The organism is Paracoccus ravus (assembly GCF_004522175.1).
Taxonomy (GTDB): Bacteria; Pseudomonadota; Alphaproteobacteria; order Rhodobacterales; family Rhodobacteraceae; genus Paracoccus; species Paracoccus ravus.
Genome location: NZ_SDEB01000013.1, coordinates 1 through 54,617, shown reverse-complemented (window position 1 = coordinate 54,617; position 54,617 = coordinate 1). Strand labels below are relative to the sequence as shown.

Annotated in this window: 58 protein-coding genes, 1 tRNA gene and 1 riboswitch (1 of these 60 running past the window's edge); of the genes, 38 read left to right on the top strand and 21 right to left on the bottom strand. The window is 63.4% G+C overall.

All coding sequences use genetic code 11. The features are described from left to right. The 7 genes from ESZ60_RS12040 to ESZ60_RS12010 all read left to right on the top strand — a co-directional run. Nucleotides 1-358 carry the 3' portion of a RidA family protein gene (locus tag ESZ60_RS12040; protein ID WP_134680890.1) on the top strand. 17 nt of this gene lie to the left of the window's left edge, so only the last 358 of its 375 coding nucleotides appear in the window; its start codon lies off the left edge, out of view; the stop codon is at nucleotides 356-358. Next, the gene (hemW, locus tag ESZ60_RS12035; RefSeq protein WP_134680888.1) at nucleotides 355-1,542 is read left to right on the top strand and encodes a radical SAM family heme chaperone HemW; all 1,188 of its coding nucleotides are present in this window, start codon (nucleotides 355-357) and stop codon (nucleotides 1,540-1,542) included. Before ESZ60_RS12040 ends, hemW begins: the two co-directional genes overlap by 4 nt. Before the next feature lies 1 nt (nucleotide 1,543). Then, on the top strand, nucleotides 1,544-1,897 hold the full coding sequence (locus ESZ60_RS12030) for a YbaN family protein (RefSeq protein ID WP_134680886.1): 354 nt from the start codon (nucleotides 1,544-1,546) through the stop codon (nucleotides 1,895-1,897). A gap of 101 nt (nucleotides 1,898-1,998) precedes the next feature. Next, nucleotides 1,999-2,583, top strand: a complete 585-nt coding sequence (gene gfa / locus ESZ60_RS12025; RefSeq protein ID WP_134680884.1) for an S-(hydroxymethyl)glutathione synthase — start codon at nucleotides 1,999-2,001, stop codon at nucleotides 2,581-2,583. A 114-nt stretch (nucleotides 2,584-2,697) separates the two neighbouring features. Continuing rightward, on the top strand, nucleotides 2,698-3,825 hold the full coding sequence (locus ESZ60_RS12020) for an S-(hydroxymethyl)glutathione dehydrogenase/class III alcohol dehydrogenase (protein ID WP_134681017.1): 1,128 nt from the start codon (nucleotides 2,698-2,700) through the stop codon (nucleotides 3,823-3,825). 78 nt (nucleotides 3,826-3,903) lie between these two features. Next, nucleotides 3,904-4,542 (top strand): ATP-dependent Clp protease proteolytic subunit, encoded by a 639-nt coding sequence (locus ESZ60_RS12015; RefSeq protein WP_134680882.1) that lies wholly within the window; start codon nucleotides 3,904-3,906, stop codon nucleotides 4,540-4,542. Next, nucleotides 4,539-5,048, top strand: a complete 510-nt coding sequence (locus ESZ60_RS12010) for a GNAT family N-acetyltransferase (protein WP_134680881.1) — start codon at nucleotides 4,539-4,541, stop codon at nucleotides 5,046-5,048. The genes ESZ60_RS12015 and ESZ60_RS12010 overlap by 4 nt, the downstream gene beginning before the upstream one ends. A 6-nt stretch (nucleotides 5,049-5,054) precedes the next feature. Here the strand turns inward: ESZ60_RS12010 and ESZ60_RS12005 are convergent, their stop codons facing one another. After that, on the bottom strand, nucleotides 5,055-6,212 hold the full coding sequence (locus ESZ60_RS12005) for a BamA/TamA family outer membrane protein (RefSeq protein ID WP_134680879.1): 1,158 nt from the start codon (nucleotides 6,210-6,212) through the stop codon (nucleotides 5,055-5,057). Between the two features lie 205 nt (nucleotides 6,213-6,417). On the opposite strand from ESZ60_RS12005, the gene fghA reads away from it, so the two are divergent. The 5 genes from fghA to ESZ60_RS11980 all read left to right on the top strand — a co-directional run bounded on the left by fghA (nucleotide 6,418) and on the right by ESZ60_RS11980 (nucleotide 11,296). Further along, the gene (gene fghA, locus ESZ60_RS12000; RefSeq protein WP_134680877.1) at nucleotides 6,418-7,251 is read left to right on the top strand and encodes an S-formylglutathione hydrolase; all 834 of its coding nucleotides are present in this window, start codon (nucleotides 6,418-6,420) and stop codon (nucleotides 7,249-7,251) included. Between the two features lie 192 nt (nucleotides 7,252-7,443). After that, the gene (locus tag ESZ60_RS11995; protein WP_134680875.1) at nucleotides 7,444-9,246 is read left to right on the top strand and encodes a methanol/ethanol family PQQ-dependent dehydrogenase; all 1,803 of its coding nucleotides are present in this window, start codon (nucleotides 7,444-7,446) and stop codon (nucleotides 9,244-9,246) included. Nucleotides 9,247-9,351: 105 nt separating this feature from the next. Further along, a complete protein-coding gene (locus ESZ60_RS11990; RefSeq protein WP_134680873.1) occupies nucleotides 9,352-9,957 on the top strand; it encodes a c-type cytochrome, methanol metabolism-related in 606 nt (201 codons plus the stop codon). Continuing rightward, entirely contained in the window at nucleotides 9,954-10,772 is an 819-nt protein-coding gene (locus ESZ60_RS11985; RefSeq protein WP_134680871.1) for a substrate-binding domain-containing protein, read from the top strand. The genes ESZ60_RS11990 and ESZ60_RS11985 overlap by 4 nt, the downstream gene beginning before the upstream one ends. After that, on the top strand, nucleotides 10,769-11,296 hold the full coding sequence (locus tag ESZ60_RS11980; protein WP_134680869.1) for a PQQ-dependent catabolism-associated CXXCW motif protein: 528 nt from the start codon (nucleotides 10,769-10,771) through the stop codon (nucleotides 11,294-11,296). Before ESZ60_RS11985 ends, ESZ60_RS11980 begins: the two co-directional genes overlap by 4 nt. On the opposite strand, the gene ESZ60_RS11975 is transcribed toward ESZ60_RS11980, so the two are convergent. Together ESZ60_RS11975 and ESZ60_RS11970 are read right to left on the bottom strand one after the other, a co-directional pair. Next, nucleotides 11,277-12,197: a Vgb family protein gene (locus ESZ60_RS11975; RefSeq protein WP_134680867.1), complete on the bottom strand. Its 921-nt coding sequence runs from the start codon at nucleotides 12,195-12,197 to the stop codon at nucleotides 11,277-11,279. The genes ESZ60_RS11980 and ESZ60_RS11975 overlap by 20 nt on opposite strands. Then, entirely contained in the window at nucleotides 12,194-12,745 is a 552-nt protein-coding gene (locus tag ESZ60_RS11970) for an SRPBCC family protein (protein WP_134680865.1), read from the bottom strand. The genes ESZ60_RS11975 and ESZ60_RS11970 overlap by 4 nt, the downstream gene beginning before the upstream one ends. Before the next feature lie 176 nt (nucleotides 12,746-12,921). Here ESZ60_RS11970 and ESZ60_RS11965 point away from each other — a divergent pair, with 176 nt between their 5' ends. Genes ESZ60_RS11965 through mobA form a run of 7 tightly spaced genes read left to right on the top strand, consistent with a single transcriptional unit; the run spans nucleotide 12,922 to nucleotide 18,454 of the window. Beyond that, entirely contained in the window at nucleotides 12,922-14,115 is a 1,194-nt protein-coding gene (locus ESZ60_RS11965) for an ABC transporter substrate-binding protein (RefSeq protein ID WP_134680863.1), read from the top strand. Nucleotides 14,116-14,123: 8 nt separating this feature from the next. Beyond that, on the top strand, nucleotides 14,124-15,098 hold the full coding sequence (locus ESZ60_RS11960; RefSeq protein ID WP_134680861.1) for a YVTN family beta-propeller repeat protein: 975 nt from the start codon (nucleotides 14,124-14,126) through the stop codon (nucleotides 15,096-15,098). A 28-nt stretch (nucleotides 15,099-15,126) separates the two neighbouring features. Continuing rightward, nucleotides 15,127-15,690, top strand: coding sequence for a cupredoxin domain-containing protein (locus ESZ60_RS11955; RefSeq protein ID WP_134680859.1), 564 nt, complete (start codon nucleotides 15,127-15,129; stop codon nucleotides 15,688-15,690). Between the two features lie 37 nt (nucleotides 15,691-15,727). Further along, nucleotides 15,728-16,450 carry an ABC transporter ATP-binding protein gene (locus tag ESZ60_RS11950; protein ID WP_134680857.1) on the top strand — a complete coding sequence of 241 codons (723 nt, stop codon included), beginning with the start codon at nucleotides 15,728-15,730 and terminating at the stop codon, nucleotides 16,448-16,450. Then, nucleotides 16,447-17,262, top strand: a complete 816-nt coding sequence (locus tag ESZ60_RS11945) for an ABC transporter permease (RefSeq protein ID WP_134680855.1) — start codon at nucleotides 16,447-16,449, stop codon at nucleotides 17,260-17,262. Before ESZ60_RS11950 ends, ESZ60_RS11945 begins: the two co-directional genes overlap by 4 nt. Next, nucleotides 17,262-17,855: a hypothetical protein gene (locus tag ESZ60_RS11940; RefSeq protein WP_134680853.1), complete on the top strand. Its 594-nt coding sequence runs from the start codon at nucleotides 17,262-17,264 to the stop codon at nucleotides 17,853-17,855. Before ESZ60_RS11945 ends, ESZ60_RS11940 begins: the two co-directional genes overlap by 1 nt. Continuing rightward, nucleotides 17,852-18,454, top strand: coding sequence for a molybdenum cofactor guanylyltransferase MobA (gene mobA / locus ESZ60_RS11935; RefSeq protein ID WP_134680851.1), 603 nt, complete (start codon nucleotides 17,852-17,854; stop codon nucleotides 18,452-18,454). The genes ESZ60_RS11940 and mobA overlap by 4 nt, the downstream gene beginning before the upstream one ends. 12 nt (nucleotides 18,455-18,466) lie before the next feature. Here the strand turns inward: mobA and ESZ60_RS11930 are convergent, their stop codons facing one another. From ESZ60_RS11930 to ESZ60_RS11875, 12 genes are all read right to left on the bottom strand, one after another. After that, nucleotides 18,467-19,198 (bottom strand): ABC transporter permease, encoded by a 732-nt coding sequence (locus ESZ60_RS11930; protein WP_134680849.1) that lies wholly within the window; start codon nucleotides 19,196-19,198, stop codon nucleotides 18,467-18,469. Continuing rightward, a complete protein-coding gene (locus ESZ60_RS11925) occupies nucleotides 19,195-19,968 on the bottom strand; it encodes an ABC transporter ATP-binding protein (RefSeq protein WP_134680847.1) in 774 nt (257 codons plus the stop codon). Before ESZ60_RS11925 ends, ESZ60_RS11930 begins: the two co-directional genes overlap by 4 nt. Next, a complete protein-coding gene (tenA, locus tag ESZ60_RS11920) occupies nucleotides 19,965-20,633 on the bottom strand; it encodes a thiaminase II (protein WP_134680845.1) in 669 nt (222 codons plus the stop codon). Before tenA ends, ESZ60_RS11925 begins: the two co-directional genes overlap by 4 nt. After that, nucleotides 20,630-21,568, bottom strand: coding sequence for an ABC transporter substrate-binding protein (locus tag ESZ60_RS11915; RefSeq protein WP_134680843.1), 939 nt, complete (start codon nucleotides 21,566-21,568; stop codon nucleotides 20,630-20,632). Before ESZ60_RS11915 ends, tenA begins: the two co-directional genes overlap by 4 nt. Then, complete coding sequence (locus ESZ60_RS11910) at nucleotides 21,565-22,524, bottom strand: HesA/MoeB/ThiF family protein (RefSeq protein ID WP_134680841.1); 960 nt, start codon at nucleotides 22,522-22,524, stop codon at nucleotides 21,565-21,567. Before ESZ60_RS11910 ends, ESZ60_RS11915 begins: the two co-directional genes overlap by 4 nt. Continuing rightward, entirely contained in the window at nucleotides 22,521-23,117 is a 597-nt protein-coding gene (locus tag ESZ60_RS11905; protein ID WP_134680839.1) for a thiamine phosphate synthase, read from the bottom strand. The genes ESZ60_RS11910 and ESZ60_RS11905 overlap by 4 nt, the downstream gene beginning before the upstream one ends. Further along, complete coding sequence (locus ESZ60_RS11900; RefSeq protein ID WP_134680837.1) at nucleotides 23,114-23,878, bottom strand: thiazole synthase; 765 nt, start codon at nucleotides 23,876-23,878, stop codon at nucleotides 23,114-23,116. The genes ESZ60_RS11905 and ESZ60_RS11900 overlap by 4 nt, the downstream gene beginning before the upstream one ends. Nucleotide 23,879: 1 nt before the next feature. Then, the gene (gene thiS / locus ESZ60_RS11895; RefSeq protein ID WP_134680835.1) at nucleotides 23,880-24,077 is read right to left on the bottom strand and encodes a sulfur carrier protein ThiS; all 198 of its coding nucleotides are present in this window, start codon (nucleotides 24,075-24,077) and stop codon (nucleotides 23,880-23,882) included. Further along, nucleotides 24,061-25,038 carry an FAD-dependent oxidoreductase gene (locus ESZ60_RS11890; RefSeq protein WP_134680833.1) on the bottom strand — a complete coding sequence of 326 codons (978 nt, stop codon included), beginning with the start codon at nucleotides 25,036-25,038 and terminating at the stop codon, nucleotides 24,061-24,063. The genes thiS and ESZ60_RS11890 overlap by 17 nt, the downstream gene beginning before the upstream one ends. Further along, on the bottom strand, nucleotides 25,035-25,850 hold the full coding sequence (thiD, locus tag ESZ60_RS11885) for a bifunctional hydroxymethylpyrimidine kinase/phosphomethylpyrimidine kinase (protein ID WP_134680831.1): 816 nt from the start codon (nucleotides 25,848-25,850) through the stop codon (nucleotides 25,035-25,037). The genes ESZ60_RS11890 and thiD overlap by 4 nt, the downstream gene beginning before the upstream one ends. 69 nt (nucleotides 25,851-25,919) lie before the next feature. Continuing rightward, nucleotides 25,920-26,024, bottom strand: a riboswitch (TPP riboswitch). A gap of 42 nt (nucleotides 26,025-26,066) precedes the next feature. Further along, nucleotides 26,067-27,065 carry an SDR family NAD(P)-dependent oxidoreductase gene (locus ESZ60_RS11880; RefSeq protein WP_134680829.1) on the bottom strand — a complete coding sequence of 333 codons (999 nt, stop codon included), beginning with the start codon at nucleotides 27,063-27,065 and terminating at the stop codon, nucleotides 26,067-26,069. Further along, nucleotides 27,062-28,228: a nucleotide sugar dehydrogenase gene (locus ESZ60_RS11875; RefSeq protein WP_134681015.1), complete on the bottom strand. Its 1,167-nt coding sequence runs from the start codon at nucleotides 28,226-28,228 to the stop codon at nucleotides 27,062-27,064. The genes ESZ60_RS11880 and ESZ60_RS11875 overlap by 4 nt, the downstream gene beginning before the upstream one ends. A gap of 135 nt (nucleotides 28,229-28,363) precedes the next feature. Between ESZ60_RS11875 and ESZ60_RS11870 the strand changes: the two genes are divergently transcribed. Then, entirely contained in the window at nucleotides 28,364-29,881 is a 1,518-nt protein-coding gene (locus ESZ60_RS11870) for an aldehyde dehydrogenase (NADP(+)) (RefSeq protein WP_134680827.1), read from the top strand. A 99-nt stretch (nucleotides 29,882-29,980) separates the two neighbouring features. Next, nucleotides 29,981-30,589, top strand: a complete 609-nt coding sequence (locus tag ESZ60_RS11865; RefSeq protein ID WP_245155677.1) for an HAD family hydrolase — start codon at nucleotides 29,981-29,983, stop codon at nucleotides 30,587-30,589. Nucleotides 30,590-30,872: 283 nt separating this feature from the next. Here the strand turns inward: ESZ60_RS11865 and aroQ are convergent, their stop codons facing one another. The 3 genes from aroQ to ESZ60_RS11850 all read right to left on the bottom strand — a co-directional run bounded on the left by aroQ (nucleotide 30,873) and on the right by ESZ60_RS11850 (nucleotide 33,919). Further along, nucleotides 30,873-31,313 (bottom strand): type II 3-dehydroquinate dehydratase, encoded by a 441-nt coding sequence (gene aroQ / locus ESZ60_RS11860; protein WP_134680826.1) that lies wholly within the window; start codon nucleotides 31,311-31,313, stop codon nucleotides 30,873-30,875. Between the two features lie 61 nt (nucleotides 31,314-31,374). Continuing rightward, nucleotides 31,375-32,076 carry a response regulator transcription factor gene (locus ESZ60_RS11855; protein ID WP_134680824.1) on the bottom strand — a complete coding sequence of 234 codons (702 nt, stop codon included), beginning with the start codon at nucleotides 32,074-32,076 and terminating at the stop codon, nucleotides 31,375-31,377. Further along, complete coding sequence (locus tag ESZ60_RS11850) at nucleotides 32,069-33,919, bottom strand: PAS-domain containing protein (RefSeq protein WP_134680822.1); 1,851 nt, start codon at nucleotides 33,917-33,919, stop codon at nucleotides 32,069-32,071. Before ESZ60_RS11850 ends, ESZ60_RS11855 begins: the two co-directional genes overlap by 8 nt. Before the next feature lie 123 nt (nucleotides 33,920-34,042). On the opposite strand from ESZ60_RS11850, the gene ESZ60_RS11845 reads away from it, so the two are divergent. The 9 genes from ESZ60_RS11845 (at nucleotide 34,043) to ESZ60_RS11805 (ending at nucleotide 44,340) form a co-directional block, all read left to right on the top strand. Continuing rightward, entirely contained in the window at nucleotides 34,043-36,028 is a 1,986-nt protein-coding gene (locus ESZ60_RS11845; protein ID WP_134680820.1) for an AMP-binding protein, read from the top strand. Then, nucleotides 36,025-36,285, top strand: a complete 261-nt coding sequence (locus ESZ60_RS11840) for a hypothetical protein (protein WP_134680819.1) — start codon at nucleotides 36,025-36,027, stop codon at nucleotides 36,283-36,285. Before ESZ60_RS11845 ends, ESZ60_RS11840 begins: the two co-directional genes overlap by 4 nt. Then, nucleotides 36,282-37,100, top strand: coding sequence for an ABC transporter ATP-binding protein (locus ESZ60_RS11835; RefSeq protein WP_134680817.1), 819 nt, complete (start codon nucleotides 36,282-36,284; stop codon nucleotides 37,098-37,100). Before ESZ60_RS11840 ends, ESZ60_RS11835 begins: the two co-directional genes overlap by 4 nt. Before the next feature lie 4 nt (nucleotides 37,101-37,104). After that, entirely contained in the window at nucleotides 37,105-38,085 is a 981-nt protein-coding gene (locus ESZ60_RS11830) for a branched-chain amino acid ABC transporter permease (protein WP_134680814.1), read from the top strand. A gap of 142 nt (nucleotides 38,086-38,227) precedes the next feature. Next, complete coding sequence (locus ESZ60_RS11825) at nucleotides 38,228-39,304, top strand: branched-chain amino acid ABC transporter permease (protein WP_134680812.1); 1,077 nt, start codon at nucleotides 38,228-38,230, stop codon at nucleotides 39,302-39,304. 42 nt (nucleotides 39,305-39,346) lie between these two features. Then, a complete protein-coding gene (locus tag ESZ60_RS11820) occupies nucleotides 39,347-40,624 on the top strand; it encodes an ABC transporter substrate-binding protein (protein ID WP_134680810.1) in 1,278 nt (425 codons plus the stop codon). A 52-nt stretch (nucleotides 40,625-40,676) separates the two neighbouring features. Continuing rightward, nucleotides 40,677-41,501 carry an ABC transporter ATP-binding protein gene (locus ESZ60_RS11815; protein WP_134680808.1) on the top strand — a complete coding sequence of 275 codons (825 nt, stop codon included), beginning with the start codon at nucleotides 40,677-40,679 and terminating at the stop codon, nucleotides 41,499-41,501. A 21-nt stretch (nucleotides 41,502-41,522) separates the two neighbouring features. Further along, entirely contained in the window at nucleotides 41,523-42,740 is a 1,218-nt protein-coding gene (locus ESZ60_RS11810) for a phenylacetate--CoA ligase family protein (RefSeq protein ID WP_134680806.1), read from the top strand. Between the two features lie 34 nt (nucleotides 42,741-42,774). Beyond that, complete coding sequence (locus ESZ60_RS11805) at nucleotides 42,775-44,340, top strand: peptidoglycan-binding protein (protein ID WP_134680804.1); 1,566 nt, start codon at nucleotides 42,775-42,777, stop codon at nucleotides 44,338-44,340. Between the two features lie 143 nt (nucleotides 44,341-44,483). On the opposite strand, the gene ykgO is transcribed toward ESZ60_RS11805, so the two are convergent. After that, nucleotides 44,484-44,609, bottom strand: a complete 126-nt coding sequence (ykgO, locus tag ESZ60_RS11800) for a type B 50S ribosomal protein L36 (RefSeq protein ID WP_024842876.1) — start codon at nucleotides 44,607-44,609, stop codon at nucleotides 44,484-44,486. 82 nt (nucleotides 44,610-44,691) lie between these two features. Continuing rightward, nucleotides 44,692-44,766: transfer RNA gene (locus tag ESZ60_RS11795), tRNA-Val, on the bottom strand. A 202-nt stretch (nucleotides 44,767-44,968) separates the two neighbouring features. Between ESZ60_RS11795 and ESZ60_RS11790 the strand changes: the two genes are divergently transcribed. Genes ESZ60_RS11790 through ESZ60_RS11775 form a run of 4 tightly spaced genes read left to right on the top strand, consistent with a single transcriptional unit; the run spans nucleotide 44,969 to nucleotide 47,413 of the window. Next, a complete protein-coding gene (locus tag ESZ60_RS11790; RefSeq protein WP_134680802.1) occupies nucleotides 44,969-45,832 on the top strand; it encodes an N-formylglutamate amidohydrolase in 864 nt (287 codons plus the stop codon). A gap of 9 nt (nucleotides 45,833-45,841) precedes the next feature. After that, complete coding sequence (locus tag ESZ60_RS11785) at nucleotides 45,842-46,732, top strand: SPFH domain-containing protein (RefSeq protein ID WP_209021293.1); 891 nt, start codon at nucleotides 45,842-45,844, stop codon at nucleotides 46,730-46,732. Further along, nucleotides 46,729-46,998 carry an NfeD family protein gene (locus tag ESZ60_RS11780; RefSeq protein WP_134680800.1) on the top strand — a complete coding sequence of 90 codons (270 nt, stop codon included), beginning with the start codon at nucleotides 46,729-46,731 and terminating at the stop codon, nucleotides 46,996-46,998. Before ESZ60_RS11785 ends, ESZ60_RS11780 begins: the two co-directional genes overlap by 4 nt. A 10-nt stretch (nucleotides 46,999-47,008) precedes the next feature. After that, nucleotides 47,009-47,413, top strand: coding sequence for an NUDIX hydrolase (locus ESZ60_RS11775; RefSeq protein ID WP_134680798.1), 405 nt, complete (start codon nucleotides 47,009-47,011; stop codon nucleotides 47,411-47,413). A gap of 13 nt (nucleotides 47,414-47,426) precedes the next feature. Here ESZ60_RS11775 and pyrF read toward each other — a convergent pair whose 3' ends face one another. Further along, entirely contained in the window at nucleotides 47,427-48,113 is a 687-nt protein-coding gene (gene pyrF, locus ESZ60_RS11770; protein ID WP_134680796.1) for an orotidine-5'-phosphate decarboxylase, read from the bottom strand. A gap of 165 nt (nucleotides 48,114-48,278) precedes the next feature. On the opposite strand from pyrF, the gene clpB reads away from it, so the two are divergent. The 4 genes from clpB (at nucleotide 48,279) to ESZ60_RS11750 (ending at nucleotide 54,295) form a co-directional block, all read left to right on the top strand. Next, nucleotides 48,279-50,906, top strand: a complete 2,628-nt coding sequence (gene clpB / locus ESZ60_RS11765) for an ATP-dependent chaperone ClpB (RefSeq protein ID WP_134680794.1) — start codon at nucleotides 48,279-48,281, stop codon at nucleotides 50,904-50,906. Nucleotides 50,907-51,050: 144 nt separating this feature from the next. Further along, the gene (locus ESZ60_RS11760) at nucleotides 51,051-52,685 is read left to right on the top strand and encodes an alpha-D-glucose phosphate-specific phosphoglucomutase (protein ID WP_134680792.1); all 1,635 of its coding nucleotides are present in this window, start codon (nucleotides 51,051-51,053) and stop codon (nucleotides 52,683-52,685) included. A 69-nt stretch (nucleotides 52,686-52,754) separates the two neighbouring features. Then, a complete protein-coding gene (msrP, locus tag ESZ60_RS11755) occupies nucleotides 52,755-53,654 on the top strand; it encodes a protein-methionine-sulfoxide reductase catalytic subunit MsrP (RefSeq protein ID WP_134680790.1) in 900 nt (299 codons plus the stop codon). Next, entirely contained in the window at nucleotides 53,654-54,295 is a 642-nt protein-coding gene (locus ESZ60_RS11750) for a protein-methionine-sulfoxide reductase heme-binding subunit MsrQ (protein WP_134680788.1), read from the top strand. Before msrP ends, ESZ60_RS11750 begins: the two co-directional genes overlap by 1 nt. The last annotated feature ends 322 nt before the right edge of the window (nucleotides 54,296-54,617 follow it).

The window sequence follows — 54,617 nt, the reverse complement described above, 5'->3', positions numbered from 1 at the left end:
GGGATCGCCTTTTGAAACGGCACTCGGCTATAGCCGGGCCGTCGTCAAAGGCCCGTGGTGCTTTGTTTCGGGCACCACGGGTTACGATTATGCGGCGATGGAGATGCCAGAAGGCGCTGCAGATCAGGCCCGCAACGCCTTCGCCACGATCTTCGCGACACTGGATAAGGCTGGCTTCAATCCGGCCGACATCGTCCGCGTGCAATACACCGTCATCGATCCCGCGCTGGTAGAAGAAATTGCGCCGGTTCTCGGAGAAGCGATGAAGGATGCGTTACCTGCCGCCACGATGGTTGTAGCCGGCCTCATCAGACCCGAAATGAAGGTCGAGATCGAAGTGACCGCGTTCAGGGAATGACCATAACATCCGCCACATTGACCGACCCGCTTGCCGATGACTGGCGGGCAGGGGGATTCGCGCTTTACGTGCATTGGCCCTTCTGCGCCGCGAAATGCCCCTATTGCGACTTCAACAGCCATGTCGCCAGCAGCATCGACCAGTCGCGCTGGCTTGCCGCCTATCGCCGCGAGCTTGAGCGTCTCGGCCGTGAATTGCCGGGCAGGGTGCTTAACAGCATCTTCTTTGGCGGCGGCACGCCCAGCCTGATGGCCCCGGAAACCGTCGTCGGGGTGATCGAGGCCGCCCGCGCAGAGTGGCCCTTTGCCAATGACATCGAGATCACCCTCGAGGCCAATCCGACCAGCATCGAGATGGGCCGCTTCCGCGCCTATGCCGATGGCGGGGTGAACCGCGTCTCGATGGGGATGCAGGCGCTGAACGACGACGACCTGCGCCGCCTCGGCCGGATGCATTCCGTGGCCGAGGGCCGCGCCGCCTTTGACATTGCGCGCGAATGTTTCACGCGTGTCAGCTTCGACCTGATCTATGCCCGGCAGGATCAGGACCGCGCCCATTGGCGGCGCGAGCTGACCGAGGCGCTCAATATGGCGGTCGATCACCTCTCGGCCTATCAACTGACCATCGAGCCCGGCACGGCCTTTGGCGCGCGCCACGCCAAGGGCGGCCTCAAGGGCCTGCCCGACGACGATCTTTCCGCCGATATGTATCAGGACACGCAAGAGATCTGCGCGGCGGCAGGCATGCCGACCTACGAGATCTCGAACCATGCCCGTCCGGGTGCGGAGAGCCTGCATAATCTGATCTATTGGCGTCAGGGCGACTGGGCCGCCATCGGCCCCGGCGCGCATGGCCGCTTGACCCTTCCCAATGGCCGCTGGGCGACCGAGGCGCATCGCGCGCCCGGCGAGTGGCTGCAGGCCGTCGAGACCCTCGGCAATGGCGACAGTTTGCGCGATCTGCTGACGATTTCTGACCGGGCGGTTGAATATCTGCTGATGTCGCTGCGCTTGACCGAGGGCATGGAGGTGGATCGCTACCTCGCCCATGGTGCGAAACTGCCGCAGGATCGGCTTGCGGATCTGATGGGCCTCGGCCTTGTTGAACGAAACGGGGGCAGGCTGGCCGCGACCGCCGCCGGTCGCCCGGTTCTGAATGGCATCTTGCGGGAGTTGGCCGAGTAACATGCATTATCTGTGGCTTGCTCTGGGTTGGCTCTCTCTCACGCTTGGCCTTTTGGGAATCATCCTTCCGGTGATGCCGACCGCGCCGTTTCTCGTCGTGGCGGTCTGGGCCTTTGCGAAATCCTCGCCGCGACTCGGTGCGCGAATCTCGCGCCACCCGACCTTTGGTCCGCCGATCCGGGCATGGCGCAAGCGAGGCGTCATTGGCCGCCCCGCGAAGATCTGGGCAACCCTTGCCATGGCAGGCGGCGTCGGCTGGTCGCTTTGGCTGGGTCTGGACCCGCGGCTGATCGCCGGACAGGCCCTGATCTGCAGTGCAGTCGCCATCTGGCTTGTCACCCGCCCCGAGGTGTGAGGCAAGGATTACAACCTTTTGCCCACTTGCCTGTGGCTGATCGCGGCGCAAACTTCGCTCACTGAGGCCGGTCATGGCCCAGGGTCTAGGGAGGGAGGACCATGAGCGATTCTTCAGGGGTCACGATTCACCCCGCCGTTGATAACGGCATCAAACCGGCCAAGGCCGATTTCGGCGGCGGCGAGATTCACTGCAAATGCGCCAGCAACCCAGTGCGCGTCTCGATCAAATCCCAGACCGCCCATAACCATGTTTGCGGCTGCACCAAATGCTGGAAGCCCGAAGGGGCTGTCTTCTCGCAAATTGCCGTTGTCGGGCGCGATGCGGTCGAGGTGTTGAGCGGCGCCGAGAAACTGCAAGTCGTCAATCCGGACGCGCCGATCCAGCGCTTTCGCTGCAAGGAGTGCGGCGTCCACATGTATGGCCGGATCGAAAACAAGGAGCATCCGTTCTACGGCCTCGATTTCGTCCATACCGAGCTTTCGGATCAGGATGGCTGGGCCGCCCCGGAATTCGCGGCCTTTGTCAGTTCGATCATCGAATCGGGCGTCGATCCCAGCCGCATGGCCGGCATCCGCGCCCGGCTGAAGGAACTGGGGCTCGAGCCCTATGATGCGCTCTCGCCCCCCCTGATGGATGCGATTGCGACGCATATCGCCAAGAAATCTGGCGCACTGCCGGCTTGACGTCCTTTGTCTCTCTGGCATGCAGGGGGTCGGTCAATCCGGCCCCCGATGCCATGAGGGCGCTGCGACGAGACTTTCAGCAGGCCAAACGGCCAAGACTTAAGGAGAATCATGATGAGAACACGCGCAGCCGTAGCACTTGAGGCTGGCAAGCCGCTGGAGGTCATGGAAGTCAATCTCGAGGGCCCGAAGGCCGGCGAGGTGATGGTCGAGATCAAGGCCACCGGCATCTGCCACACCGACGAATTCACCCGCTCGGGTGCGGACCCCGAAGGCATCTTCCCGGCGATTCTGGGCCATGAGGGCGCGGGTGTCGTGGTCGAGGTCGGGCCGGGCGTGACCTCGGTCAAAGTGGGCGATCACGTCATCCCGCTTTACACCCCGGAATGCCGCCAATGCGCGTCCTGTCTCTCGGGCAAGACCAACCTCTGCACCGCGATTCGCGGCACGCAAGGGCAGGGGCTGATGCCGGACGGGACCAGTCGTTTCAGCATGCTCGACGGCACGCCGATCCACCATTACATGGGCTGCTCGACCTTCTCGAACTATACCGTTCTGCCGGAAATCGCGGTCGCCAAGGTCCGTGAAGACGCGCCCTTCGACAAGATCTGCTATATCGGCTGCGGCGTCACCACTGGTATCGGCGCGGTGATCAACACCGCCAAGGTCGAGATCGGCGCCAAGGCCGTGGTCTTCGGTCTCGGCGGCATCGGCCTGAACGTGATCCAAGGCCTGCGTCTGGCCGGGGCCGACATGATCATCGGCGTCGATCTGAATGATGACAAGAAGGGCATGGCCGAGCATTTCGGCATGACCCATTTCATCAACCCCAAGAATGTCGAGAACGTCGTTCAGGAAATCGTCAGCATGACGAAGACGCCCTTCGACCAGATCGGCGGCGCGGATTACTCCTTCGATGCGACCGGCAATACCAAGGTCATGCGCGACGCGCTGGAATGCACCCATCGTGGCTGGGGACAGTCGATCATCATCGGCGTGGCGGCTGCGGGGGCTGAAATCAGCACCCGTCCGTTCCAGCTTGTCACCGGCCGGGTCTGGAAGGGCACGGCATTCGGTGGCGCGCGCGGTCGCACCGATGTGCCGAAGATCGTCGATTGGTACATGGACGGCAAGATCGAGATCGACCCGATGATCACCCACACCATGCCGCTTGATGACATCAACAAGGGCTTCGACCTGATGCATTCGGGCGAGTCGATCCGCTCGGTCGTCCTTTACTGATCGGTAAGGGCTGCTTAGTTAAAAGGACGGCGGGGCCGCTGGTCCCGCCGTCGCCATGAGGAATAAAGGAGCAGGCCGATGCGTCACCAATGGCTCAACGACGACGACGACGATGACGACGATGACGATCAGCCGCAAAAAGGCGAAAAGGACGAAGGTCTTGGCCTTCCCGAAGGTGACAAGATCGGCAAGCTCTATTTCAAATCGCGCACGGTGATCGTCGCCGGCCCGATCAATGACAAGCTGGCACAGCGCACCGTCGCCCATCTTCTGGCTCTGGCCGAGGATAGCGACAAGCCGATCAACATGCTGATCTCGTCGCCGGGCGGTCACGTGGAATCGGGCGACATGATCCATGACGTGATCAAGTTCATCCGTCCGACCGTGCGCACCATCGGCTCGGGCTGGGTGGCATCGGCTGGCGCGCTGATCTTCGTCGCGGCGAAGAAGGAAAACCGCTTCTGCCTGCCGAACACGCGCTTCCTGATCCATCAGCCCTCGGGCGGGATCGGCGGCACGTCCTCGGACATGATGATCCAGGCCGAACAGGTGCGTCTGATGCGCGACCGTCTGAACCAGATCTTTGCGGATGCGACCGGCCAACCGATCGAGCGCATCGAAAAGGACACCCAGCGCGACTTCTGGCTGAACACGCAAGAGGCCCTGGATTACGGTCTGCTCGGCAAGGTCATCCGCTCGGTGGATGAGCTGCAATGAGCGAAGGCCCGCGCGGGGTGGTGATCCGCCCCGCGACTTGTGACGATCACGATGCAATTTGGACGATCCTCGAGCCGGTATACCGGGCGGGTGAGACCTATTGCATCCCGACCGACATCACCCGCGATGAGGCGCTGGCGGATTGGTTTGCGGCACCGTTCTCGGCTTTTGTGGCCGAGGTTGACGGGCGGGTCTTGGGCGCAAGCCATGTCGGGCGCAATCGCCCTGGCCCGGCAAGTCACGTCGCCAATGCCAGCTTCGCGACCCATCCCGATGCGCGGGGCAAGGGCATTGCCAAAGCGATGGTGGCCCATGCCAAGGATTGGGCGCGGGATCAGGGTTTCCGGGCGATGCAGTTCAATTTCGTCGTCTCGACCAATGCCGATGCCGTCCATTCGTGGGAAAAGGCGGGCTTCCAGATCGTCGGCCGCCTGCCGGGCGCATTCCTGCACCCGTCGCAGGGCTATGTCGATGCACTGGTGATGTATCAGGATCTGACCGCGTAACGGCGGTCAGTCCATCTCGCGGCCCCAGGCATGGCCGAACTGGATGTAGAAGATGTGCTCCTCGGGGCCCTTCGCCAGATCGAGGCCCATATCCAGCCCCATCTTGCGCGCGATCCGGTAGCGCACGCCCGCGCCATAGGTCCAGATATCGCCCTCGGCATCGTAGAGGCGGGAATCGTCCACGAAGCTTTCGCCATAGCCGCCAAAGAGCACGCCGCCCCATCGCGTGCTGAACTGCTTTCGTAGCTCAAATTCGGTGCTATAGGCTGAATCGCCCGAATATCGGCCCGACTGCAGACCCCGCAGATCGACTGACGGTGAGGTGAAGAACGGGTTATCACCCGTCGCCCATTTATATTTGCTCATCAGGCCAATGCTCCAATCGTCACCGAATTCGGTGAAACTGGCCAAGACGGCTTGCCCGAGCTTGAAATCGGCATCGCTGCCAAAGGCATCGTCATAGACATCCCAGCGCAGCACGCCGTTGATCCCGTCAGTGGGCGAGAGCGGGTTGTTGCGGGTGTCGTAATGCAGCGAAACGCCGAGCGCGATATACTGCTTCGAGTCGAAGAGCGAATTGATCTCGTCGCGCACCCGCGAGGCGACAGGACCCAGTTCGGCATCTTCGCCAAAGGATAGGTCGGTCTTGCGATAGACAAACCGCGGCCCGGCCCAGAAATCCGATTCCCCCAGCCGCATCCGCGCATTGGCAAAGGCCGCGAGGTTCTTGTTGTTGTAATCGATGGATTGCTCCAGCCCGAAGGGAAAGATGGGGACCGTCATATCGGCGGCGCCGAAACCGTATTTGTAGCGGACCTGTCCTTCGCGCATATTGCCGCCGCGCAAGATGCCGCCCGCGGTCGAGCCATTGCCGGTGCGCGCGATGCCGATCATCGTGCGCGGCGGCTGGTCTCCGGGATGCTCGGGTGTCCTGACGAATTGCCCGATGATGCCAAAGCCGCCATCCACGGCGGGCTCCGTGATGATGACCGGAACCGGGATGAACCCGCCCCGTGCGAGAAAGGCCGAGGCATCGATGTAATTGTCCTCGGGATCGACGAATATCGAGAAATCGAGCGCCGCCACCGGGCTGGCAAGTCCCAGCAGGGCCGTCAGAGCAAGAACGTGGGGCTTGGGCAAGAATGATCTGCGTCTTCCGGTCATGAATGATCCTTTCGCCGATACGGGTGCGATCCTATCACGGATTCCCTTTCCGGTTTTCCCGGCGCGCCCATTCCCGTCAGGCGTGGCTTCGGGGTCACGCAACAGATACCGCCCATTTGGTGCAGAAGCCCGGATTTCCGGTTGCCCTGAGGCGGCGCTTGATTTCGATTGGCCGCAGCAATCGCTCTGCCGGAAGGAACACCAGATGACATTCGAGACCGTCTCCGAGAACCGCAGTTTTGGCGGCACACAGGGCGTCTATCGCCACAAATCGCAAGCCACCGGAACCGATATGACCTTCGCGGTCTATCTTCCGCCAGCGGCGCAATATGGCAAGGTACCGGTGCTTTGGTATCTCTCGGGCCTGACCTGCACCCATGAGAACGCCATGACCAAGGCCGGGGCGCAGGAATGGGCTGCCGAGTATGGCATTGCGCTGATCTTTCCCGACACATCGCCGCGCGGCGAGGGCGTCGCCAATGACGAGGCCTATGATCTGGGGCAGGGCGCGGGTTTCTATGTCGATGCGACCGAGGCCCCTTGGGCGCCGCATTTCAGGATGTGGCATTATATCACCCATGAACTGCCCGAACTGGTCTTCACGAATTTCCCGCTCGATCGCGAGGCGCAGGGGATTACTGGCCATTCCATGGGCGGGCATGGCGCGTTGACCATCGCGATGACCCTCCCCGAGACCTACAAAACGGTCTCGGCCTTTGCCCCGATCGCCCATCCGTCTGAATCGGATTGGGGCCGCAAGCAGTTCTCGGCCTATCTGGGTGAGGACAAGACGGCCTGGGCACGTCACGATTCCACCCTTCTGATGCGGGACAGGGGCTTTCCCCGCGAGGTCTTGATCGACCAGGGCGCAAGCGACCAGTTCCTGGATCTGCTCAAGCCCGAGGCGCTGTCCCATGCCATGGCCGAACGCCGCCAGCCGGGCGAGTTCCGCATGCAGCAGGGTTACGACCACAGCTATTTCTTTGTTCAGACCTTCATGGCCGATCATATCCGCTGGCATGCCGAGCGTCTGGCCTAGGACCGGAACCAGGGAATTCCGCCCGTCCGGCGGGCAGGGAGGAGTTCCCGCAAATTTTTACCAAATTATCCTAAGACTTTGGTGTTACGGACCCGCCCCCTTCGTTGACGCAGAGGCAAGCCGGTAGAAACAGTTGAGCGGGATGGTCAAGCGCGAGGAGGAGTCGCGATGGCCAGCAAGCGGAGGGAAATCATGAAACGACTGCTGAAAGGCGCCACCTTGGCGTTGTTGCTGACCGGCTCGTCTGCGCTGGCCAATGAAAGCGTGCTGGCCGAAATCGCCAAGCCCCAGCAATGGGCGATCCAGACCGGTGACTATGCCAATACCCGGTATTCGACGCTCGACAAGATCAACAAGGATAACGTCAAGGACCTTCGGGTGGCCTGGACCTTCTCGACCGGCGTTCTGCGCGGGCATGAGGGCTCGCCGCTGGTCATCGGGGATGTGATGTATGTACACACCCCTTTCCCGAACAACGTCTTTGCGCTGGACCTGAATGACAACGGCAAGATCCTCTGGCGCTACGAGCCGCAACAGGATCCGAACGTGATCGCCGTGATGTGCTGTGACACGGTCTATCGCGGTCTTGCCTATGCGGATGGAACGATCCTGCTGCATCAGGCCGATACCACCCTGGTGGCGCTGGACAGCAAGACCGGCGAGGTCAAGTGGTCGGTCAAGACCGGCGACCCGGCGATCGGCGAAACCAATACGGCGACCGTTCTGCCCGTCAAGGACAAGGTCATCGTCGGGGTTTCGGGCGGTGAATATGGCGTGCGCGGCCGTGTGACCGCCTATAGCCTTGCCGACGGGTCGGAGGTCTGGAAGGCCTATTCGACCGGTCCTGACGCCGAAATGCTGGTCGATCCCGAAAAGACCATGCATCTGGGCAAGCCTATCGGTGCGGACAGCTCGCTGCAAAGCTGGGAAGGCGACCAGTGGAAGATCGGTGGCGGCACGACCTGGGGCTGGTATTCCTATGACCCCGAGCTGAACCTGGTCTATTACGGCACCGGAAACCCCTCGACCTGGAACCCGGCGCAGCGTCCGGGCGACAACAAATGGTCGATGACCATCATGGCCCGCGATGCCGATACCGGCATGGCCAAGTGGTTCTACCAGATGACCCCGCATGACGAATGGGACTTCGACGGGATCAACGAAATGATCCTGACGAACCAGACCCGAGACGGAACCGAACGCAAGCTGCTGACCCATTTCGACCGCAACGGTCTGGGCTATACGCTGGATCGCGAAACCGGCGAGCTACTTGTGGCCGAGAAATACGACCCGGCGGTAAACTGGACCACCGGCGTCGATATGGACCCGAACTCGGAAAACTACGGCCGCCCGGCGGTTGTGGCCGAATACTCGACCGAACAGAATGGCGAGGACGTGAACTCGACCGGCATCTGCCCGGCGGCACTCGGCTCCAAAGACCAGCAGCCGGCGGCCTTTTCGCCCAAGACCAACCTGTTCTACGTCCCGACGAACCATGTCTGCATGGATTACGAGCCGTTCCGCGTGGCCTATACTGCCGGACAGCCCTATGTCGGCGCGACCCTCTCGATGTATCCCGCGCCGAACAGCCATGGCGGCATGGGCAACTTCATCGCCTGGGACAATACCAAGGGCGAGATCAAGTGGTCGCTGCCCGAGCAGTTCTCGGTCTGGTCGGGCGCCTTGGCCACGGCTGGTGACATCGTCTTCTACGGCACGCTGGAAGGCTATCTGAAGGCCGTCGATGCGGAAACCGGCAAGGAGCTTTACAAATTCAAGACTCCCTCGGGCATCATCGGCAACGTCATGACCTACGAGCATGGCGGCAAGCAATATGTCGGCATCCTGTCGGGCGTCGGCGGCTGGGCCGGCATCGGTCTTGCGGCCGGTCTGACCAATCCCAATGAAGGTCTGGGCGCGGTCGGCGGTTATGCCGCGCTGTCGCAATATACCGAACTGGGTGGCCAGCTTACGGTTTTCGAACTGCCCGGCTGACCTCATACTTTGGTGCCGAATACCAAACTGTGACTCGAAATGGGCCGTCCCAAGGATAACCTTGGGGCGGCCTCGTCCTTTTGGACGGAGGAGGGAGGAAGATTCATGATCAAGAAAACGACCGCCAGACTCGTGGCGATCAGCGCCGCATATGCGGTGACCGCCATGGCCCAGCCGGCCGTTGCGCAGGACAAAGTCGCCGTTGCGAATGCCGCCACGGCCCAGGCCGCACCGGCCGCCGAGGGAGGCAAGATGGTTTTGCCGAACGGGCAGGACATCACCCCGGCGACCATGGAAAACGGGCGCTGGTACACCGAGGAAGGCATCCCGACCTTCAAGATCGCCGAGGATGGCACGACGGATTATTCGACCTTTTCGGGATATCGTCGCTATTCGGCGGAATGCCATGTCTGTCATGGCCCCGATGGCGAGGGGTCGACCTATGCCCCGGCGCTGAAGGATTCGGTCAAGACGCTGGATTACTACCAGTTTCAGGAGATCGTGGCCTCGGGCAAGCAAGAGGTCAGCAAGGCTGCGAACCTCGTGATGCCCGCCTTTGGCACGAACAAGAACGTCTGGTGCTATATCGACGATATCTATGTCTATCTGCTGGCCCGGGGTGTCGGTGACCTGCCGCGCGGGCGTCCGGCCAAGAAAGAGGCCAAATCTGACGAGTTCGCGGCGCAGGAAAACGCCTGCATGGAAGGATGATGAGAAAGCTTTTCCTGGCATCCGCCCTGATGGCTTCCATCGGGGACATTCCCGCTTCTGCGCAGGTCGCGGATCTGCGCTCGCAGACCGAACTCCGGATCTGCGCAGATCCGGCGGCCTCGCCGATGTCCGTGCAGGACGGTTCGGGCTTTGAAAACAAGCTCGCGACCTTTCTGGGTGAAAAGATGGGCTTGCCGGTGACCTATACTTGGTTCCCGCAGGGCAGCGGATTTATCCGGAAGACTCTTCGGGCCGGGCTGTGCGATCTGGTGATCGGCTATGCCCAGGGCGACGAGATGGTCCTGAACACGAACCATTACTATACTTCGGCCTATGGCATCGTGACCCGCAAGGACAGCCCACTGGCCAAGGTCGAGATGCTCGAAGATCCCGCGCTCAAGGACAAGCCGATCGGCGTCGTCGCGGGCACGCCTCCGGCCACAAACATGGCGCGGGCGGGGCTGGCCAAGACCATGCGCGGATGGGATCTGTTCGTCGATCGTCGTGTCGAGGATCCCGTCGGCGAGATGCTGGCACAGGTGAAGTCCGGCGAACTGGCGGCGGCTGTCTTGTGGGGTCCCTTGGCCGGGCCTCTGGTCAAACAGGATCCGGAACTGCAATTCACGCCGCTTCTCAAGGAAACCACCGGACCCAAGATGTTTTACCGCATCACCATGGGCGTCCGGCTGGGAGAGGATAGCTGGAAGCGCGAATTGAACAGCCTGATCCGGCGCAACCAGTCCGAGATCGACGCGATCCTGCGTGATGCGGGCGTGCCGATCCTAGACGATTACGGCAAGGGGCTGAAACCGTGAGGCTGATCGCCGTCCTCGTCTTGCTTTTTGCGGGGACGGCCCAGGCCCAGCCGCCCGAGCCGCAGGGCTATCGTGGCGCGCCTTACCGCGCCGAAGTACCTGCGACGCTGAAAGGTGCGCGGGTGATCGGCGTGGATGAGGCAAAGGCGCTGCATGAGGGCGGCGTGCCCTTTCTGGACGTGATGCCGCGCCAGAAGCGCCCGAGCGACCTGCCCGAGGGCACGATCTGGAACAGCCCGCCCCATCGCAGCATTCCCGGCGCGGTCTGGCTCTATGATACCGGATATGACCGGCTTGCCCCGGCCGAACAGGCGCGGCTGGAAGGCGGCCTTCTCGCCGCGACAAACAAAGACAAGGCGCGTCCGGTGGTCATATTCTGCAAGACCGATTGCTGGATGAGCTGGAATGCCGCCAAGCGGGCCGTCGGCATGGGCTATACAGGGGTGATCTGGTTCCCCGAAGGCTCGGATGGATGGAAGCAGGCTGGGGGTGTCTTGGAACCGGCTAGGGCTGCCGACCCGTAAAGCTGCCAAAGGCGCGCGGCCCGTCGGGCATTTCGATTTCGCGGGTCACGCTCAGGCTATCCGCGTCGATCCAGACCAGGCTGTTCGACTCCCAATGCGCCACCACGACGCCAGTGCCATCGGGCAAAGCTGCGATTCCCTCGGGATAGCTTCCGGTTTCCAGCGTCGCGACGTGCGCGAGGCTCTGGCTGTCAAAGACGGTGACCGTTCCGGCATATTGATCCGTGACAAAACCCCGGCCACGGGCAAATGCGATCCCATAGGGGTGGCTGCCGGTTCGGACCTGCGCGATCCGCTTACCCGCAAGAGGATCGATCACCGTGACGCTGTCGCTTTGAACATCGACCGACCACAGGCGCCCGTCGTGAAACGCCAGCGCATAAGGGTGGCTGCCGACCGCGACCCTGGCCCGCAGCGCCCCCGTGGCCGCATCGAAGATCGAGACCTGATCGGCGTCGCGATCCGCCGTCGCGACCAGCGACCCGTCCGTCGCGACGCCGGCAGGGGCCTTCCCCGTGGCCACGGACCACACTTCCTTCAACTCGGGATCAAGGCGGACCAGCCGGGCCTGGTACCACTCGGTCAGGAAAAGCCCGCCATCCTTTGCGGGCGCGACGCCAAAACTGCCCTCTGGCAGATCCACTTCGCGCAAGACGAAGCCGGCGGCATCCAGCACGCTCAGCCGCCCGGTCTCTGCCGCGATGACATAGGCGTGCCCAGTTCTGGGGTCATAGGCGACAGGTGCCGGCGCGCCCGGAACCCGGGTCTCGGCCAGGATTTGCCCCGTGGACAGATCGACGACCGAAACCGCATCGGCATTCTGCGAGGTGACGAAAGCAAGATCGGCGCCATCCGCCATCCCGCAGCAGAGCCAGAGCAGCGCGGGCAGCGCCAGTCTCATTCCGCCTTGCCGAACCTTTCGGCCAGGGCGTCGAGCCCCGCCTGATAGATTGCGGTCACGGCCTTGATCGCGGCCTCGTCATTTTGATCGGGCGGCGGCTCGTTATTGGGGAAACCGCGATAGAACCCCGCCCGCCATGCGACATTGGCCTTTCCGCCATCGTCCTTGACGCAGATCGTCGAGGCGTAATTCGTCACGGGCAGGACCGCCACGTCGACAGCCTCGATGCGATAGGAATAGCAGCGCTTGTCGGGCTGGATCTTGGACAGCACCTCCGAGATCGTCGGATCGCCGGCATCCGCCTTCAGATGCAGAACCCGCGAGGATTTTTCGGGCTGATCGACCGAGCCGTCGCCGGTGATCTCGGTCGAGGCGACGGCGGGATGCCAGCCCATATCCTCGAACTTGCCGATCGCGGCCCAAACCTCGTCGGGCGAGGCATTCAGCTTCTGGTCCAGTTCAAGCTTCAGTCGCACCGGACCATGGGCATGCGTCGCCCCTGCAAAGGCTAGGGTTGCGCCAAATGTCATGGCCAGAATTCGCTTCATGCTGCAGTCTCCTCGGTCTGGGCGGGCTGGGCCCGCTGCTTTTGACCATGCCCGCGCCGTGCAATCTGCGTCCACTACGACAAACGTATCGGGTGATTTTCCCCGACCCGGACCGGGGGGTTTGCCGGGTTGGCGCGCGGCGTTTTGCCCGCCATGATGCCTGGGGGAGGACGGGGATGAAGGGCAGAATCATCATACTTTTGGCTGGGTTGTGCGCTGCGACGCCGGTCTTGCCACAAACTGCGACGCAAAAGCCCATGGAGATGGTGCGGGCCGCGGTGCTGCGTGTCGACAAGCCGTCGCTGCCGCCGATTTCGCGCCTCGACACACCGCCGGCGGATCTGGGCTTTGCCGGCGCGCGACTGGCGATCGAGGATAATGACACGACCGGTCGTTTCATGGGTCAGGATTTCGAGGCGCTCGAGATTGCCGCGACCCCCGAAACGGCGGCGGCGGAACTCGACAAGCTTCTGGCCGATGGCGTCGGCTTTGTCGTCACGCTCGCGGATGAGGAACAGACGCTTGCCCTGTCCGATCGGGCGGGGGACCGCGCGCTGATCCTGAATGCGCGGGCGCGTGGCGACCGCCTGCGGGGCGCGGATTGCCGGTTCAACACGATCCACACCGCGCCGAGCCATGCGATGCTGGCCGATGGCCTCGCGCAATTCCTGATGTGGAAAAAGTGGAACGAGTGGTTCCTGATCTCGGGCAGCCATCCCGAGGACATCGCACTTGCCGATGCCTATCGTCGTGCGGCCACCAAATTCGGGGCGAAGATCGTCGAGGAACGCAGCTACGAGGATACTGGGGGCGGCAGGCGCAGCGATAGCGGCCATGTGCAGGTCCAGCAGCAGATGCCGGTCTTTACCCAGCGCGCTGCAGAACATCACGTCGTGGTGGCTGCGGACGAGGCCGGGATATTTGCCCCGTGGCTGCCCTACCAGACATGGGATGCCCGTCCTGTCGTCGGATCGGCGGGCCTTGTCCCGCGTTCGTGGCACCCGGCGCTCGAGGCATGGGGTGCGACGCAGTTCCAGAACCGCTTTGAAAAGCTCGCCACCCGGCCCATGTGGGACGAGGACTACCAGACCTGGCTTGCGCTGCGCATGATCGGTGAAGCGGCGACGCGTACCAACAGCACTGAAACCGGTGCGCTCAAGGAATTCATGCTCTCCGACAAGTTTGAGGTCGCCGGATTCAAGGGGCAAAAGCTGACCATGCGCGACTGGGACCACCAACTGCGCCAGCCGGTGCTGCTGACCACGGGGTCTGTGACCGCCTCGGTCAGCCCGCAGGATCAGTATCTGCATCAAAGCTCGGCGCTCGATACGCTGGGCATCGACCGACCCGAAACCGAATGCAAATTCTGAGGCCAAAGATGAAATCCATTTCGACTGCCATCCTGACCTCGGCAATCTGCCTTGGGCTGGGCACGCCCGCGCTGGCGAACCGTGTTTTTGTCAGCAATGAAAAAGGCAATGACGTGACCGTTCTGGACAGCGCGACGCTCGAAGTGATCGGGCATTACCCGGTTGGCGCGCGTCCACGGGGCATCACCATCAGCCCCGACGGAAAGGAGCTTTACGTCTGCGCCTCGGATGATGACCTCGTGCGGGTCTTCAATCCCGAGACGATGGAGGAAACCCACACGCTGCCTTCGGGACCGGACCCGGAATTGTTCGTGCTGCATCCGTCGGGTAATCCGCTCTATATCGCCAATGAGGACGACAATCTCGTCACCGTGGTGGATACCAAGACGCACAAGATGCTGGCCGAGATTCCGGTGGGTGTCGAGCCCGAGGGGATGGGGATCAGCCCCGATGGCAAGGTGGTCATCAACACCTCTGAAACCACCAATATGGCGCATTTCATCAACAGCGAGACCTATGAGATCTTTGCCAATGTGCTGGTCGACTCGCGCCCGCGCTTTGCCCAATATAATGACGCCGGAACCAAGCTTTACGTCAGTTCGGAAATCGGCGGCAGCGTCAGCGTCATCAACCCGGAAACTCAGGCGATCGACAAGAAGATCACCTTCGACATCCCCGGCGTGCTGCCCGAGGCCATCCAGCCCGTTGGTGTGCGCGTGACCAAGGATGGCAAAAAGGTCTTCGTGGCGCTTGGCCCCGCGAACCGCGTCGCGGTGATCAACGGTGAAACCGACGAGGTCGAGGATTACCTGCTGGTCGGCCAGCGCGTCTGGCAGATGGGCTTCACCCCCGACGAGAAATACCTCTTCACCACGAATGGCAATTCGAACGACGTCTCGGTGATCGAGGTGGCGGAAAACAAGGTCGTGAAATCCATCCCCGTGGGGCAGCAGCCCTGGGGCGTGGTGGTCGCGCCCAACTGAACCAATCAAAAAAACGGAGGAGGAACCGATGACGAAATTTCTGACCTTGCTGCTGCTCATGGCCGGGCTTGCCGCGCCGGCCCATGCTCAGGACACGCCGCCCGCGAAACCTGCGGATGCCGCCGCCAATGCCGATTCCGCCGAGGCCGAGGAAGAGGGTGAAGAAGAGGAAGGCGAAGCCGAAGCCGACGCCGAGGGGGTGCATGAGGCCGGGGCCAAGTTCGATTACGGCTTCTCGGGGGTGCTCGCCCGCGACAACCGCGTCCAGCTTGCGCCATTGACGCTGGCTTCGGGCAAGCCGGTGGCGAGCGCGGAATACAAGCTGAAATCCGGCGGCTATTATCGTATCGACATCAATGCCGATGGTAGCCAGGAGCTTGCGCTGTCCGGTGGCGATTTCTTCCGTGCGGTCTGGATCAATGAGATCGTCGTGAATGACATCGAGATCCGGCCAATGGGCGTCCATTCGCTGGAATTCGACGATGCGGGGACTGCGACCGTCAGCTTCGTCGCTGTCGTGCCGGGGCGCTATACGCTTTCCGTCCCCGGCTCGCAGGGCGACAGCCTTCAGGCCGTGTTCAATATCCAGTAGCCGAAAAAGGGGGTGCGGTTCGCCGCACTCGTCCCGCATGAGCACAGCCGCCCTTTCGATCCAGAATGTCAGCCACAAATTCGGCCGCGTCGAGGCGCTGAAGGACGTCTCGCTGAGCGTGCCGCGCGGCGGCTTCACCGCGCTGCTGGGCGTGAACGGCGCGGGCAAGACCACGCTCTTTTCGCTGATCACCCGGCTTTACAACAACAGTTCGGGCCGCATCGAGGTCGCGGGCCATGATCTGCGCCTTGCGCCGGGTGCGGCTCTGGCGCGACTTGGCGTGGTGTTTCAGTCCCGCGCGCTGGATGCCGACCTGACCGTCGCGCAGAACCTCTCCTATCATGCCGCGCTGCACGGGATCGGGCGGGCGCAGGCGCGCATCCGGGCCGTCGAGGTCATGACGCAGGTCGGGCTTGCCGACCGGCTTGATGCCAGGGTCTCGGCGCTTTCGGGCGGGCAGCAGCGCCGCGCCGAGATCGCCCGCGCCCTGATCCACCGCCCCGAGATCCTGCTGCTCGACGAGGCGACCGTGGGGCTGGACGTGAAATCGCGCGCCGAGGTGGTCGAACTGACCCGCGCGCTGACCCGCGATGGCGTCTCGGCCCTCTGGGCCACGCATATCATGGACGAGATCCGCCCCGAGGACGGGTTGGTCATTCTGCACAAGGGTCGGGTCCTGGCGGCGGGGAGTGCTGGCGAGATCGCCGCAGGTGCCGATCTGACGCAGACATTCCTGCGTCTTACGGGCGAAGAGACATGAGCCGTGAACTGACCCCCCGCATGTGGCTGACCGCGTTCCTGGGCATCGCCCGGCGCGAGACTTTGCGCTTCGTGAACCAGCGCGGGCGTTTCCTTGCCGCGCTGGTCAGGCCGCTGGTCTGGCTTTTCATCTTTGCCGCCGGGTTTCGCGCCGTGCTGGGCCTGTCGATCACGCCGCCCTATCAGACCTATGTGCTCTACGAGGTCTATGTGACGCCGGGCCTCTGCGCGATGATCCAGCTGTTCAACGGGATGCAAAGCTCGCTTTCCATGGTCTATGACCGCGAGACCGGGGCGATGCGGACCCTGCTGGTCAGCCCGTTTCCGCGCTGGTTCCTGCTGGGCTCGAAGCTGGTCGCAGGGGTGATCGTCTCGATCATCCAGGTTTACACATTCCTCGCGATCGCTTGGTTCTGGGAGGTCGAGCCCCCGCCGATCGGCTATCTTACCGTGCTGCCGGCATTGGTCCTGTCGGGCATGATGCTGGGGGCGATGGGACTTTTCCTGTCCTCGGCGATCCGGCATCTCGAGAATTTCGCGGGCGTGATGAATTTCGTCATCTTCCCGATGTTCTTTGCCTCGACCGCGCTTTATCCGCTCTGGCGGATGCGCGAAAGTTCGACGCTGTTGCACGATATTTGCGCGATCAACCCCTTCACCCATGCGGTTGAGTTGATCCGATTCGCGCTTTACGGCCAATTCGATCTGCTGTCCTTCTTGGTGGTGACGGGGTGTCTGATCCTGTTCTTTGGCGCCGCGGTCTTCATGTATGACCCGGCCAAGGGGCTTTGGGCACGCCGAAAGGGGGGATAATGAAATATCTATTGCTCAGTGTCGCGTTGGCGGCAGCGGGTGCAGCCCAGGCCGAAACAGGGACCGATCCGGACTGGCCCTGCGTCCAGCGCAAGCAGCCGCATCTCTCGATCGGACAGATGTGGTCGGGGCCCGCGCCGGATGAAGAGACGCGGGCTTTGGCGACCACGCCCGAAATCGCCGGGCTGGCCGACCGGCTCGAGCAGCGCCGCCTTCCGATGGAACAGGCCAGTGCCGAGATCGAGGCTTTTGCCCGTGGCGCGGAGAATCGCGAATTGACGGCCCTGTTGCTGGCCTTGTTCGATCGGATCGAGCCGCATCGCACAGCATTGATCGCGGGGATCGCGCGCTATGGGCACAAGCAGGTGGACCTTGCGAAGCGGATCGAGGATCATCGCGCCCGAATGGCCGAACTGGAAAAGGCAGAGCCGCCGGATTTCGATGCCATTGACGAGCAAGAGAAACAGATGGACTGGGACATGCGCATCTTTCAGGACCGTCAGCAGGCGCTGACCTATGTCTGCGAGACGCCGGTCCTTCTTGAGCAGCGGATCTTTGCACTGGCCCGTGCCATCGAAGCGGGCCTGAAATGACCCTGCCGCCTGCCGTGATCCTTGCCGGCGGCCTTTCGACCCGCATGGGCGGTGGCAACAAGGGGCTGCGCTTCCTCGCCGGCGAGACATTGCTCGCGCGGGTCATCGCGCGGATCCGCCCGCAATGCGGACCGCTCGCGCTCAATGCAAATGGCGAACCCGACCAGTTCGAGGATTACGACCTGCCGGTGATCGCGGATGGGTTCGTCGGTTTCGCCGGGCCCTTGGCCGGGGTCTTGGCTGGGATGGAATGGGCCGCCGCGCAGGGTTTCGATCATGTGGTCAGCGTCAGCGTCGATACCCCCTTTCTGCCCATGGATCTGGTGCATCGCCTGAACGATGCCAAGGGGCGATCCGGTCTGGCCCTTGCCGCAAGCCCCGACCGCGAGGGCGTTTTGCGCGATCACCCGACCTGCGCCCTCTGGCCGGTCGGCCTGCATGATGATCTGAGGGCCGCGCTGGAATCCGGGCTGCACCGCATCGGCCAGTTCGCCGCTGCCTATCAGCCTGGCCGCGCGGTGTTCGAAAGCCGGCCGATCGACCCATTCATGAACCTGAACACCCCCGATGATCTTGCCTATGCGGCGCATTACCTCTGACGCGATGAGCGTTCAGACGCCGTAGCGCCGCCAGAGCCTTGCCAGAACCAGCGCAACGAGACGCGCGAAAAGCACGGTCATGACCGACAGGACCAGCAGCGCGGCAAAGACCAGATCGGTTTTCATCCGTCCATTGGCATGGATCATCAAGGCCCCGAGGCCCCGCGCCCCCCCGACCCATTCTCCGATCACGGCCCCGATCGGGGCATAAACCGCCGCCAGCCGCAGGCCTGTCGCCAGATGGGGCAGGGCGGCCGGAATCCGAAGATGGCGCATGATCCGCCCGCGCGATGCGCCCATGACCTGGGCAAGATCCAGCGCCGCGCGCGGCGTATGCGCGAGACCGTCGAAAAAGGCCGAGGCGACCGGAAAGAACACGATCAGCACGGTCACCGCGACCTTGGGCGCCATGCCGAAACCCAGCCACAGCGTCAGGATCGGGGCCAGGGCGAAGACCGGGATCGTCTGACTGAAGGTCAGGATCGGTCGCAGGATGGCGGTCAGTTTCGGGGAAAACCCCATGGCGACGGCAATCGCGGCGCCAAGAGCGGCGCCGATGAAAAAGCCCAGCACCACCTCGGCCAGAGTGGATCCGGCATGGTGCAGGATTTCGGCGCGGTTGAACCAGAGCGCCCGGACCACCGAGAGAGGCGAGGGCAGCAGAAAGGCGGGCAGGTCGCCCAGCCAGATCACGCCCTGCCACAGCGCAAGGACGACCAGGAGCAAGGCCGGGATCATTCTCATGCCAACATGCTCCGCAGCAGATCGGCCTGCATCTCCAGCACCGCCGCACTATCGAATGGCCGCGCCGCGCCCGCCGGTCGCGGGCCGGGAGCCGCCCATTCGGTCAGCCCTGTCTCTCGCAGCAGCAATATCCGGTCTCCGAGCCGTGCGGCCTCGGCCGGATCATGGGTGACGAGCAGGACCGTGCGGGAGGAAAGCAGACGGGCGGCCAGATCCTGCATCTGGATGCGCGTGCGGGCATCCAGCGCCGAAAAGGGCTCATCCAGCAGGACGATCGGGCGATTCTCGAACAGGGTTCGCGCCAGGGCCACGCGCTGACGCTGCCCGCCCGACAGCCTATCCGGCAAATTCTGCGCGCGATCCGTGAGACCGACCGCCGCGATCAATTCCTCGGCCGAGGGGCCGGACGGGGGCGCAGCCCCCCGCGCCGTGGCCCCCTCGATGGGGGCTGCGGCGCGCGGCTTCGCTTGAACGGGCTGCAACGTGCCGCGCAGACGTGCGCCAAGCGTGACATTGTCTGCGACGCTCAGCCAGGGAATCAGGCCGGGGTCCTGCCCCATCAGGGCGACGGGGCGGTCGTGGCTGGCTTCGCCCTCGAAACGCGCGCCGGTTTCAAGTCCGGCGATCAGGCGCAGAATCGTCGATTTTCCGACACCCGAAGGCCCCAAGAGGCATGTCCATTGCCCCTCACGCAGCGTCAGGTCGACGGGAGCAAAGAGCGGGACATCTCCGATCCATGCGCCCCCTCGGACGCGCGCGACGACGGTCATGCCTTGCCAAGCCCCCAAAAGGCCACCTCAAGGCGCGTTGCAGTGGCAAAGCGTCCGGCAAGCTGCTGCCAACGCGGGCTGTCCTCGGGTTTCGGGCCCAGCCGCTTGCGGATGGCCTCGTCCAGCAGCCTTCCGGCCGAGGCGCAGGCCGCCTGATACTCCGCCCCGGCATAGGTCTCGATCCAGTCCATGTAGGGCGTATCCGCTAGGCGCTCGCATTGAAGCCGCGTTCCGATCTCGCCATAACCCAGAACGCAGGGCATCAGCGCGGCGAGCAGGTCAAGAAAATCCCCGGACAGGCCTGCATCCATCACATAGCGCGTATAGGCGATATTGGTCATGGCCTCGGGCGTGCGCGTCATGGCTTCCACGTCGATCCCGGCTGCGGCGCAGGTCTGGACATGCAGGGACATCTCGTGATCCAGCAGGGCGTGAACCGTGGCCGCGCAGGCGCGCATTTCCTCAAGATCGCCCGCCTTGACCACTGCCAGCGCCCATGCGCGCGAGAAATGGATCAGGAACAGATAATCCTGCACCAGATAGGTCAGGAAATCGGCGCGCGGCAATGTGCCCTCGCGCATCCCTTCGACAAAGGGGTGGTGGGTATAGTCGCGCCAGTCCGGCGCGGCGTCGCGCCATTGGGAAAAGGTCTGGCCGTAGCTCATTCTGCCCCCAGATCCACGGCCAGTTCCGAGACCGGAAGCACGTTCGAAATCAGCCCGGACTCATGCAGGAAGGTCTCGAAGCGGGCATAGCGGCCCTGATCCAGCGCGGCGGGACTTTGCGAAAAGCGGGGCAGCGTGTCCTTCCAGGCGGCGGCGTTCAACTCGTCCTTGAGGTCGGGGGCAGTGGCCGAGAAGAGTTCCCATGCCTCTTCGGGGTGGTTGACCATATATTGCGCGCCGCGCTCGACGGCATGCAGGAGGCGCCGTGTCTTCTGCCTGTCCAGCACCTGCGGATTGGCGACGAAGATCAGCTCGTCATAAGTCGGAACGCCATGTTCCTCGATGTAGAAGCACTTCCCTTCGGCCCCTTCCAGACGCATCTGGGTCAGCTCGAAATTGCGATAGCCGCCAATCGTCGCATCCACCTGGCCCGCGATCAGCGCGGGAGAGAGCGACCAGTTGACGTTGACCATCTCGACATCCGACATCGCGAGGCCCGCGGTTTTCAGGATCTGGCCGACCAGCGCTTCCTCGACGCCCGAGACGGAATAGCCGATCTTCTTGCCCTTCAGATCTTCGATCTTCTGGACCGGCCCGTCGGCCTTGACCATCAGGCAATTGAGCGGCGTCGCGATCAACGTGCCGACGCGCGTGAGCGGCAGGCCCTCATGCACCTGCAGATGCAATTGCGGCTGGTAGCTGATCGCGTAATCGGCCTTGCCAGCGGCGACCAGTTTCGGCGGATCGGCGGGATCGGCGGGGGCCACGACTTCGACCTCAAGCCCCTCATCCTTGAAGAAACCTTTCTCCTGCGCGACGATGATCGGGGCGTGGTCGGGGTTCACGAACCAATCGAGCATCAGCGTGACCTTGTCCTCGGCCAGAGCGGGTTGGGCCAGCAAAGCCAGCGCGGCGGTCAGGGCGAAATGCTTCATAGGTCTTCTCCAAGGGCAAGCAGGGTGATCTCGCCGTTCCAGCGGCGGGAAAGTTCGTCAGCCGCGCGCCAAGAGCGCAGGCCGGAGCGGCAGGCCAGCACGACGCGCTGGCCGGGTTCGGGCAGAGGGCCTGCCGGGCCGTAGCCGGGCAGGCGCAGGGCTTGGGGCGTGGCTTTGCGGGGGGCCTCATCCTCGGGTCGCAGGTCGATGACCAAGTCGCTGTCGTGGATCTGGTCGCGGGCGATGAAGCGGGGGCCGTCCGCTTCGGGCGCGCCATCAAAGCGGAACTGGGTGAGACGGCCCTGTTCGAGGCGGGTGAACTGGCCCAGCGGCGAGGGCGCGAGCCCGAGCAGCGCCGCCAGCGCCATCTGCGCCTGAAGGCAGCCCAAAATGCCGACGACCGGGCCGAGCACGCCTGCGCTTGCGCAGGTCTGGCCGCTGTCGGGCGGATCTGGGAACAGCGCGCGCAGGCTGGGTGCGCCGCCGCAGAAGCCGCCGACATAGCCCGAAAGCCCCAGCGCCGAGGCCGAGATCAGCGGCTTTCCCGCCACAAGGCAAGCATCCGACAGGGTGTAGCTGGCGGCGTAGCTGTCGGCGCAATCCAGCACGATATCGGCCTTTGCCACCAGTTCGGGAGCGTTGGCGGGGGTCAGCGTTTCGACCAGCGCGTGGACTTCGACCGAGGGGTTCAGCCTTGCCGCGAAGCCCGCAGCGGCTTCCGCTTTGGGCTGGCCGATATCTTCCAGCCGGTAGATCGGCTGGCGGTGCAGGTTGGTTTCCTCGATCCGGTCGGGATCGACCAGCGTGATCCGCCCGATACCAGCGGCAACCAGATATTGCAGCGCAGGGACGCCAAGCCCGCCCGCGCCGGTGATCAGCACATGGGCCGAGGCGAGCCGGTGCTGCCCATCGGCACCGACTTCGGGCAGGATCATCTGGCGGGCGTAGCGGCTCATGCGGCGACCTTCAGCCATTCGCGGATGCGGGCCTCGGGGTCGGAGTTCAGGGTGATGTCGGTCACGGCCGAGGCGATATCGGCCCCGGCCTCATAGGCCAGCGCGGCGCGTTCGGGCGTCATGCCACCGATGGCGACCAAGGGCGTGTCCCCGACGAGGCGCTTCCATTCGCTGACGCGCTCAAGCCCCTGCCGTTCCCATTTCATCTTTTTCAGGATCGTCGGCCAGACCGGACCCAGCGCGATATATTCGGGCGACAGCGCCAAGGCGCGGTCCAGCTCGGCATGATCATGGGTCGAGAGCCCCAGCCTGATCCCCGCGCGGCGGATGGCGGGGATGTCGGCGATATCCAGATCCTCCTGGCCCAGATGGATGAAATCGCAGCCCAGATCGATGGCGTCGCGCCAATGGTCATTGACCACCAGAGCCGCGCCGTGTTCCCGGCAAAGGTCGCGGGCCAGAGTTAACTCGGCGCGCAATTCCTCGGGGGCCAAGTCCTTGATGCGGATCTGCACCAGCTTCACGCCCAGCGGCAAGGCACGCTTCAGCCAGTCGGTCTTGTCGAAGATCGGGTAGAAACGGGGAAAGCTCATCCAAGGACCGCCATGCCGAAGAGGGGGGTTGAGGGCGCTGCCATGTCGCGCGCCTCGATCGGGTTCGCGGCATGGGCCAGCTGGCCCGCCTCGATTGCCAGCGCCATGGCGCGGGCCATGGCGACCGGATCGCCGGCCTTGGCGACGGCGGTGTTCAGAAGCACCGCGTCATAACCCAGCTCCATCGCCTGCGCGGCATGGCTGGGCAGGCCGATCCCGGCATCGACGACCAAGGCCACTTCGGGGAAATGCGCCCGGACCGAGCGCAGGCCATAGGGATTGTTCAGCCCCCGGCCCGAGCCGATCGGCGCGCCCCAGGGCATCAGCACCTCGCAGCCCGCATCGAGCAGCCGGCCGCAGACCGAGAGATCCTCGGTGCAATAGGGAAAGACCTGGAAGCCGTCCTCGGCGAGGATCCTCGCGGCCTCGACCAGCGCGATCACGTCGGGGCAGAGCGTGTCGTCGTCGCGGATGACCTCGAGCTTGATCCAGGGCGTGCCGAAAAGTTCGCGCGCCATTTGGGCCGTGGTGACGGCTTCGCGGACCGAGTGGCAGCCGGCGGTATTGGGCAGGACCGGAATGTTCAGCCCCTTGATGAGCGCGTGGAAATCCTGTCCCGCGCCGCCTTCGCGACGCAGGCTGACCGTGGCGATGCCAGCGCGCGAGGCGCGAAAGGCCTCGGCCATGATCGCGGGTGAGGGGTAAAGCGCGGTGCCCAGCATCAGCGGGCTTTCGACTTCGGTTCCGTAAAAGACAGGCATCTCAGCCCCCCTGCATCGGGGCGACGACTTCCAGCGCGTCCCCGTCCTTCAGCGTGGTCGCCGCGCGGGCGGGCGCGGGCAGGAAGGCCCCGTTCAGGGCGGTTGCCACCTTGGCCTCGGCCAGCCCGATCTGGGCCAGCGCCTCCTGAACGGTGGGGCCGGTCAACTCGCGGCTTTCGCCGTTAAGTGTGATCTTCATCCATGAACTCCGGTCGTGTTCCGTTGGTGATGTAATCGGCGGCCATGCGGGCCACGGCGGGGGACAGAAGATAGCCGTGGCGGTAGAGGCCGTTTGCGTAAAGCGTGTTCCCCCGGCGGCGCAGGCGCGGCAGGTTATCGGGGAAGGCGGGGCGGGCATCCGCGCCAAGCTCGAGGATCTCGGCCTCGGCAAAGCCCGGATGCAGCGTATAGGCGGCGCTGAGCATCTCGACGGCGGATCGAGCCGTGACGCGGTATTTGCCGCCGGTTTCCAGCATCGTCGCGCCGATCATGTAGATCCCTTCGCCGCGCGGCACGATGTAGAGGGGAATGCGCGGATGCAGCATCCGCACCGTGCGGGTCAGCGTCACCTCGGGGCAGCGCAGGACCAGCATCTCGCCGCGCACGCCGCGCAGGTCGGAAAGCTCGTCCTTGGCGGAAAGCCCGCGCGCATCGACCGTGAGGCCCGAGGGTGTGCCTTCGGTCTCGATCCCGATGCCCCGTTCGGCCAGCCGGTCGCGCAGGGTCTGCAGCGCGGCGCGGGGATTGAGATGGGATTCGCGTTCAAAGAACAGCCCGCGCTGGAAGCGGCCCTGAAGCTCGGGCTCCAGCGCAGAGATGTCCTCGCCCGAGACAAGGCGGTGTTCCTTGGTCATGCGGGCGAAGCGGTCGAGATCGACCCGGTCGCGCGAGGGGGCAAGGACCAGCGTGCCGCGATGGGTGACTTCGGCCCCGTTCCGCTGCCACCAATCGGCGGCGTCGATGCCAAGACGGACGACGACCGGCTCGGCGCTTTCGGCCTCGCACCATGGGGCGAGCATGCCGCCTGCGCGCCAACTACAGGCATGCGCGCCGGGCTTTCCGGCAGGGTCGATCAGGCGCGGTTTCAACCCGCGCGCGGCAAGTTCGGTCGCGATGGTCAGGCCCATGACACCTGCGCCAAGGATGCTGACTTCGCTCATGTCCGCCCCCAAAGCGCGTGGAAATGGTTGACCGGACCATGGCCCAGCCCGACCGAAAGATCGTCGGCACCGGCAATTGCGCCCTGAAGCCAGTCATGGGCAAGGCTGACGGCATCGGGCACACTCATGCCCTGCGCCAGCCCCGCCGCGATGGCCGAGGAAAGCGAGCAGCCCGTGCCATGGGTATTGCGCGTCACCTGCCGCGGCGCGGAAAGCGACAGCGGCTCGGGGCCGATCAGCAGGTCAGTGCAGATTTCGCCCTCGGCATGGCCGCCCTTCATCAGCACATGGCCGGCACCAAGCGCATAGAGGGCCTGACCCTGTGCGCGCATCTCGTCGGGCGAGGCGGCGGGGGCAAGGTCCAGAAGCCGCGCCGCTTCGGGCAGGTTCGGGGTCAGGACGGTGGCCATCGGGATTAGCCGCTCGCGCAGCGCCGCGACAGCCTCATCCGCCAGCAGCGCATCCCCCGATTTCGCCACCATCACCGGATCGAGAACGATGGGAAAGGGCGCGGCCTCCTGAAAGGTCCTGAGCCGTTCGGCGACGGCGGCGATGCGTTCGGGGCCGCCGACCATGCCGATCTTGACCGCGCGGATGTCCAGATCGCCAAAGACCGCGTCGATCTGGGCCGCCACCATTGCGGGGCTGACCGGCTCGACCGCAGCCACCGTGCGGGTGTTCTGCGCGGTGATCGCGGTGATCACCGAGGCCCCATAGACGCCAAGCGCCGAGAAGCTCTTCAGATCCGCCTGGATGCCTGCCCCGCCGCCGCTATCCGAGCCGGCAATGGTCAGGGCGATGGGATGAGTCATGGCCCGCCTTTCGTCGTCAGCGGGTCAGGCGGTTAGGGGGATATGCACGCGCAGGACCGGAGGATCCGGCCGAGGCGCTCTACCCTTCCCTACGCCGGCATGACCCGGATCAGGTTCGATGGGTCGGTGCCCGGCACCTCTCAGCCCCGTTACGGGGCTCCCCAAGTGTAGAAATTGTGACGACAGGCTAGGGCCGAAACCCGCGCGCTGCAAGGGTCATCCGTAATAGCTGCGAAACCAGTCCACATAAGCGGCGACGCCGTCCTGCACCTGCGTCTGCGGCGTATAGCCAGTCAGGCGGCGCAAGAGCGTGGTATCGGCCCAGGTCGCGGGCACGTCGCCGGGCTGCATCGGCAGCATGTTGCGGATCGCCTCGCGGCCGGTCGCGGCCTCGATCGCGGCGATGAAATCTCCGAGCTCGACGGGCGCGCCATTGCCGATATTGACCACGCGATGCGGCGCGACCGGGGACAGGCTGTCCTCGGGGCCGGTCGGGGTGTCGCCCGGCACCGCATCCATCAGCAGCCGGATCGCCCGCACGAGATCGGTGACATAGGTGAAGTCCCGCCGCATGTCGCCGTGGTTGAAGACCTTGATCGGCTGGCCGGCGAGGATCGCGCTGGTGAAGAGCCAGGGCGCCATGTCGGGGCGTCCCCAGGGGCCATAGACCGTGAAGAAGCGGAACATCGTCACCGGCAGGCCGAAGAGATGGGCATAGCTGTGGGCGATGGCCTCGGTGGATTTCTTCGAGGCGGCATAGAAGGACATCTGCGCATCTACCTTGTCGGTCTCGCGATAGGGCATGTCCTTGTTCGCGCCATAGACCGAACTGGTCGAGGCCAGCAGCAGATGCTTCGGCGGATGGGCGCGGGCGGCTTCCAGAAGCTCGAACGTGCCGATGATGTTCGACTGCAGATAGGCGCGAGGATTGTCGATGGAATGGCGCACGCCCGCCTGCGCGGCGAGATGCACGACCATGTCCGGGCGATGCCGGCCGAAGAGATCGGCCAGCACTTCGGGCGCCTCGAGGCGCGCGCGGATCGCGGTGAAGCGGGGACTCGCCCGCAGCCGCACCTCGCGGGCCTCTTTCAGCGCCGGGTCGTAATAATCGTCATGCGCGTCCAGACCGATGACTTCGGCCCCCTCTGCCAGCAGATGCTCGCAGAGGTGGTAGCCGATGAAGCCCGCTGATCCGGTGACAAAGACGCGCATCAGTCGATTCCGTAAAGGTCGCGGGTAAAGACCTTATCCTCGACATCCTCAAGCTCAGGCGCAAGACGGTTGGTGATGATCAGATCGGCCTTGTCCTTGAACTCGGATAGATCGTTCACCACCGGGCTGTGATAGAAATGCGCGTCATTCAGGACGGGCTCATAGACGATGCAGGGGATACCCTTGGCCTTGATCCGCTTCATGATGCCCTGAATCGAGCTGTCGCGGAAATTGTCCGAGCCCGCCTTCATCACCAGGCGATAGACTCCCACCAGCTTCGGTTTTCGCGCAATGATCTGGTCGGCGATGAAATCCTTGCGGGTGCGGTTCGATTCCACCACGGCGGCGATCAATTGCTGCGGCACCTGGTCGTAATTCGCCAGAAGCTGCTTGGTGTCCTTGGGCAGGCAATAGCCGCCATAGCCGAAGCTCGGGTTGTTGTAATGGTCGCCGATCCGCGGATCGAGGCCGACCCCTTCGATGATCTCGCGCGTGTTGAGCCCGCGCGAGACGGCATAGCTGTCGAGCTCGTTGAAATAGGCCACCCGCAGCGCGAGATAGGTGTTCGAGAAGAGCTTGATCGCCTCGGCCTCGACCGTGCCGGTGAAAAGGATCGGCATGTCCTTGCGGATCGCGCCTTCGGCGAGCAGATTGGCGATCTCATGTGCTGCCGGGCTATGGTCGCCGACGACGATGCGGGACGGGTAGAGGTTGTCGTGAAGCGCTTTCCCCTCGCGCAGGAATTCGGGCGAAAACATGATCCCATCATAGCCGAACCGCTCGCGCATTTCGTCGATGAAACCGACGGGCACGGTCGATTTCACCACGATCACGGCCTCGGGGGCGTGTGTGCGTGCGAGGTCGATCACGGTTTCGACGCTGGATGTATCGAAATGGTTCGTCCGCGAGTCGTAATTCGTGGGCGTGGCGATGATGACGAAACGGGCGCCTTCCATGGCCGCGACGGCATTTGTCGTGGCCGTCAGGTTCAACTCCTTCTCGGCGAGCCATGCCGAAATTTCGGCGTCCTCGATGGGTGAGCGCCGTGCATTCACCTGATCGACACGAGATGCGTTCACATCAAGCGCAAGAACTGAATTGTGCTGTGCCAATAGCACCGCGATGGACATGCCGACATAGCCAAGCCCTGCAACCGTGATCTTCATAGTCATCCCATAGCTCGTTCTATCAGACCTTTAGCACGCGAAAATACCGGGAAGAAGGCAGATTTCCCCACTGCGCCTTGCAACTGGTATACCAAGATGCCAACTAGAGCCCGACCAACCCGGAGGACCTCCCCAATGACCTTCACCCCTCATGGCAAACATCTGATCGCTGGCGAATGGGTCGCGACCGAGCAGACCTTCCAGTCCGAACCGGCGACCGGCCCGGCGCATCCGTTCAGCGTTGGGACCGTCGAGCTGGTGAACCGCGCCTGCGAAGCCGCCGAAGACGCGTTCTGGAGCTATGGCTATTCCTCGCGCGACGAGCGTGCGGCCTTCCTTGACGCCATCGCCGACGAGATCGAGGCCCGCGCCGAGGCCATCACCCAGATCGGCAGCCAGGAGACCGGCCTGCCGGAAGCCCGCCTGCAGGGCGAGCGCGGCCGCACCACCGGCCAGCTGCGCCTCTTCGCGGAACATATCCGCAAGGGTGACTATCTCGACCGCCGCTTCGATGCCGCCCTGCCGGATCGCAAGCCCGCCGCGCGTCCCGAAATCCGCTTGGTCGAGCGTCCCATCGGCCCGGTCGCGGTCTTCGGCGCCTCGAACTTCCCGCTGGCCTTCTCGACCGCCGGTGGTGACACCGCCGCCGCGCTGGCCGCTGGCTGCCCGGTCGTCGTGAAAGGCCATTCGGCCCATCCCGGCACCGGCGAGATCGTCGCCGAGGCCGTCGCCGCCGCGATCGCCAAATGCAACCTGCATCCGGGCGTTTTCAGCCTGATCCAGGGCGGCCGCCGCGATGTCGGCACCGCGCTCGTGCAGCATCCGCGCATCAAGGCCGTGGGCTTCACCGGCTCGCTGGCCGGTGGCCGCGCGCTGTTCGATCTGTGCGCGCAGCGCCCCGAGCCGATCCCCTTCTTTGGCGAGCTGGGCTCGGTCAACCCGATGTTCCTGCTGCCGGAAGCCATGTCGGCCCGCGCCGAAGAGCTGGGCGCCGGCTGGGCCGGGTCGCTGACCATGGGCGCAGGCCAGTTCTGCACCAATCCGGGCATCGCCGTCGCGATCGACGGGCCGGAAGCCGACCGCTTCACCGCCGCCGCCAAGGCTGGTCTGGAAAAAGTCGGCCCGCAGACCATGCTGACCGACGGCATCGCGAAAGCCTATCGCGATGGCAAGGAGCGCTTCGAGAGCCGCAATTCCGTCAACCCGGTCTACCAGACCGAGTCGGCCGACCGCGTCGCCAACCCGAACCTCTACGAGACCACCGCCGAGGCCTATCTGCAGGACCACGCGCTGGGTGAGGAAGTCTTCGGCCCGCTCGGCCTGATCGTCCGCGTGAAATCGGTCGACGAGATGGTCACGCTGGCCAAGGGCTTCGAGGGTCAGTTGACCACCACGATCCACATGGATTCCGCCGACCTCGCCGACGCCCAGAAGCTGCGCCCGATCCTCGAGCGCAAGGCTGGCCGCGTGCTGGTCAACGGCTTCCCGACCGGCGTGGAAGTGGTCGATTCGATGGTGCATGGCGGGCCTTACCCGGCCTCGACCAATTTCGGCGCGACCTCGGTCGGCACGCTGTCGATCCGTCGCTTCCTGCGTCCCGTCAGCTACCAGAACTTCCCGGAAGAACTGCTGCCGGAAGATCTGCGCGGCTGATCCGCAAGGCTGCGTGAAATGTCATGCCACGGAGGTTTCTCCGTGGCATTTTCATGTCCGGACCCAAATCCGGGCATTCCGATGAGCGAGGAGATGAATGTGACGAAGCAAAGCGTGATCTTCGATCTGGGCGCGGTTCTGATCGATTGGGATCCGGCGCTGGCCTTTGCCGATGTTTTCACGACACGCGAAGCGGCCGAGGACTGGCTTCGCGAGATCGACTTTCTCACTTGGAACAGGCATCAGGACGGCGGGCGCAGCTTTTCGGAGGGGTTGGCTGCGGCCAGGGCCGAACATGGAGACAAGGCGCGCCATCTCGAAGGCTATCTTCACGCGTTTCCCGTCACGATCGAAAAGCCCGTCCCGGGAAGCTGGGAAATCCTTGAGGATCTGCGCGCGCGCGACGTGCCGCTTTACGCGCTCACCAACTGGGCGGCCGAAACCTGGCCCCATGCCCTGACGGTCTGGCCGCGCCTGACAGAGGTTTTCCGCGACGTGGTCGTTTCCGGAGAGGTCGGCATGCTGAAGCCCAGCCCCGAAATCTATCGTCATCTTCTGGAACGGAACTCTTTGGACCCGGCGCAATGCCTGTTCATTGACGACAGTCCCGCCAATGTCGAAGGTGCCCGATTCGTCGGGCTGGATGCGATTCGCTTCACCAACGCCGAAAACTTGCGCCGCGACTTGCTGAACCGCGAGTTTTTCTAGAACCGGGGCGTTTTTTTGGCATTTCACCCTGCGGTTTTCACGGATTTATCACAAGTCCATCACATAGCCTGGTGCATATTCGGATTGTCGAAACGCGGAACATATTCCCCCGCTTCCCTCCCTCCCCTGGGCCCCGAATTTCGACAGGAAGGCATTTCAACTTCGCCGATGGCAGCTTGGCGATGCAGATTGTTGGAAATATTTAAGGCAGCTATTTCAATTCCCTATGCTGGCATGAGAAATGCGCCCGCCCCCGCAAGGGCGGGCGCATCCTTGTCCCGGTTCAGACACCGCGCAGAAGCGGCGCAAGATGTCGCAGCGCCAGCAGATAGCCGTTGATTCCAAGGCCCGCGATCACGCCCTCGGCGCGCAGGCTGACGTAGGAGTGATGGCGGAAGCTCTCGCGCTTGTGGATATTCGAGATATGGACCTCGATCACCGGGGCGTCGAAGGTGTTCAGCGCATCGAGAATCGCGACCGACGTATGGGTCAGTGCCGCCGGGTTGATGACGATGGCATCGGCTTTGTGGCGCGCCTCATGGATCGTATCGACAATGACGCCCTCGTGGTTCGACTGGAAGAAGCGGACTTCGAGGCCCAGTTCCTTGCCCAAGGTGGTGCAGGATTGCTCGACATCGGCCAAAGTGGTGCTGCCATAGATTTCCGGCTGGCGTTGGCCGAGCAGATTCAGGTTCGGGCCGTTCAGGATATAGACGGTGGGCATGAGGTCCTCGGGGATCGTTTGCGGCGCAGGATAGTCGCGGCTGACCGGGTCGCAAGCGCGATCAGGCCGGCTCGGCCAGGAAGATATAGCCCGCGCCATAGATCGTCTTGATCAGACGTGGGCTTTTCGGGTCCTCGCCAAGCTTGGTCCGTAGCCGCGAGATGCGCACATCCATCGCCCGGTCGAAGCTGTCCCCGGCAGAGCCGCCAAGGCTTTCCAGCATCTGCGCCCGCGAGATCAGGCGGCGCGGATTGTCGAGGAAAAGACGCAAGACCTCGGCCTCGGCATGGCTGATCGGGTTTTCCTCACCCTCGGGCGAGGTCAGGGCGTAGCGCTCGAAATCGACGGTCCATCCGGCAAAGCGGATCAGCTTGCGCTCGCCCGCCGCCTCTCGCGCAGGTTTGCGCAACCGGGCGCGGATGCGGGCCACGACCTCGGCGGGCTCGAAGGGCTTGATGATATAGTCATCCGCGCCCAGTTCGAGGCCGGTCACCCGGTCCTGCACCTGCGCGCGACCGGAGATGATGATGATCGCGGCCCCGGTTTCGCACGCAAGGCGATGGACCAGCGCCAGCCCATCGCGATCAGGCAGACCCAGATCGATCAGGCAGGCATCGGGCTGGATGCGGCGCAAGGCGGCCTCGAATTCGGTGGCGCGGGCAAAGCATTGCGTGCGGAACCCGGCCTCTTCCAGCGCCGAGGCCAGCAGGCGACGAATCTCGGGCTCGTCGTCGAGAATTGCGATCAGGGGCGCGTCAGTCATCCGTCACCTTCATCAGGGCCATGGCCAGTTCGGCCTCGTCGAACGGTTTGGTCAAGACCGGAACGGTCAATGCGCTGCGTTGGGCCGCGTCCGGGGGTAGGGCGGTCATCAGCACCAATGGCAGGGGCGCATCCGCCAATTCCGCCCCCGAGCCGTCGCCCAATTGCAAATCCGACAGGATCAGCGACAGGCCGGGCAGATCGGCAAGGCGCTTCGCCTCGGCGAGGTTCTCGGCCTCGATCACGGCATGGCCTTGCGCCAGCAGCATCTCGCGGGTGGCAGCACGGATATTGGGATCGTCCTCGGCCAAAAGCACCAGAAGCGGCGTCGCGTCCCGCCACGGCAGGCGGATGGTGACCTCGGCCCCGCCTTTATTGGCAAGCCGCATCGTTCCGCCCGCCAGCTTGATCTGGTCATAGACCATCGACAGGCCCAGCCCCGAGCCTTGCCCACCCTTGGTCGTAAAGAAAGGCTCGGTCCCGCGTTTGAGGGCCTCGGGTGAAAAGCCGGGGCCGCTATCGGTGATGCAAAGTTCCAGCCAGCGTCCCGCCGCGCGGGCCGTGACGTGAATCTCGCCGCGCCCCTGCAGGGCGTCGCGGGCATTCAGGATCAGGTTCAAAAGCGCGTCCTGCAAAGCCCCGGGATCAAGCATCAGCCGCCCCTCGGGGATATCCTCGGCGATGGTCAGGCGGATATCCGGGCCTAGGGTCGGGCGCGTCATGGCGGCCAAGTCCCCCAGCAATTCCCGCAGGTCGACGGGTTGCGGGCGGTGGTCTCGCGCGCCGGTCAGCGCGGAGATGCCGTCAAGCAGCGTCACGCCGCGCTTTGCTGCGGCCAACGTCGCCTGCACATCCTCGGCCTGCGGCGGGGCCAGATCGGCCCGTGCCAGACGCGATTGCAGGCCAAGGATGATGGTCAGCAGGTTGCCGAAATCATGCGCCATGCCGGAGGTGACCTGCGCGGCAATCGCGCGCTTGGCGGCATGGGCCAAAGCCTCGCGCGATTGCACCTCGGCGGTGACATCGGTCGAAAGGATATAGGCCCCGCGCCCCGACTGGTCGGGGGTCAGGGCAATGCGGATGCGCCGACCCGAGGGAGGGTGGCTGATTTCGAAGACCTGCGGCTGACCGGAAATGGCGCGGTCCATATGGGGCCGGATGCGGGCAAAGGTTTCCGCGCCCAGCACATCCTCGCCGCTGCGGCCAAGGATCGAGGCCCCCGCGCCCGGAAAGATCGCCGAGATCTGGTTGTTCGAGAAACTGTAGCAATAGTCGCGATCCATATGGGCGATATGGGCCGGGACCATCGCGGTCACTTGGCGGGTACGCGATTCGGATTCGGTGGCGATGCGGCGGGCCTCTTCCAGCGCGGCATTGGTGGCGGCCAAGGCGCGGTTCGCCTCGGAAAGCCGCTCGGCATGGGCCAGAACCAGTTCAGACAACTCCTCGGAGCGGGCGCGCAGCAATTCCTCTTGCCGCTTGATCTGGCTGATATCGGTATAGACCGCGATCCAGCCGCCTTGCGACAAGGGTGCGCCTTCGACCGAAATCCAGCGGCCATCGGCGCGCAAACGCTCCATGTAATGGGGCTGAAAGGTCCGGGCCTGCGCCACGCGCTCACGGATGGCGGTCTCGGGATCGTCCTGCGGGCCATATTCGCCACGCAGGACAAGGTGGCGGATGGTGTCCTCGAAGCGTGCGCCGGTCTCGGTCAGCGCATCTGGCAGATCGAACATCGCCTGATAGGGCCGGTTGCAGACCGCAAGGCGCAGATCGGCGTCAAAGATCGAGATCGCCTGCGCAATCAGATTCAGCCCGGATCGGGTCAGATCCTCGGTCAGCATATTCCCCCCTGTCGGCCATGGCCTGAAACAATTCGTAGGATTCGGGAAAAATTCACGCAAGGATTACCGGCGTAACCTGAAGAGGCCGGATGGGAGGGGAGCCCGGACGGCAGGGAGGAAACCATGCAGCAGATGCAGACGGCCGAGGCCGGTTTGCAGTCCATTCCCGCATTGCTGGCGAGGAACGCCACGGCATTCGGGACGCGGACGGCCTACCGGGAAAAGGAATTCGGGATCTGGCAAAGCTGGAGCTGGGCCGAGGCCGCGCGCGAGATTCGCGATCTGGCCTTGGGTTTCCTCGTCCTTGGCGTCGAGCGCGGCGATCATGTCGCGATCATCGGCCGCAACCGTCCGGCGCATTACTGGTCGATGATCGCGGCGCAGATGTGCGGCGCGGTTCCCGTGCCGCTGTATCAGGACGCGGTCGCCGATGAGATGGCCTATGTGCTGGGCAATTGCGCCGCGCGTTTCGTCATCTGTGGCGATCAGGAACAGGTGGATAAGGTCCTTGAGGTCGGAGACCGCGCCCCCGAGGTCCGCCACATCATCTATACCGACAAGCGCGGGATGCGGAAATACGACCATTCCCGCATGAATGCCTTGGCTGATGTGCAGGCCGAGGGCCGCGCTGCCGAACAACGCCTTGGGGCCGAGTTGGACGCCCGCACCAGCGGCCTGGGTTACGACGATACCTGCGTGATGCTTTACACCTCGGGGACGACCGGCAAGCCCAAGGGCGTGGTGCTGTCGAACCGCAATATCATCGAGACCTCGAAGAACAGCGCCTCGTTCGACAGTCTCAATGAGCGCGAGGAAGTGCTGGCCTATCTGCCGATGGCATGGGTCGGCGATTTCATCTTCTCGGTCGGGCAGGCCTATTCGGCGGGCTTTACCGTAAACTGTCCCGAAAGTGCGCAGACCATGATGACCGATCTACGCGAGATCGGGCCAAGCTATTTCTTCGCCCCACCGCGCGTCTTCGAGGGTCAATTGACCTCGGTCATGATCCGGATGGAAGATGCCGGTCGTCTCAAGCGCTGGATGTTCCGCCACGCGATGGAACTGGCCCGTCGTGTCGGCCCCGCCATCCTTGAGGGGCGCCCGGTTGGGGCACTGGACCGCTTGCGCTATGCGCTTGGGAATGTGCTGATCTTTGGCCCGCTGAAGAACACATTGGGCTATTCACGCATTCGCGTCGGTTACACCGCCGGCGAGGCGATTGGCCCCGAGATCTTCAGCTTCTATCGCAGCCTCGGGATCAACCTGAAGCAGCTTTACGGCCAGACCGAAGCCTCGGTCTTCATCACCCAGCAGCCCGATGGCGCGGTCAAACCGGATACGGTCGGCGTTCCCTCTCCGGGGGTAGAGTTGAAGATCGCCGAAAGCGGCGAGGTGTTTTACCGCTCGCCCGGCACCTTCGTCGAATATTTCCAGAACCCGGAAAGCACCGCCTCGACCAAGGATGCCGAAGGCTGGGTCGCGACGGGGGATGCCGGTTTCTTTGAAGAGGATAGCGGGCAATTGCGCATCATCGACCGCGCCAAGGATGTCGGTCGCATGTCTGACGGGCGGATGTTTGCCCCGAAATATGTCGAGAACAAGCTGAAGTTCTATCCCAACATCCTTGAGGCCGTGGTCTTTGGCGCGGGGCGCGACTTCTGCACCGCCTTCATCAATATCGACCTGACCGCTGTCGGAAACTGGGCCGAGCGCAACAACATCGCCTATGCCAGCTATCAGGAACTGGCCGGTCATCCGCAGGTCTATGCGATGATCCGCCAGCATGTGCAGGAAGTGAACGCCTCGGTCGCCCAAGACCCGATGCTGTCGGGGTGCCAGATCGGCCGGTTTCTTGTGCTGCACAAGGAGCTTGATCCAGATGACGGCGAGATGACCCGCACCCGCAAGGTCAGGCGCGGCGTCATTGCTGACAAATATGCCGACCTGATCGCGGCGCTTTATGACGGCTCGCGAAATGTCTTTACCGAGACCGAGGTCACCTATGAGGATGGCCGCAAGGGCAGGATCAGGGCGACGCTGACGATCGAGGATGCTCAGGTCGTCTCCCCGGCCCTTCACCATGTGAAAGCAAAGGGAATTGCAGCATGACCTCTGAAAAACCCGCCTATGTCTTTGCCGTGATCTTCGGGATTGCCGGTCTGGTTCTGGCTTGGCTTCTGGCCTCGATCCTGCCGCCGCATGTCTACAACGTCTTCTCGAATGCCATTGGCGCGGTCTTTGGCGTCTTGATGATCTCACGCCTTTGGCCTGCGCTGCCTTTCGGCAAGGCGCATCTCTGGGGTGCGGCGCTGATCGCCTACAATATCGGCCTGTCGCTGCTGGAAAGGGTCTGGTTGTCCGCATGATCGCAACGCCCGCCACCGAATTCGCCACTGATGGCCGCCGCATCGGTCCGGTGCTGATGGACCTTCGCAATATCACCCTGCGCTTTGGCGGTGTGGTGGCGATCAAGGATATCAGCTTCGACATCCGCGAGGGCGAGATCCGCGCCATCATCGGGCCGAACGGGGCGGGCAAATCCTCGATGCTGAACGTGATCTCGGGCTTCTATGTCCCGCAGGAAGGCGAGATCTGGTTCGAGGGCAAGAAGCGTCCGCCGATGAAACCCTATGAGGTGGCGCGCCTTGGTTTGGCGCGCACCTTCCAGAACATCGCTTTGTTCGACGGCATGTCGGTTCTGGACAATATCATGACCGGCAGGCTGAATCGGATGAAGGCCCCCTTGTGGTCTCAGGCGATCTGGTGGGGCCGCGCCGAGCGCGAAGAGGTCGAGAACCGCGAGCAGGTCGAAAAGATCATCGACTTTCTTGAAATCCAGAACATCCGCAAGACTCCGGTTGGCCGCCTGCCTTATGGGCTGAAAAAGCGCGTCGAACTTGCCCGCGCCTTGGCCGCCGAGCCGCGCATCCTGCTGCTGGACGAGCCGATGGCCGGGATGAATGTCGAAGAGAAAGAGGACATGTGCCGCTTTATCTTGGACTTGAATGACGAATTCGGCACCACCATCGCGCTGATCGAACACGACATGGGCGTGGTCATGGACCTGAGCGACCGGGTGGTGGTGATGGATTACGGCCGCAAGATCGGCGACGGCACACCCGATGAGGTGCGCGCCAATCCCGAGGTCATCAGCGCCTATCTTGGCGTCTCGCAGGAGTAGGGCGATGGAGTTTCTTTACGCAAGCGAGGTGCTGGTCAACGGGCTGATGGCGGGCGTGATGTATGCCCTCGTCGCGCTGGGTTTCGTGCTGATCTACAAGGCCTCGGGCGTCTTCAATTATGCCCAAGGGGTGATGGCGCTGTTTGCCGCGATGACGCTGGTCGGCATCATGGAGGGCCGCGTTCCCTTCGCCCATCTGATCAACGCCTTGTTCGGCGTCCATGTCAGCCATTTCGGCTGGACCGTGCCCGCATTCTTCGGGATCGCGCTGACGGCGCTGATCATGGTGGGGCTGGCGATTGCGGTCGAAAAGCTGGTCCTGAAGCATCTGGTCGGGCAAGAGCCGATCATCCTTTTCATGGCGACCATCGGTCTGGCTTGGTTCCTTGAAGGCTTGGGCGACGTGATGTGGGGCGCGGACGTCAAGGTTCTGGATGTCGGCCTGCCGCAGGGCATTTCGGACGGAATCGAGGCCGCGACGAATGACTGGCTGGGCTACGGCTTCTTCATCGACCGGCTGGATATCTGGGCGACGGTGATCGCGGCGGCTCTGGTCGCGGGTCTGGTCGGCTTCTCGCAATATACCAAGCAGGGCCGCGCCATGCGTGCCGTGGCCGACGATCATCAGGCGGCTTTGTCTGTGGGGATCAGCCTGCGCTTCATCTGGATCATGGTCTGGTCCATCGCCGGTTTCGTCGCGCTGGTCGCAGGGATCATGTGGGGCACCAAGTCGGGCGTACAATTCAGCCTGTCGCTGATCGCGCTCAAGGCGCTACCGGTGCTGATGCTGGGCGGCTTCACTTCGATCCCCGGCGCGATCGTTGGTGGGCTCATCATCGGCATGGGCGAGAAGCTCTTCGAATATTTCATCGGGCCCATGGTCGGCGGCGCGACCGAGAACTGGTTCGCCTATGTGCTGGCGCTGCTCTTCCTCGTCTTCCGGCCGCAGGGCCTGTTCGGCGAGCGTATCATCGAGCGGGTCTGACGATGAAAAGTTTCAATGCCTCCGGCGGGGATATTTGGACAAGAAAGAATCCTGCACTTCGGCACTTCTTTCTTGTGGAAATATCCCGCGGGGGTGCGGGGGCGCGAAGCCCCCGTGGCAAGGCTGATGCCGGGAGGGGCAGATGATCTACCGCGAGGCGGGCGACTTCAAGACGAGCTACCGTGACGATGGCCAGACCTTTCCGATCCGTCTGGACCGCTGGAGCTATTACGCTGCTCTGGCCGTGGCCTTTCTGGTCGTGCCGTTCTTTATCGACAGCTATTGGGCCAATGCGGTGCTGGTGCCGTTCCTGATCTATGCGATTGCGGCGATCGGGCTGAACATCCTGACGGGTTATGCGGGCCAAGTCAGCCTGGGCACCGGCGGATTCATGGCGGTCGGGGCCTATGCGGTCTATAAGCTGATGACGGCATTTCCGGGCGTGCCGATCTTTGTCCATATCCTGCTGGCCGGGCTGATCACGGCAGTGGTCGGGATGCTGTTTGGTCTGCCCAGCCTGCGGATCAAGGGCTTCTATCTGGCAGTCGCGACGCTGGCGGCGCAGTTCTTTCTGGTCTGGCTATTCAACAAAGTGCCGTGGTTTTACAATTACTCGGCCTCGGGGCAGATCACCGCGCCCGAGCGGACGTTCTTGGGCTGGGCGGTGACCGGGCCTGCGACCTCGGCCTCGGCGAAATATCTGACCTGTCTGGTCTTTGCCGTGGCGCTGGCATGGGTTGCGCGGAACCTGACACGCGGCACTGTCGGGCGCAAATGGATGGCGATCCGCGACATGGACATCGCCGCCGAGATCATCGGGGTGAACCCGCTGAGCGCCAAGCTGTCAGCCTTTGCCGTCAGCAGCTTCTTTGTCGGCATCGCAGGGGCGCTTTTGTTCGCAGTCTATCTTGGCGCGGCTGAGGCCAGCGAGGCCTTCGGCATCAACAAAAGTTTCCTTGTCCTTTTCATGGTCATAATCGGAGGGCTTGGCAGCATCTTCGGCAGCTTCGCGGGCGCTGCCTTTCTGGTCCTGCTGCCCGTGTTCTTGAAGAACGTGCTGGTCGCGCGGCTGGGCTGGCCCACGGATCTGGCCGCGCATCTCGAACTGATGATCGTCGGCGCGCTGATCATCTTCTTCCTGATCGTCGAGCCGCATGGCCTTGCCCGGCTCTGGCGGCTGACAAAGGAAAAACTGCGGCTCTGGCCGTTCCCGCATTAAAGACCGGTTAACCGGCGGAAAACCCTTGGGGAGGAGACCAAGATGAAAATGAAACTTGCGACTGCCTTGACCGCATTACTGGTGGCGGCACCGGCCATGGCCGATCTGGTCGTGCCGAACCTGAGCTACCGCACCGGCCCCTACGGCGCGAACGGCACGCAATATGCCGACGGGTTCAACGATTATTTCACCTTGCTCAATGAGCGCGATGGCGGCATTGGCGGCGAAAAGATCCAGACCCCGGAATGCGAGACCGCGTATAACACCGAGAAGGGCGTCGAATGCTACGAGGCGACTAAGGGCAATGGCGCGTTGGTCTATAACCCGCTCTCGACCGGCATCACTTATCAGCTGATCCCCAAGGTCTCGGCCGACAAGATCGTGCTTTACACCCCGGGCTATGGCCGGACCTCGGCCAAGAACGGCAAAGTCTTCGAATGGGTCTTCAACGCGCCCGCGAACTATTGGGACGGCGCCTCGGTCGCGGTGAAATACCTGCTCGACCAGAGCGGCGGCGATCTGAAGGGCAAGAAGGTCGCGCTGGTCTATCACAACTCGGCCTATGGCAAGGAGCCGATCCGCACCCTGCAGGATCTGTCCAAGAAGCATGGCTTCACCCTGACCGAGCTGCCGATCGACCCGCCCGGCCAGGAACAGAAGAGCCAGTGGCTGCAGATCCGTCGTGACAAGCCTGATTACGTCGTGATGTGGGGCTGGGGCGTGATGAACCAGACCGCCATTCAAGAGGCCGCCAATATCCGCTTCCCGATGGAGAATTTCATCGGCATCTGGTGGTCGGGTTCGGAAGTCGATGTCCTGCCGGTGGGTGAGGCCGCGAATGGCTACAAGTCGCTGACCTTCAACGGCGTCGGCACCGATTACCCGGTCTATGACGACATGAAGAAATTCGTCATCGAGCCCGGCAAGGCCTCGCAAGGCGGGCAGTTCGTGGGCTCGGCTTTGTATTCGCGCGGCATGTATGCGGCGGTGGTGATCGCCGAGGCCATCAAGAAAGCGCAGGAACTGGCGGGGACGCCGGCGATCAACCCGACGCAGCTGCGCGACGGGTTCGAGGCGCTGGACATCACGCCGGATCGTCTGAAGGAAATCGGCCTTCCCGATTTCGGCCCCGAGATCAAGATGAGCTGCGACAACCATGGCGGTTCTGGCATGGCCCGTCTGCAGCAATGGGACGCGGCGGCCAAGCAATGGAAGCTGATCACCGAATTCACCGCGCCCGATCAGGACGTGCTGAACCCGCTGATCGCCGCCGATAGCGAAGCCTTCGCCGCCGAGGCCGGCATCAAGCCGCGCTGCTGATCCTTCGGTCCCGGCGGGGTGACCGCCGGGACCCATTCGACTGGGGGAAACCATGCTGGACGCCACACCCGAACGCGAGACCCTGCTCGAGGTCAATAATATCGAGGTGATCTACAATCACGTCATCCTCGTGCTGAAAGGGGTCAGCCTTTCGGTGCCCAAGGGTGGCATCACCGCGCTTCTGGGTGGCAATGGAGCGGGTAAGACCACGACGCTGAAGGCGATCTCGAACCTGCTGCATTCCGAACGCGGCGAGGTGACTAAGGGCCAGATCAGTTATCGCGGCGAGCGGGTGCAGGACATGGACCCTGCTGCGCTGGTGAAAAAGGGCGTCATTCAGGTGATGGAGGGGCGGCATTGCTTCGAGCATCTGACCGTTGAGGAAAACCTGCTGACCGGGGCCTATACGCGGAACGATGGCCGTGCCGCCGTCGCGCAGGATCTTGAGATGGTCTATTCCTATTTCCCGCGCCTGAAAGAACGCCGAAAGTCACAGGCGGGCTATACATCGGGCGGTGAGCAGCAGATGTGTGCCATGGGCCGCGCGCTGATGTCACGCCCCGAAACGATCCTGCTCGATGAGCCCTCGATGGGGCTGGCCCCACAACTGGTCGAACAGATCTTTGAGATCGTGAAGGCCGTCAATGAGGGCGAGGGCGTGACCTTCCTTCTGGCCGAGCAGAACACCAACATAGCGCTGCGCTACGCCCATTACGGCTATATTCTGGAAAGCGGGCGGGTGGTGATGGACGGTCCCGCCGAGGCTCTGCGCGAAAATCCCGACGTGAAGGAATTCTATCTCGGCATGTCCGAGCAGGGCCGGAAGAGCTTTCGCGACGTGCGCTCCTATCGCCGCCGCAAGCGCTGGCTGGCCTGACGGTACCGGAAAGGCAGACCCATGACATTCTATGATGAGCTGGAAACGCGCAGCGCGGATGAGCGCGCGGCTTGGCTGGCGCAGGAATTGCCCGCGGCCCTCGCGCGTGCCCACACCGCCCCCGCTATGGCCCGCATCCTGCAGGGCGTCGAGGCCGAGGGAGTCACCACCCGCGAGGCCTTGGCCAGCCTGCCGGTGATCCGGAAATCCGAGCTTTCCGAGGCGCAGAAAAAGCAGCCGCCCTTTGGCGGCTTCACCACCCGCCGCCCGCACGAATTCGAGAATATCTTCCAAAGCCCCGGCCCGATCTATGAGCCGGGACGACGCGGCAATGACTGGTGGCGGCTGGGGCGGTTCTTGTTTGCGGCGGGGGTCGGGCCGGGCGATATCGTTCACAACTGTTTCGGCTATCACCTGACACCGGCGGGGATGATGTTCGAATCCGCTGCCCGTGCCGTAGATGCCGCCGTTCTGCCCGCAGGCACAGGACAGACCGAATTGCAGGTCCGCGCCGCAGTCGATATCGGCACCACGGTCTATGCCGGGACGCCGGATTATCTGAAGATCATCCTCGATAAGGCCGATGAGATGGGCCAGCGGCTGGCCTTGACCCGCGCCACCGTCTCGGGCGGGGCACTGTTTCCGAGCCTGCGCCAAAGTTATGCCGAGCGCGGGATCGCGACGGTGCAATGCTATGCGACCGCCGATCTGGGTCTGATCGCCTATGAAACCCCTGCCTGCGAGGGCATGATCGTCGATGAGGGCGTGATCGTCGAAATCGTCCGCCCCGGCACTGGCCTGCCGGTCCCCGAGGGCGAGGTGGGCGAAGTCGTCGTGACCACGCTGAACCCCGACTATCCGCTGGTCCGTTTCGCCACCGGAGACCTCTCGGCGGTGATGCCCGGCGAAAGCCCCTGCGGGCGGTCGAATATGCGTATCCGGGGCTGGATGGGCCGTGCCGATCAGACCACCAAGATCAAGGGCATGTTCGTGCGGCCCGAGCAGGTTGCCGTGCTGGTGTCGCGTCACCCCGAGATTCGGCGCGCTCGCGTGCTTGCGGATCGGGCGGGAGAGATGGATGTGATGACGGTGCAACTGGAAACCGACACCCAAGATGCGGCAAGATACGAAACAGCGGTGCTGGACACCCTGAAACTTCGCGGCCGGATCGAACTGGTTGCGCCCGGATCGCTTCCGAATGACGGCAAGGTCATCGAGGATCGGCGCAGCTACGATTGAACCCGACCGCCAATAAAAGGCCTGAGGTTCGTCGATGCGCTATTTCCTTTTTCTGCTGGCCGCCCTTTCGGGCGCGGCTCCGGCTTGGGCCGAGCATCGCGCGGTGGTCATCGGGAACGCGGATTACCGTCACGCTCCGGATCTTTCGGGTTGGGATACCGGCGCATTGGCGCGGGCGATGCGCGAGGCGGGGTTTACCACCTCGGAAGGCATCGACCAGTCCGCCCCCGATCTGCGCCATGCGCTGGATCTTTTGGCGCGGGCAGATCCGGATGGCGGTGCCCGAATCGTCGCTCTCAGCGGGCGGTTCCTGCATGGTGGGAATGAGACATGGTTCCTCGGGGTCGAGGCCGACCAACCGGCCTTGGACGAGATGGGGCGTGTCGCCGTGCCGCTGTCCCTGATCATGGGGCAGATGGCCGAGGGGCGTCCGGGCGCGGTGCTGCTTTTGGGGACGGACCAGCAGGACATGCCGCATCACACGGGGCTGCGCAGCGGAATCGGCGCCTTGCCCGAGGTTCCGGGGGTCTCGGTGATCCAGGGTGGCTCTGATTCGGTGGCTCGCGCCTGGCGCGAACTGGCGGCCGGGCAATCCGTGGCAAAGGCGCTCTCGTCTGGACGGGGGCTGCGGCCCGCCGAGCCGGGGGAGGCCATGATCTTCCCCGTTACCGCGGCCGCCAGCCGCAAGCCGGCCCTGCCAGAGCCCGAGATGGTCGAGCGCGGATTTTGGTCCGAAGCCGTCGCAAGTGACACGATGACCGGTTATGGCGCCTATCTGCGCCGCTATCCCTCGGGCGTCTTTTCCGGGGCGGCTTCTGACCGGATCGCCTATCTGCACCGGCGCGGCGGCGTTTCGCCCGGCGCAGGTGCCGCGACCCCGGCTGGCGAGGCGGCATTGGAACTCGGTCGCGACGAGCGGGCCAAGCTGCAACAGGCGCTGGCGCGATTGGGCTATGATCCCGGTGCGGTGGACGGGGTTTTCGGTCTGCGCACGCGGCAATCGCTCAGCGAATGGCAGGTCCGCAGCGGCTTTCCGGCAAGCGGCTTCCTGTCGGCCGAACAGATGCGGCAATTGCTTCGTCAGGTCTCAGAAACCGAGGTCGTCGCGCATGCCGACGATGCCGGTTTCTGGCAGCGATTGGGTGAAAGGCGCGGCGAAAGTCGCATCTGGGCCTACCTTACGGGCCGTGCGGCGCGCCCGGGCGTAGCCCTTAGCGAAACGCGCGGAAATGAGACGCAGTTGTGGCTTTGGGCGCGTCGGCAGGATACCGGCCCGGCATATGAGATTTATCTCGAGCGTTTTCCCCAAGGCCTTCACGCGGGCGAGGCGCGCCTGCGCCTCGCCAATACCAGCGCGGCAAGCGAAGCCGCGCGCCGCGACGAGGGGAAGCTGGGGCTGACCACGGCATTGCGCCGCAGGATCGAGGGCAGGCTGGAAGCCGAAGGCTACGATTGCGGCTCGGTAGACGGCAGCTTCGATGACCGGACGCGCCACGCCTTGCGCCTGTATCAGGCGGCCCATGACCAGCGCGTGACGGGCTTCTTGTCGCGGGATACGCTGGCGGCTCTGTTGGATGAGGGCGTGAGTGCGGCCCGATAACCGGGCGCTCAGGCTTGAGACCCGCACCGATGGTCTGGCGAATCACCCGGCCGCCGAGATGGCCAAGGCCGAAACAGCAAAACGCCCGCGGCGAAGAACTCGCGGCGGGCGTTTCAAAACCGGCAACAAGTGCCGCGCTGGACTTAGCCTTGACGGGCTTTGAAGCGCGGGTTGGTCTTGTTGATGATGTAGATGCGGCCTTTACGGCGCACAACTTGGCAATCGCGGTGACGGCTCTTGAGCGAGCGGAGCGAATTGCGAACCTTCATGGGTCTTCTCCTATCGCGGCGCATCGCAAAAGGCGCCATTGAATTGAAATGCCCCGGTCAATGCCCGGGGCGCGGAATTAGATGGTGGGCGGTACTGGGATCGAACCAGTGGCCACTACGATGTCAACGTAGTGCTCTACCGCTGAGCTAACCGCCCACTTGCCTGCGACGCTGTCCGCTTTCACGGGTCAGTTCGTCTTGGTCTGCGGCTCTATATCGGGGCCGGACGGGGGTTTCAACCCCTCTTTCGCATCTCTTGTGCACAAGCTTGGCCTTGCCCAAACTTGGGATATAACCTGCATGTTCGACGCCTGGCAAAATTCATGCCCAGCCATCCATCTGCAAGAGAAAGAAATCAGATGAGTCTGGATCAGACCACGTTCGATCTGTCGCGGCCGCAGGATTGGTTGGGCGGGGTGATCTTTGCCTCGCCGCATTCAGGTCGTTGTTATCCCAAGTGGTTTTTGGCAGAATCGCGGCTGAGCCCGCAGCAGCTGCGCTCATCCGAGGATGCTTTCGTTGACCGGCTGATCGAACCCGCAACCGCCCACGGGGCAGTTGTCCTGACGGCAAGGGTTCCGCGCTGCGTGGTGGATCTGAACCGTGCTGCCGATGAAATCGACCCGCTGGTCGTTGCCGGGGCGGTGCCAAGGGTGATGAGCCCGCGAATCATGGCGGGGCTGGGGGTGATTCCCCGTGTCGTCTCGCAGGGGAGGGCGATTCACGACCGCCCGATCGCGCTGGAAGAGGCGGATATGCGAATCTCGCGACTCTGGCATCCGTATCATCAGGCCTTGGCCGGGTTAATCGAGGAAGCCGTCGAGCGATTCGGCGGAGCCATTCTGATCGACGTCCATTCGATGCCGCGCGACGCGCTGGCCCATCTGCCCCGCCCGCGCCCGGATTTCGTGATCGGCGACCGGAACGGCGTCTCGGCCTCGCCCCGCATCATGGCCGGGGTGGCAGCAGCGGTGACTGCGGCCGGGTTTCGGCTGCGCAAGAACTCGCCCTTTGCCGGAGCCTATGTCACGGCCGCTTATGGCAAGCCGACGCGCAATGTCCATGTCGTGCAGCTCGAAATGGACCGTTCGCTGTATATGGACGAGCAGCGGATCGAACCGCGTGCCGATTTCGACGTCTTTGCCGAAAGATTTTCGGGTATTGTCGAGAGCCTGTCCCGGCTGCGCCCGGATGACTGCGAGCCCGCCATCGCGGCGGAATAGGGGGATCGCTTGGAGGAACAATTCGTCGACCTGATCGGCCAGAATATCGCACTGATCGTCCTTGCGATCGTCATCTTCTTCGCTGTCAGTTCCGCCGTCCGGATCGTCCCGCAATCCGAGAAATTCGTCGTCGAGCGTTTCGGGCGCCTGCGCGCGGTTCTCGGACCGGGGATCAATTTCATCGTCCCCTTCCTTGACCGGGTGGCGCACAAGATCTCGATCCTCGAACGCCAATTGCCGACCAATCGGCAGGATGCGATCACCGCCGATAACGTGCTGGTGCAGGTCGAGACCTCGGTCTTTTACCGCATCATCGAGCCGGAAAAGACCGTCTATCGCATCCGCGACATCGACGCGGCGATCGCGACCACGGTCGCGGGCATCGTGCGCTCGGAAATCGGCACGATGGAACTGGATCAGGTGCAGTCGAACCGCGCGAGCCTGATCGAGCGCATCCGCGATTCGCTTGCCAATGTCGTCGATGACTGGGGCATCGAGGTGACGCGGGCCGAGATCCTCGACGTGAATCTGGATGATGCGACCCGCGCGGCCATGCTGCAGCAATTGAATGCCGAGCGCGCGCGCCGTGCGCAGGTCACCGAGGCCGAGGGCAAGCGCCGCGCCGTGGAACTCGCCGCCGATGGCGAGCTTTACGCCGCCGAGCAGCAAGCCAAGGCCAAGCGCGTCCTCGCCGAGGCCGAGGCCTTTGCCACTTCTGCCATTGCCGGTGCGATTCGCGAAGGCGGCGTCGAGGCCGCGCAATATCAGGTCGCCATGCGTCAGGTCGAGATTCTGACCGAACTCGGCAAGGGGCAGGGCAAGCAGACCATTCTGGTGCCGGCCTCGGCGCTCGAGGCGATGGGTGATGCCTTCAAGCTGTTCAGGGGCTCAAGCAAATGATGAACGGCTGGCTCTGGATCGTCGCGGCCTTGGGGCTTGGCGCGCTGGAAATGGCGCTGCCGGACTGGTTCTTCCTGGGCATCGCCTTGGCGGTCGGGCTGATGGGGCTGGCTCTGCTTGCCGGGATCTGGAGCGGGGGCCTACCGCTGGCGCTGGTCGTGACGGCGCTGCTGAGCGGCGCGATCTGGCTGGGGCTGCGCCGGATCTTTGGTTCAAGCCGGGGGGATGTGCGGATCTGGACCCGCGACATCAATGACGACAAATGAGCTTTGCAAGATGAGCTTCGTGGGCGCGAAACTGATCCTGACCCAAGGTGAAAACCTGCTCACCTGCCTGCGGGACGATGTCGATTGGATTCCCTTTCCCGACCATTGGGACCTGCCCGGCGGCAAGGCCGAGGATGGCGAGACGCCGCTGGAATGCGCCTTGCGGGAGTTAGATGAGGAATTCGGGTTGCGCCTCGCGCCCGAGCGGCTTTCGGGGCAGATCATCCCTTCGGCGACCCGACCGGGGCGTCAGTCTTGGCTGTTCTTGGGCAAGCTGACCGAGACAGAGATCGCCTCGATCCGTTTTGGCGATGAGGGGCAGGAATGGCGGATGATGCCGATTTCCGAATTCATCGCACACCCGCGCGCCGTGCCGCATTTCCGCGACGCGGTCGCGCAGGTGCTGGGACTTTAGCGCCCGACCGCGATCAGGGCAGTTCCGCAATGATCGCCTGCGCCGCGGCGCGGGGATCGGCGGCTTTCCAGATCGGGCGACCGACGACGATATGATCCGCGCCATTGGCGATGGCGGTGGCGGGCGTCTCGATCCGCTTCTGATCGCCCGCATCGGAACCTGCGGGGCGTACGCCCGGCGTCACGATCAGGCGGCCCGAGGCTTCCGGCAGGGCGCGGATCAGGCTGGCCTCGCGTGGGCTGGCGATGACGCCATCGGCACCGGCCTCGAAGGCGTGGGCCGCGCGGAGTTGCACCAGTTCCGCCAGATCGCCCGGTTGGATCAGCCCGGCATCCAGATCGGCGCGGTCGAGCGAGGTCAGGATGGTTACTGCTAGGATCTTCAGGTTCGAGCCCGCCGCGCCCTGTTTCGCGGCGCGCACGACATGGGGGTCGCCATGGACGGTCAGGATATCCAGATCATATTGCGCGATGCCCTTCACGGCGGCCTCGACCGTCGCGCCGATATCGAAGAATTTCATGTCGAGGAAGATGCGCTTGCCATGTTCCTGCTTCAGTTCATTGGCGAGCGCGAGACCGCCTCCGGTCAGCATGCCAAGGCCGATCTTGTAGAAGCTGGCCGCGTCACCGATCTTTTCGGCCAGTTCAAGCCCGGCCAGCGCGTTCGGCACGTCCAGCGCCACGATCAGACGATCATCCATTTTCCACCTCGAATTTCCAAGAAACCATGCGACAAACGGCGCGCTTATAGGGTGGATGCGGGCGTCTTGAAACCCTGTTTCTGGCTGCCCATTTCAAAGGCAGGACCCGAGGGGCCGTGCCGAATGCGGGCGGTTCCATGCGGGGGCTGAGGAAAGGATTTTCATATGGATATGGAAAAATTCACGGAACGGTCGCGCGGTTTTCTGCAATCCGCCCAGACCATCGCGATCCGCGAGGAAAACCAGCGCGTGATGCCCGAGCATCTGCTGAAGGCGCTGATGGATGACGATCAGGGATTCGCAAGCAATCTGATCGCGCGCGCGGGGGGCGATGCTGCTGCCGTGCGCCGCGCCGCCGATGAGGCGGTGGCGAAACAGCCGAAAGTCAGCGGCGGGCAGGGGCAGGTCTATGTCGATCCAAGCCTCGTTCGCGTTTTGGATGAGGCCGAGAAACTGGCGAAAAAGGGCGGCGACAGTTTCGTTCCCGCCGAGCGTGTGCTGACCGCTTTGGCGGTCGCCAATACCAATGCCCGCGACGCGCTGCAGGCCGGGAAGGTCACCGCGCAATCGCTGAATGCGGCGATCAACGACATCCGCAAGGGGCGCACGGCCGATACGGCCAGCGCCGAGGACAGTTATGAGGCGCTGTCGAAATATGCCCGCAACCTGACCGAGGCGGCGGCGGACGGTAAAATCGACCCGATCATTGGCCGGGACGAGGAAATTCGCCGCGCTATGCAGGTTCTGTCGCGCCGGACCAAGAACAACCCGGTGCTGATCGGAGAGCCGGGCGTGGGTAAGACCGCGATTGCCGAGGGTCTTGCGCTGCGCATCGTCGACGGCGATGTGCCCGAAAGCTTGCGCAACAAGCAGCTTTGGGCGCTGGACATGGGCGCGCTGATCGCCGGCGCGAAATATCGCGGCGAGTTCGAGGAGCGGCTCAAGGCCATCCTCAAAGAAATCGAGGATGCCGCCGGCGAGATCGTCCTGTTCATCGACGAGCTTCACGTGCTGGTGGGCGCGGGCAAGACCGATGGCGCGATGGATGCCGCGAATCTGATCAAACCTGCCTTGGCGCGGGGTGAGTTGCATTGCGTTGGCGCAACGACCCTCGACGAATACCGCAAATATATCGAGAAGGACGCGGCCCTTGCCCGTCGCTTCCAGCCGGTCATGGTGGTCGAGCCGACGGTCGAGGACACGATCTCGATCCTGCGCGGTATCAAGGAAAAATACGAGCTGCATCACGGCGTGCGCATCAGCGATGCCGCGCTGGTGGCTGCGGCGACGCTCTCGAACCGCTATATCACCGACCGTTTCCTGCCCGACAAGGCGATCGATCTTGTCGATGAGGCGGCCTCGCGCCTGCGCATGGAAGTGGACAGCAAGCCCGAGGAGCTGGATGCGCTGGATCGCCAGATCCTGCAATTGCAGATCGAGGCCGAGGCGCTGAAGAAGGAAGATGACATCGCCAGTCAGGATCGTCTGGAGCGGTTGGAAAAGACCCTCTCGGATCTGCAGGAGCAGTCGGCGACCCTGACCGCCCGCTGGCAGGCCGAGCGCGACAAGCTGGAAGGCTCGCGTCATCTGAAAGAGCAACTCGACCGTGCCCGCGCCGAACTCGAGCAGGCCAAGCGCGAGGGTAATCTCGCCAAGGCCGGCGAGCTGAGCTACGGCATCATCCCCGGCCTCGAAAAGAAACTGGCCGAGGCCGAGGGCGATGATGACAGCCCCTTGGTCGAAGAGGCCGTCCGCCCCGAGCAGATCGCCGAGGTGGTCGAGCGCTGGACCGGCATCCCCATGAGCAAGATGCTCGAAGGCGAACGCGAGAAGCTTCTCAAGATGGAAGAGGTGCTGGGTCAGCGCGTCATCGGCCAGTCCGAGGCGGTGACTGCCGTTTCCAACGCGGTGCGCCGTGCGCGAGCCGGGCTGAACGATCCGAAACGCCCCTTGGGCAGTTTCCTGTTCCTTGGCCCGACCGGCGTCGGCAAGACCGAACTGACCAAGGCGATTGCCGAGTATATGTTCGACGACGATCAGGCGATGGTCCGAATCGACATGTCCGAATATATGGAGAAGCATTCGGTCGCCCGCCTGATCGGTGCGCCTCCGGGCTATGTCGGCTATGACGAGGGCGGTGCCCTGACCGAGGCGGTCCGCCGCCGTCCCTATCAGGTGATCCTGTTCGACGAGGTCGAGAAAGCGCATCCCGATGTCTTCAACGTGCTCTTGCAGGTGCTCGATGACGGGCAGCTGACCGATGGTCAGGGCCGGACGGTGGATTTCAAGCAGACGCTGATCATCCTGACCTCGAACCTCGGCGCACAGGCCTTGTCGGCGCTGCCGGAAGGGGCGGATAGCGGGCAGGCGCGGGGGCAGGTGATGGATGCGGTGCGTGCCCATTTCCGGCCCGAATTCCTGAACCGTCTCGATGAGATCATCATCTTCCACCGCCTGTCGCGCGACAATATGGACGGCATCGTCCGCATCCAGCTTTCCCAGTTGGAAGGGCGGCTGGCGCAGCGCAAGATCGCGCTGGATCTGGACGAGGGCGCGATGAAATGGTTGGCCGATGAGGGCTATGACCCGGTCTTTGGCGCGCGCCCGTTGAAGCGGGTGATCCAGCGCAGCCTGCAAAACCCCTTGGCCGAGATGATCCTGGCCGGAGAGGTTCTGGATGGCCAGAGCGTTCATGTCACAGCCGGGGCCGACGGGCTGATCGTCGGCAACCGGGTCGCTCCGGCCCATCTGGGCAGGGGCGAGGAGACCGGGCCACGCATGCCCCTGCAGTAACTGAAATGCCCCAAGATCGGGCGGTCGTGATGCGGCCGCCCGATTATCTTTCGGCGAGTCTTTACCCGCCCTTCACAGCCTCATGGTAAGCAGCCGACAAACATGCAAGATTTCAGCAGGAATCTGCAGAACCAGAGGCGAGACATGACCCGCATCCTGACCGTCCCAACCCAGCCGATCGAAGGGCAAAAGCCCGGCACATCCGGTCTGCGCAAGAAGACCAGGATCTTCATGGGACCGCATTACCTCGAAAATTTCACCCAATCCGTCTTCGACGCGATTGGCGGCGTGCAGGGCAAGATGCTGGTCCTTGGCGGCGACGGACGTTATTTCAACGACCGCGCCGTGCAGGTGATCCTGCGCATGGCGGCGGCAAATGGCGCGGGGCGCGTCGTGGTCGGCCAGGGCGGGCTGCTTTCCACACCGGCTGCCTCGAACCTGATCCGCAAGCTCGGCGCGGATGGCGGCATCATCCTTTCCGCCAGCCACAATCCCGGCGGGATCGACGAGGATTTCGGCATGAAGTTCAACGGTGCGAATGGCGGGCCCGCGCCGGAATCCGTGACCGACCTGATCTATGCCCGTACGCAGGATCTGACCGAATACCATATCTTCGAGACTGCGGATCTGGACCTGTCGGTCATCGGCGAAAGCGTGATGGGCGACATGGCGGTCGAGATCGTAGATCCCGTCGCCGATTATGCGCAGCTCATGGGCGATCTGTTCGACTTTGAACAGATCCGCAACCTGTTCATCGGCGGTTTCCGCATGCGCGTTGATGCGATGCATGCCGTGACCGGACCCTATGCCAAGGCGATCCTCGAGGAGATACTGGGCGCGCCCAAAGGCACCGTCGTCAATGGCACGCCCTCGCCCGATTTCGGCGGCGGCCATCCCGATCCGAACCCGGTCTGGGCCAAAGATCTGATGGAGGTGATGTTTTCCGATAACGCGCCGGATTTTGGCGCGGCCTCGGATGGGGATGGCGATCGCAATATGATCGTGGGGCGCGGGATCTATGTGACGCCCTCGGACAGTCTCGCGGTTCTGGCGGCGAATGCGCATCTTGCGCCCGCCTATGCCAAGGGCCTGGCCGGGATCGCGCGTTCGATGCCCACGAGCCGCGCCGCCGACCGGGTGGCCGCCAAGCTCGGGATCGAATGCCACGAGACGCCGACGGGGTGGAAATTCTTTGGCAATCTTCTGGATGCTGGCCGGGTGACGATTTGCGGCGAGGAAAGCGCCGGAACGGGCTCGGATCATGTCCGCGAAAAGGACGGGCTCTGGGCGGTGCTGCTCTGGCTCAATATCCTTGCCCGCCGGATCGAGCCCGTTCAGCAGATCATGTCGGCGCATTGGGCTGAATATGGCCGCAATTACTATTCCCGCCATGATTACGAAGCCATCCCCAGCGAGCGTGCAAATGCCTTGATCCAGCGCCTGCGCGATATCGCGGGCGATCTGCCCGGACAGCAATTCCAGGGCCTGACCGTCGAATCCGCCGATGATTTCGCCTATCTCGACCCGGTCGATGGTTCCTCGTCGAAAGGGCAGGGTCTGCGCATCGGCTTTTCCGACGGCTCGCGTGTGGTGCTGCGCCTGTCGGGAACCGGGACCGAGGGCGCGACGCTGCGCGTCTATCTTGAGCGCTACGAGGCCGATCCCACCCGCCATGACCTGCCAGTCGACGAGGCGCTGGCTCCGGTGATCGCCGCCGCCGAAGAGATCGCGCTGATCCGCGAATTCACCGGGCGGGACGCGCCCGATGTCACGACCTGACACACGAAGAAGTTCATCGGCGGTTCGTGCCGGGATTGCTATCCTTGTAACATGGAAGGGAGCTTGCCGATGAAACTGAAATGGTCTGACGTCACGCCTGAAGCGGATTACCTCAGCCGCCGGGTCTTTCTTGCTGCGGGCGCGGCCAGCATCGCGGGCCCCGCGTTGGGGTTGACCGGCAAGCCTTCGGGGCTTTCGACTGATGAAAAGCCGAACAGTCTCGAGGAAATCACCAATTACAATAATTTCTATGAATTCGGCACTGGCAAGACTGACCCGGCGCAGTTTTCGGGATCGCTCAAGACTTCGCCCTGGTCCGTCCGGATCGACGGGATGGTCGAACGGCCCGGCAGCTATGGGGTCGAGGATCTCGCCCCGGATGCCGCGCTTGAAGAGCGGATCTATCGGCTGCGCTGCGTTGAGGCCTGGTCGATGGTCATTCCGTGGCTGGGCGTGCCCCTGTCCTCGGTCCTGAACAAGGCGGGGCCGCAACCGGGCGCGAAATATGTCGCTTTCCAGACCCTGCTTGATCCCGACCAGATGCGGGGGCAGGGTCGCGGCAGTGGGATCGACTGGCCCTATCGCGAAGGCCTGCGCCTGGATGAGGCGATGCATCCCCTGACGATCCTCGCCACCGGGCTTTATGGGCAGGTCCTGCCGAACCAGAACGGCGCGCCGATCCGGTTGGTCGTGCCGTGGAAATACGGCTTCAAGTCCATCAAGTCGATCGTCGCGATCACCCTGACGGACAAGCAGCCGCCCACGACATGGCAGATGCTGCAGCCCAGCGAATATGGCTTCTATGCCAATGTGAATCCCCAGGTCGATCACCCGCGCTGGTCCCAGGCGACCGAGCGGCGCATCGGCGCGGGACTTTTGGGCGGTCGGGAAGAGACGCTGATGTTCAACGGCTATGCCGATCAGGTGGCCGGCCTTTATTCTGGAATGGATCTGGCAAGGCATTACTGATGCTGGCGCGCTTCACCCCCCTGTTCCGCCGGATACCGGTCTGGGCGATCTGGCTTGGGGGCATGATCCCCTTGGCCCTGCTGGTCTGGGATACGGCGACCGGTCAATTGGGAATCGAGCCGGTCCGTGACATCGAGCACAGGCTCGGCCGCACCGCGCTCTATTTCCTGATAGCGACTCTGTCGATCACGCCCTTGCTGCGCCTGACGCGGCTGAATCTTGTCCGATTCAGGCAGGCGCTGGGGCTGATCTGCTTCAGCTATGTCCTCTTGCATCTGTCGTCCTGGGTGGTTTTCGACATGTCTTTCCTCTGGGCGCAGATGCTCAAGGATGTCGTGAAGCGTCCCTACCTGATCTTTGGCATGCTGGCTTTCGTTCTGCTCCTGGCCTTGGCAGTGACCTCGAACCGCTTTTCGATCCGGCGCATGGGCGCGGGCTGGCGGCGCCTGCACCGGCTGATCTATCCGGCGGCCCTGCTTGCCGCGGCGCACTGGCTTTGGGCCCTGAAACTATGGGAACGCAAGCCTCTGATCGTCCTGGGTGCAATCCTCTTGCTGCTGGGGCTGCGCTTGGTGTGGTTTCTGCGTGATCGGTTGCGGCGCCGTAGCGGCCGACTTGCGTCGGGCGCGGCCTTCCGATGATTGTGTCTTAAATATCAGTAGGTTGCGAATTAATTCGCCTTTTCATCAATTTTGCTCTTGCGGGTTTTGTTCGTGGTCCGTAAATACCGCCTCACCGAAACGGCGAGACGCTGAGACGGGACGGAACGGGGTGCTGGGAACGGCGGTTGGTTCCGGGGAAAATCGGGAAGTTGATGGCTTGACGGCGCCACGAAGGAAATGGCGCGGTTCAGGTTGTTTTGTTTCCCCTGCTTTTTGACATTGCGAGATATCTGAAGAGATATGCGGGCGGTCTGATCGTTATACGATTGAGAAGTTTGCATATCGGCTCTCTAGGGAAACC

Coding starts and splice junctions, on each gene's coding strand:
- hemW (WP_134680888.1), top strand. CDS start 355: ATGACCATAACATCCGCCACATTGACCGACCCGCTTGCCGATGACTGG.
- ESZ60_RS12030 (WP_134680886.1), top strand. CDS start 1,544: ATGCATTATCTGTGGCTTGCTCTGGGTTGGCTCTCTCTCACGCTTGGC.
- gfa (WP_134680884.1), top strand. CDS start 1,999: ATGAGCGATTCTTCAGGGGTCACGATTCACCCCGCCGTTGATAACGGC.
- ESZ60_RS12020 (WP_134681017.1), top strand. CDS start 2,698: ATGAGAACACGCGCAGCCGTAGCACTTGAGGCTGGCAAGCCGCTGGAG.
- ESZ60_RS12015 (WP_134680882.1), top strand. CDS start 3,904: ATGCGTCACCAATGGCTCAACGACGACGACGACGATGACGACGATGAC.
- ESZ60_RS12010 (WP_134680881.1), top strand. CDS start 4,539: ATGAGCGAAGGCCCGCGCGGGGTGGTGATCCGCCCCGCGACTTGTGAC.
- ESZ60_RS12005 (WP_134680879.1), bottom strand. CDS start 6,212: ATGACCGGAAGACGCAGATCATTCTTGCCCAAGCCCCACGTTCTTGCT.
- fghA (WP_134680877.1), top strand. CDS start 6,418: ATGACATTCGAGACCGTCTCCGAGAACCGCAGTTTTGGCGGCACACAG.
- ESZ60_RS11995 (WP_134680875.1), top strand. CDS start 7,444: ATGAAACGACTGCTGAAAGGCGCCACCTTGGCGTTGTTGCTGACCGGC.
- ESZ60_RS11990 (WP_134680873.1), top strand. CDS start 9,352: ATGATCAAGAAAACGACCGCCAGACTCGTGGCGATCAGCGCCGCATAT.
- ESZ60_RS11985 (WP_134680871.1), top strand. CDS start 9,954: ATGATGAGAAAGCTTTTCCTGGCATCCGCCCTGATGGCTTCCATCGGG.
- ESZ60_RS11975 (WP_134680867.1), bottom strand. CDS start 12,197: ATGAGACTGGCGCTGCCCGCGCTGCTCTGGCTCTGCTGCGGGATGGCG.
- ESZ60_RS11970 (WP_134680865.1), bottom strand. CDS start 12,745: ATGAAGCGAATTCTGGCCATGACATTTGGCGCAACCCTAGCCTTTGCA.
- ESZ60_RS11965 (WP_134680863.1), top strand. CDS start 12,922: ATGAAGGGCAGAATCATCATACTTTTGGCTGGGTTGTGCGCTGCGACG.
- ESZ60_RS11960 (WP_134680861.1), top strand. CDS start 14,124: ATGAAATCCATTTCGACTGCCATCCTGACCTCGGCAATCTGCCTTGGG.
- ESZ60_RS11955 (WP_134680859.1), top strand. CDS start 15,127: ATGACGAAATTTCTGACCTTGCTGCTGCTCATGGCCGGGCTTGCCGCG.
- ESZ60_RS11950 (WP_134680857.1), top strand. CDS start 15,728: ATGAGCACAGCCGCCCTTTCGATCCAGAATGTCAGCCACAAATTCGGC.
- ESZ60_RS11945 (WP_134680855.1), top strand. CDS start 16,447: ATGAGCCGTGAACTGACCCCCCGCATGTGGCTGACCGCGTTCCTGGGC.
- ESZ60_RS11940 (WP_134680853.1), top strand. CDS start 17,262: ATGAAATATCTATTGCTCAGTGTCGCGTTGGCGGCAGCGGGTGCAGCC.
- mobA (WP_134680851.1), top strand. CDS start 17,852: ATGACCCTGCCGCCTGCCGTGATCCTTGCCGGCGGCCTTTCGACCCGC.
- ESZ60_RS11930 (WP_134680849.1), bottom strand. CDS start 19,198: ATGAGAATGATCCCGGCCTTGCTCCTGGTCGTCCTTGCGCTGTGGCAG.
- ESZ60_RS11925 (WP_134680847.1), bottom strand. CDS start 19,968: ATGACCGTCGTCGCGCGCGTCCGAGGGGGCGCATGGATCGGAGATGTC.
- tenA (WP_134680845.1), bottom strand. CDS start 20,633: ATGAGCTACGGCCAGACCTTTTCCCAATGGCGCGACGCCGCGCCGGAC.
- ESZ60_RS11915 (WP_134680843.1), bottom strand. CDS start 21,568: ATGAAGCATTTCGCCCTGACCGCCGCGCTGGCTTTGCTGGCCCAACCC.
- ESZ60_RS11910 (WP_134680841.1), bottom strand. CDS start 22,524: ATGAGCCGCTACGCCCGCCAGATGATCCTGCCCGAAGTCGGTGCCGAT.
- ESZ60_RS11905 (WP_134680839.1), bottom strand. CDS start 23,117: ATGAGCTTTCCCCGTTTCTACCCGATCTTCGACAAGACCGACTGGCTG.
- ESZ60_RS11900 (WP_134680837.1), bottom strand. CDS start 23,878: ATGCCTGTCTTTTACGGAACCGAAGTCGAAAGCCCGCTGATGCTGGGC.
- thiS (WP_134680835.1), bottom strand. CDS start 24,077: ATGAAGATCACACTTAACGGCGAAAGCCGCGAGTTGACCGGCCCCACC.
- ESZ60_RS11890 (WP_134680833.1), bottom strand. CDS start 25,038: ATGAGCGAAGTCAGCATCCTTGGCGCAGGTGTCATGGGCCTGACCATC.
- thiD (WP_134680831.1), bottom strand. CDS start 25,850: ATGACTCATCCCATCGCCCTGACCATTGCCGGCTCGGATAGCGGCGGC.
- ESZ60_RS11875 (WP_134681015.1), bottom strand. CDS start 28,228: ATGAAGATCACGGTTGCAGGGCTTGGCTATGTCGGCATGTCCATCGCG.
- ESZ60_RS11870 (WP_134680827.1), top strand. CDS start 28,364: ATGACCTTCACCCCTCATGGCAAACATCTGATCGCTGGCGAATGGGTC.
- aroQ (WP_134680826.1), bottom strand. CDS start 31,313: ATGCCCACCGTCTATATCCTGAACGGCCCGAACCTGAATCTGCTCGGC.
- ESZ60_RS11855 (WP_134680824.1), bottom strand. CDS start 32,076: ATGACTGACGCGCCCCTGATCGCAATTCTCGACGACGAGCCCGAGATT.
- ESZ60_RS11850 (WP_134680822.1), bottom strand. CDS start 33,919: ATGCTGACCGAGGATCTGACCCGATCCGGGCTGAATCTGATTGCGCAG.
- ESZ60_RS11845 (WP_134680820.1), top strand. CDS start 34,043: ATGCAGCAGATGCAGACGGCCGAGGCCGGTTTGCAGTCCATTCCCGCA.
- ESZ60_RS11840 (WP_134680819.1), top strand. CDS start 36,025: ATGACCTCTGAAAAACCCGCCTATGTCTTTGCCGTGATCTTCGGGATT.
- ESZ60_RS11835 (WP_134680817.1), top strand. CDS start 36,282: ATGATCGCAACGCCCGCCACCGAATTCGCCACTGATGGCCGCCGCATC.
- ESZ60_RS11830 (WP_134680814.1), top strand. CDS start 37,105: ATGGAGTTTCTTTACGCAAGCGAGGTGCTGGTCAACGGGCTGATGGCG.
- ESZ60_RS11825 (WP_134680812.1), top strand. CDS start 38,228: ATGATCTACCGCGAGGCGGGCGACTTCAAGACGAGCTACCGTGACGAT.
- ESZ60_RS11820 (WP_134680810.1), top strand. CDS start 39,347: ATGAAAATGAAACTTGCGACTGCCTTGACCGCATTACTGGTGGCGGCA.
- ESZ60_RS11815 (WP_134680808.1), top strand. CDS start 40,677: ATGCTGGACGCCACACCCGAACGCGAGACCCTGCTCGAGGTCAATAAT.
- ESZ60_RS11810 (WP_134680806.1), top strand. CDS start 41,523: ATGACATTCTATGATGAGCTGGAAACGCGCAGCGCGGATGAGCGCGCG.
- ESZ60_RS11805 (WP_134680804.1), top strand. CDS start 42,775: ATGCGCTATTTCCTTTTTCTGCTGGCCGCCCTTTCGGGCGCGGCTCCG.
- ykgO (WP_024842876.1), bottom strand. CDS start 44,609: ATGAAGGTTCGCAATTCGCTCCGCTCGCTCAAGAGCCGTCACCGCGAT.
- ESZ60_RS11790 (WP_134680802.1), top strand. CDS start 44,969: ATGAGTCTGGATCAGACCACGTTCGATCTGTCGCGGCCGCAGGATTGG.
- ESZ60_RS11780 (WP_134680800.1), top strand. CDS start 46,729: ATGATGAACGGCTGGCTCTGGATCGTCGCGGCCTTGGGGCTTGGCGCG.
- ESZ60_RS11775 (WP_134680798.1), top strand. CDS start 47,009: ATGAGCTTCGTGGGCGCGAAACTGATCCTGACCCAAGGTGAAAACCTG.
- pyrF (WP_134680796.1), bottom strand. CDS start 48,113: ATGGATGATCGTCTGATCGTGGCGCTGGACGTGCCGAACGCGCTGGCC.
- clpB (WP_134680794.1), top strand. CDS start 48,279: ATGGATATGGAAAAATTCACGGAACGGTCGCGCGGTTTTCTGCAATCC.
- ESZ60_RS11760 (WP_134680792.1), top strand. CDS start 51,051: ATGACCCGCATCCTGACCGTCCCAACCCAGCCGATCGAAGGGCAAAAG.
- msrP (WP_134680790.1), top strand. CDS start 52,755: ATGAAACTGAAATGGTCTGACGTCACGCCTGAAGCGGATTACCTCAGC.
- ESZ60_RS11750 (WP_134680788.1), top strand. CDS start 53,654: ATGCTGGCGCGCTTCACCCCCCTGTTCCGCCGGATACCGGTCTGGGCG.